We start from the raw sequence: 56065 nt of genomic DNA, 5'->3' as shown, positions 1-56065 counted from the left end.
AACGTTTCAAACCATTGTTCGTTTAGGAAGCTTTCAATTAGCCGCTGAATATTTAAAGTACTCTCAGCCTACCATTACACTGCACATTCAAAAGTTAGAATCCGAACTAGGATTTAAGCTTTTAGAACGAGGAAAAAGCATTAAACTTACTGAAGCAGGTAAAATCTTTTACGAACGGGCAAATATTTTACTAAAGGAATATGAATATCTAAATAATACCTTAAAGGATTATTCAACAGGCGAAGCTGGCACGATCCGTATAGGTGCTGCAGAGCCTACAGCAAGCAGTCGACTGCCTTCCATTCTCTCATTATTTAAAAAAAGATATCCCAACACAGAAATTAGCTTACTCGTTGCAGACGAAAAGCACCTTCATCAACATATACGCAATCAAGAAATTGATTTCGCGATTGGCACTGTCTCAGAATCGTTCAGAGATATAGAGTTTGAGGCATTGCTAACAGAAAAACTTGTGCTGCTACTACCATTCAATCATGCGCTAACAAAAAGAAAAACAATCTTTGCAAAAGATTTAATACACGAAACGCTGATTACAGCTGGGCAATCTTCCGTTCAAAAGAAAATTGAGCAGCTAATCTTTGAACGAACAGGACAGCTGCCTGCTAAAGTCCAGTTAGGCACTATTAGCACACTTCAGCATTTTGTAAAAGAAAACTTAGGAATAGCCGTTGTTCCACAAATAAGCGCAACTCTTCCGCCGGATCAAGTGGTGGTTAAAACGATTCATGACTTACATGAGGGGCCTGCAATCGGCATTTTAAAGCACCAGTCTCACACCGTAAGTACAGCTGGAAAAACATTTTTAGCTCTCTTAAAACAAAACCTCGCATTTGATTTAAAAAAGACGCAGATTGAACTCTCTGTATAATAATAAAAAGCACGCGCTCGAACAGCGCGTGCTTTTTATTATTTTCCTGTTGCTGCTTTTTCATTTTCGCAAATAAATGCAATCTTACTTGCAATCTCTCCATATATTTGACCTAAACGATGTGATTCTTCGTAAATGGAAGGTGCAAAATCTTCTTCATTCCAATCAGGCTGACTTAACGGAAGCTGTCCTAACAGCTCTGTCTGAAGCTCCTCAGCCAGTTTTGGACCCCCGCCTTTACCAAATACATACTCTTTTTCCCCTGTTAGCTGGCTTTCAAAGTAAGCCATATTTTCTACAACTCCAATGACCTCATGATCGGTTTTCAAAGCCATAGCACCCGCTCTAGCTGCAACAAATGCCGCTGTAGGATGTGGTGTTGTAATAATCACTTCTTTACAAGCAGGAAGCATGGAGTGAACGTCTAATGCGACATCACCTGTTCCTGGAGGTAAGTCTAGTAAAAGATAATCTAATTCTCCCCATTCAACTTCTGTAAAGAAGCTCGTCAACATTTTTCCGAGCATAGGTCCTCGCCAGATAACAGGTGAATTATCTTCTACAAAGAAGCCCATGGAAATAACTTTTACTCCGAAACGATCAACTGGAATAATCTTTTCACCTTCTACTACAGGACGTTGTGTGATTCCCATCATGTCTGGGACGCTGAATCCATAAATGTCAGCATCAATTAAACCAACTTTTTTTCCTAAACGAGCTAGAGAAACGGCTAAGTTAACAGAGACTGTTGATTTACCAACGCCTCCTTTACCGCTGGCAATAGCAATAAATTCTGGTGCATTCGGACTAGTTAGTAAGTTGCCAGTATTCGGCTGCTCAGCGCGGTACTGCTGAAGTTCCTCAGGCGTAAACTCAACAAATCGCAGTCCAACCGACTGTACACCTGCTTTTTTTAATTCTTCTACAATTGTGCCTTGCAGGCTCAACTGTTCACTCGTACCTGTTTTTGCAACAGCAATCTTCAGGCTTATATGCTGTTTTTCAGCTTTAATTGTTATTTCTTTAATCGCATCTGTTTCTGATAGTTTTTTATTTAAAAATGGATCTGTAATTTCCCCTACTACTTCTTTTACTTGCTTTTCCGTTAGCATACTCCCACCACCATGTTAAAATCTATTTATTTATACTATCAAGTATATCATACATATTAGATTTTTCTGAATAGAAGGGTGCTATGCTTTTTATTTAGGCTTTTCTCCAGTAAAATAGCGGCTGACTCCTTCATAAATGGATTCAGCTAACTTTTTTTGATAGCGTTTCGATTGAAGCATTTTACGTTCTGTAGGATTTGACAAGAATCCTACTTCAACCAAAGCACCGGGTGGCTTAGAATGCTTAAGAAGGTAAAGAGTTTGAATAGCTTTTGCTTCACGGGTCGTATTGTCCAGATTATTTCTTAGCTCTTGTTGAATGAGTTTGGCCACTTGCTCGTTTTCTTTTAGGGATCCGTAATAGAAAGTTTGAGCCCCTCTCCACGCAGAGGATGGAATAGCATTCAAGTGAATACTTAAGTACAAATCAGCGTTGGATTTATTAATCATCGTTAAGCGATTTTTTAAGTCTTCTACTTTTCTGCGACTGTATCCTCTTGTATCTTTGGCCGCTAGGTCTTCGTCTTTTTCTCTCGTCATAATAACAAGTGCCCCTTGCTCTTGCAGATAGTCTCGAAGCATTAACGAAATTTTAAGAGTTATTTCTTTTTCAAGCACCTCATCCTCTCCTACCGCTCCTCCATCAACACCGCCATGTCCAGGATCTAGTACAATAACTTTCCCGCTAAGAGGAAGTGAAAGCGAACCGGATGATGTTCTATGATCTATTTGATATTGTACAATGACAAAAAGAACAAGAAGCGCTATAATTGTGCTCATTATTTTTACTTTAGACATTTTATCCCTTCCCTTCTTGCCTCACCTATTTATTTCTATATGGGACAAGAACGGGAATTATGAGTACTTTTTAATGCAAACGTAAACGGCGTCTTTTTTCTGCGGTTCGATAACCTTCTTTCCACCAGTCTTGCACATATCCTTGACACAAATAATACAGACCATCTTGATAAAGATCTGTTACAGACATGCTGACGGCTCCGTACAATGTATCAATTAAAAGAGACTCTTCTTGCTTACTGTGCTTCTGAACATCTTCGTAGCCTTTACCACGTTTACTCAACCGGGCACCTAATAAAAATGATTCGATAGCAATGTCAAGACAGTACTCCTCCACATGTTCGTCTCCTAGCATATTCCACTGAAACATTGGATGAAAATAACGGCGCAGCCTCTCTTGAAGCAAATCAAACGATAGTTCCCTTAGGACTTTGCGTTCATATTTCATTTCTTTTTCATAACGTTTTTCTTTTAAATATGTAACCTCGTTCACGATAACGCCTCCCTTTTTTACATATTGTCTGCACAAGCCTTCGTCTCATACGCAAACAACAAATAAAAAAAGCCTTGGTCCAAAGACCAAGGCTTGAAACGTAATATAAAATTAACGTTTTGAGAATTGTGGTGCACGACGAGCGCCTTTAAGACCGTATTTTTTACGTTCTTTCGCACGAGCGTCACGAGTTAATAGACCAGCACGTTTTAATGTTCCACGGTATTCAGGGTCTGCTTCTAATAAAGCACGAGAGATTCCGTGACGAATAGCGCCAGCTTGACCTGCATAACCTCCACCATTAACGTTTACAAATACGTCATAGTTACCTACAGTTTCAGTTAAAGCAAGTGGTTGTTTTACTACTTCACGTAGTGCAGCAAATGGAATGTATTCTTCGATTTCACGACCGTTGATTGTTACGCGACCGTTACCTGGTACTAAACGTACACGAGCAACAGAGCTTTTACGACGACCAGTTCCGTAATATTGTACCTGTGCCAAGATAATAACCTCCTCTTATTAATTATCCGCGAAGTTCGTAAACTTCTGGTTTTTGTGCTTCATGTGGATGTGTTTCACCAGCATACACATGTAATTTTTTGAACATTTGACGGCCTAGGCTACCTTTTGGAAGCATGCCTTTGATTCCTAATTCAAGCATTTTCTCAGAGTAGTTAGTACGCATTTCTAATGCTGTACGTTGTTTCAAACCACCTGGGTGCATGCTGTGACGGTAATAAATTTTATCAGTTAATTTTTTACCTGTTAATTCGATTTTTGACGCATTGATAAGGATCACGTGATCACCAGTATCAACATGTGGTGTAAAAGTTGGTTTATGTTTACCGCGTAAGATTGATGCTACTTCACTTGCTAAACGACCTAAAGTTTTACCTTCAGCATCGACAACATACCATTTACGCTCTACTTCGTTTGCTTTCGCCATGAAAGTTGTACGCATGAGTTTCCCTCCTAATTTTCATCATCAATTATAAAATTATTTCAACCTTCTATTTCAACACGATTAATTTCCGGGGCTAACCGTGGGGTTAAAATACATACCATATGATATATTATATCTTTAAGCTACTAATGTCAAGAAAATGTTACACCAGGTTTAGTTGTCATAGAAAACGCGCCATAAATATAGTCCTTGCGAAGGCGCAGTTTTCCCTGCACGAGGACGTGATTTACTTTCTAGAATATCTTTTATAGCATCTGGTTCAATACGGCCTTGTCCTACTTCTAAAAGCGTTCCAACAAGAATACGAACCATATTATACAGAAAGCCACTTCCAACGAATCTAAACACAAGCTGACTATTCTCTTCATACATATCAATCTTGTAAATCGTACGAATCTTATCTTCCACTTCTGTCCTCGCTGAACAAAAGCTTGTAAAGTCGTGTGTACCGAGTAAATATGTGATGGCTTTTTTCATTTTTGAGTAGTCTAATGGATAAGGGTAATGGTATGCATAAGAACGAGTGAAAGGATTTCGATCTTCGCCGCGCAAAATATGATAGCGATACTCTTTTGAAGTAACGTCATACCGGGCGTGAAAATGTGCATCAACTTCACATACATTCTTCATTACAATATCATCTGGTAGCATTGAATTCAATGCTTTTTTCCACTTATCACATGGAATATTTAGGTTTGTGTCAAAATGAATGACTTGCCCCTGTGCATGAACATTTGTGTCCGTTCGTCCAGAGGCGTAAATCGGAACTTTTTTGTTATGCATTTTCTCTAAAACGGCTTCAATCTCCAGTTGAACTGTTCGCTTATTGGGCTGAACTTGATAACCTGAAAAGTGTGTGCCGTCGTATGCAACTATACATTTTAAACGTTTCATCTTTTCACCAAACAATCTTTACGTTCTAATCAGCACTAAAACAACTGCTACTGCCAGCAGAAGTAAAAGCATAATTGTATCTATGCTTCCCCATTTTAATTGACGATACTTTGTACGCCCTTCTCCGCCTTTATATCCTCTTGCCTCCATGGCAATAGCTAGCTCTTCAGCACGCTTAAATGAACCTATAAATAAAGGAACAAGCAAAGGAACGATAGCTTTCAACCGATCCGTAACGGGACCGCTGCTAAAGTCCACTCCTCGTGCTGTCTGCGCTTTAATAATTTTATCTGTCTCTTCCATCAATGTAGGAATAAAGCGAAGAGAAATGGACATCATTAAAGCTAATTCATGAACAGGAAGCTTGAGCTTTTTAAATGGATTCAACAAGCTTTCCATTCCATCTGTTACTTCAATGGGCGTAGTCGTTAACGTTAGCATCGTCGTAATTAAAATTAAGAACAAGAAACGCAAGGAAATTAAAACACCTTGAATAAGGCCGCCTTTATAGACAGAAAACCATCCCCATTCAAACAAAAGAGGACCTTCCTTCGTCATAAAAATGTGCAAAAGAAACGTGATGATAATAATAAATAGAACGGGCTTTAACCCTCTTAAAATAAAGGAAACGGGCACTTTACTCATGGCCACTATCACAAGGGTATACACACCTAAAAAAGCATAGCCGATAGGGTTATTTGCTAAAAACACAATTAATACATACGCAAATACGAGAAGCAGCTTGGCCCGAGGATCCATTCGATGGACAACAGAATGACCCGGGACATACTTACCAATAATGATTGAGTTCATCATATTCGTTCACCTTGCTGCATAAGGTGCTGTACTTTCTCTACCACTTCAGAAAAGGTAATAACCGTATCCGATGCTTCAAGCTGAAATTTCTCTTGCAGCTTCAGCATAAAGCGAAGCGATTCTGGAACATCCAATCCATATTCTTTTAGCTGCGTATGCTGACCGAAAACTTCTCTAGGTGACCCTTTCATCGCAATCGTTCCTTTATTCATTACAATTAGCTCATCAGCGTACATAGCTGCATCTTCCATGCTGTGAGTCACGAGAATCGTCGTCAAGCCTTTTTCTTTATGAAGACGATAAATCATATTCATAATTTCTTGACGGCCTCTAGGGTCCAATCCAGCAGTTGGCTCATCTAAAATTAGCACATTAGGATTCATCGCTAGAATACCTGCTATCGCTACACGACGCATTTGTCCACCACTCAAATCAAAAGGAGATCTGGTGAGAATGTCTTCTGGCAACCCCACTAACTTGATAAGCTCTCGTGCTTTTTGCTTTGCTTCTTCTTCCGAAACGCCATAATTCATTGGTCCAAAAGCTATATCCTTTTCCACCGTTTCTTCAAAAAGCTGATGTTCTGGAAATTGAAACACCACGCCTACTTGCTGACGAATAGCTTTTAAATTCTTTTCTTTTCGATTGGCTTTAATAGTGCGCTCACCGATTTGAATTTCACCAGCAGTTGGCTTCAATAAGGCATTCAGATGCTGTATGATTGTTGATTTCCCAGAACCAGTATGGCCAATAACAGCCAAAAATGTACCTGATTGAATGCTTAAATTTAAGTCATGCAGAGCAATTCGTTCAAATGGTGTATTAACTTGATAACGATGCTCTACTTCTTTGAATATAATGTCCATAGTTCGTCCACCAAGTCCTCATCTGTTAAATGAATTTTTGATAAAGGAATTCCTACGGAAGCAAAACGATGGCTTAGTTTAACGGAAAACGGCAAGTCTAGTCCAATATCCGTTAACTTGGAACCTAATGCAAATACTTCGCGTGGAGTACCTGTTGCATAGATCTTCCCTTTGTTCATCACAACGACTCTGTCAGCCATTGCTACTTCATCTAAATCGTGGGTAATTGAAATAACCGTCAGTTGTTTTTCTTCTTTTAATTTTCTAACAGTTTCAAGTACTTCAGTTCGTCCAATAGGATCTAACATAGATGTTGCTTCATCTAGAATGATAACAGATGGCTGTACGGCAATTATACCCGCAATGGCCACACGCTGTTTTTGTCCACCTGATAGCTGATGAGGCTCTTGATCCAGAAAAGCACTCATATTGACCATTTCGATTGCTTCAGGTATACGTTTTTCCATAATTTCAAATGGAATCCCGTTGTTTTCAAGCCCAAACGCAATATCATCTTGAACGGTTGAGCCAACAAATTGATTATCTGGGTTTTGAAACACCATTCCAATCTGCTTGCGCACATCCCATATTGTTTCTTCAGATAAAAGAGTATCGCCCACTCGAACCGTTCCTTTTTCAGGTAGCAAAAGGCCGTTTAGAATTCGTGCCAGCGTCGATTTCCCAGATCCATTATGTCCAGCTATCGCTAACCATTCACCTTTATAAGCAGAGAGAGAAAGGTGATCTAATGTTAGGTCTGCTTCAGGATCGTATCGAAAGCATAAATCTTTTACCTCTAAAGACATTTCTTTCAACGCTATCTTCCTCTCAGCTTTTTCTATTGCAGCATTGCCTACATTGGTTTTTTACGCTATTTACCCGGTTTAAGGTATAAAAAAAGGGCAACGACTAGTTACACACTGTCTCGCCCTTTTCTATCTGTATTAAAAATATTAAACTAATTCAATGATAACCATTGGAGCACCGTCACCACGGCGAGGTCCAACTTTTAAGATACGAGTGTAACCGCCTTGGCGATCTTCGTAGCGAGTAGCGATATCGCTGAATAGTTTTTGTAAAGCGCTTTGACCAGCTTCCTCGTTAGCTACTTCATTACGGATGTAAGATGCAGCTTGACGACGAGCGTGTAGATCTCCACGTTTACCTAAAGTAATCATTTTTTCAACAGTTGAACGTAATTCTTTTGCACGAGCTTCAGTTGTCTCAATGCGTTCACTGATGATTAAATCAGTTGTTAAATCACGAAGAAGCGCCTTGCGTTGTGCGCTTGTACGACCTAATTTACGGTAAGACATGTGAGGTCCCCTCCTTTGTTAAGTAGTTAAACAGGTAGATATAATCAGTCGTCCTTACGTAGACCCAAACCTAATTCTTCAAGTTTAGCTTTAACTTCTTCTAAAGATTTACGGCCTAAGTTACGAACTTTCATCATATCTTCTTCTGTTTTATTAGCAAGCTCTTGTACAGTATTGATGCCTGCTCGTTTTAAGCAGTTGTAAGAACGAACAGATAAATCCAGTTCCTCGATCGTCATCTCTAGAACTTTTTCTTTCTGGTCTTCTTCTTTTTCTACCATGATCTCTGCTTTTTGAGCTTCATCTGTTAAGTTAACGAAGATATTTAAGTGTTCCGTTAGAATCTTTGCACCTAAAGCAACAGCTTTTTCTGGCTCGATGCTACCGTCAGTCCAAACATCCAACGTTAACTTATCGTAATTTGTCATTTGACCAACACGAGTATTTTCTACATAATACGATACGCGAGTAACAGGCGTATAGATTGAGTCAATTGGAAGTACACCAATTGGTTGGTCTTCACGCTTGTTAGCATCGGCAGGATTATAACCTCGACCTGTGCGAGCAGTAAGTCTCATACGGAAATGAGCATCTGACTCAAGTGTTGCAATATGAAGATCCGGATTTAGAACTTCGATATCACTGTCTGCTTGAATGTCAGCAGCCGTTACTGTACCAGGACCTTTAACATCGATCTCAAGTGTTTTCTCTTCATCAGAGTAAATCTTTAACGCTAACTTTTTAACGTTTAAAATGATGTTTGTTACATCTTCAACAACTCCAGGAACTGTTGAAAATTCATGTAATACACCTTCAATTTGAATAGATGTTACAGCTGCACCAGGGAGTGAGGATAATAGGATACGACGTAAGGAGTTACCCAAAGTAGTACCATATCCACGCTCAAGTGGTTCGACGACGAATTTACCGTACTTTCTATCATCGCTGATTTCTACCGTTTCGATTTTTGGCTTTTCAATCTCTATCAATATAAACCCTCCTTCAAAACGTCGAAACCTCGGCTAGACGGCTGATTTCTCAAATGCCTAACCGAAATTCCCTATTAGACAGTTCCCGAATGTGCACAACAAATGGAAAACATTTCGTTGCATGAATAAATTCTACACCATCATCATTATAGACAACGAAATAGAATCTATACATATTAATTATACACGACGACGTTTTGGTGGGCGGCATCCGTTGTGAGGTACAGGAGTAACATCTCTAATAGCTGTTACTTCTAAACCTGCAGCTTGAAGAGCACGGATAGCTGCTTCACGACCAGCACCAGGGCCTTTAACTGTAACTTCAAGAGTTTTCATTCCGTTATCCATAGAAACTTTTGCAGCAGCTTCAGCAGCCATTTGCGCAGCAAATGGAGTGGATTTACGAGAACCTCTGAAGCCAAGTGCGCCTGCACTAGACCAAGCAATCGCATTACCGTGAACATCTGTAATTGTTACAATAGTGTTGTTAAACGTTGAGCGAATATGAGCTACACCAGCTTCAATATTCTTTTTCACGCGACGTTTACGTGTATTAGTTTTACGTGCCATCTGTTAATGACCTCCCTTACTAATTATTTCTTCTTGTTCGCTACAGTACGGCGTGGGCCTTTACGTGTACGAGCATTGTTTTTACTGTTTTGACCACGAACTGGTAAACTACGACGGTGGCGGATACCACGGTATGAACCAATCTCAATTAAACGTTTGATGTTTAAAGAAACTTCACGACGAAGATCGCCTTCTACTTTATAGCTATCTAAAATATCACGAATTTTACCTAATTCTTCTTCTGTTAAGTCACGAACGCGAGTATCTTCAGAAACTCCAGCTTCAGCTAGAACTTTTTCAGCAGTTGGACGACCAATACCGAAAATGTATGTTAATGAAATTACTACACGCTTGTCACGAGGAATATCAACACCAGCAATACGTGCCATATGAATAGTGCACCTCCTTATTGATTAACCTTGTTTTTGTTTATGCTTAGGGTTTTCACAAATTACCATTACTTTACCTTTTCTACGGATAACTTTACATTTTTCGCAGATTGGTTTAACTGATGGTCTGACTTTCATGTTTCATACCTCCTTGATAGTACGGAGTGCATAGGTTTTATTTGAAACGGTACGTAATTCTACCGCGAGTTAAATCGTATGGTGACAATTCTACAGTTACTTTATCACCAGGTAAGATTCGAATGAAATGCATGCGAATTTTTCCTGATACGTGAGCAAGTACTGTATGACCATTTTCTAATTCTACCTTGAACATAGCGTTAGGTAAAGTCTCAGCAACTGTACCTTCAACTTCAATTACATCGTCTTTTGCCATTAAAGTGCTCTCCTTTCTTTGAAACAGTAACAAGCTATCATTAAACGACTTAAAAAGAACCTGTTCTGAACATCCGGAGATCGTAATCATTAAATTCAAGATGATTGACGCTAATATACATCTTTACCATTTTAACAGCAATTCAGACGAAAAACGATCATCGTGAATTTAGATAATTACTGTTTACTGTCCAGTGCATCTAGCGAGGAATGGATAGAGATAACATCCTTTAACATTACAATGCTGTCAGAATTTCATATCCCGTCTCAGTAATTGCAATAGTATGTTCGAAGTGCGCACACATTTTACCATCCACTGTCACAACTGTCCAGTTATCAGGTAATGTTTTTACATATCGCATACCAGCATTCACCATTGGCTCAACTGCCAATACCATGCCTGGACGTAGACGCGGTCCTTTATTCGGTGGACCATAATGAGGTACTTGCGGATCTTCATGTAAGTCTTTGCCGACGCCATGGCCAACATATTCTCTTACAATCGAAAAGTTACGTGATTCTGCGTACTGTTGAATAGCATGTGAAATATTCGACAAACGCTCACCCGGCTTCGCTTCTGCTAATCCTTTGTAGAGAGATTGCTCAGTCACATCAAGCAGCTCTTGATTTTCTAATGAAATCTTTCCTACTCCATATGTCCAAGCTGAGTCACCGTGATAGCCACCGAATTTAGCTCCGATGTCTAAACTGATGATATCCCCTTCATTAAGCTTGCGTTCTCCCGGAATACCATGAACTAATTCTTCATTCACAGAAGCACATACACTGCCGCGAAAACCATTATACCCTTTAAAAGACGGAATTGCATCATGTTGACGAATAAAATTTTCAGCAATTGCATCCAATTCTATAGTCGTAATACCTGGAACGATATGTTTTTTCAACTCTTGATGAGTTAAAGCCACGATTCGTCCAGCTTCACGCATGACCTCAATTTCCTCTGGTGTCTTGCAAATGATCATTGCTTAACCCCAGCAAGTAATTGACGAACATCCTCAAACACAATGTTAATATCTTGATTACCATTAATATTGCGTAGATAACCTTTTTCTTGATAGAAATCAAGTAGAGGTTGAGATTGTTTAACATTAACTGAAAGTCTAGTTGAAACCGTCTCAGCATTGTCATCTGCACGTTGATAAAGCTCTCCGCCACATTTGTCACAAACTCCTTCTTTCGCAGGAGGATTGAATACTAAGTGGTAAGTAGCTCCGCAATCTTTACAAATGCGGCGTCCAGTAAGACGCTCCATTAAAATGCTTTGATCTACATCAATATTAATCACATAATCAATTTGCTTGTTTAGTTCTTTTGTAATTGTTTCAAGAGCTTCTGCTTGGGCTACTGTTCTCGGGAAGCCATCAAGTAAAAAGCCGTTTTCACAATCTTGTTTGTTTAAACGCTCGCGCACAATTCCAATTGTTACTTCATCAGGAACAAGGTTACCTTGGTCCATAAATGATTTAGCTTTTAAACCTAGTTGCGTTCCTTCTTTAATTGCAGCTCGGAACATATCTCCTGTTGAGATATGAGGGATATCGTAATGCTCAACGATTTTTTCTGCTTGAGTACCTTTCCCAGCACCAGGAAGGCCCATTAACACTAAATTCATTTCTTGCTTCCCCCTCAGTATCTTATCCGTTTAATGGGAAAGCAGCCTGCCTCCCACTAAACAGCTTTACTTAATAAATCCCTTATAATGGCGTTTCACTAATTGACTCTCAAGCTGTTTCATTGTCTCAAGAGCTACACCGACAACAATTAACAAACTAGTACCGCCGATCTGAGCAGATGAGGGTAGGTTTGCAATTTTGATGAACAGAACCGGCAACACAGCAATTAACGCAAGGAATATCGAACCGATTAATGTCAGACGATATAACACTTTCGTTAAATAAGCTTGTGTGCTTTTACCAGGACGAATGCCTGGGATGTAGCCACCTTGCTTTTTCAAGTTCTCTGCTACTTGTTCAGGGTTAACTTGAACAAATGTATAGAAGTAACAAAAAGCAATGATTAACGCTACATACACTATCATACCAATTGGCTTAGTATAGTCAAATGTATTCTGAATCCACGTCGTTACATCATTTGGACCGAAAAATGATGCAATTGTTGGTGGTGTGATAATAAATGAAACTGCAAAGATAACAGGAATAACCCCAGCAGCATTTACTTTTAACGGTAAATGAGTGGATTGACCTCCAACAGGATTACGACCAGCTGAACCCTTTGCATATTGAATAGGAATTTTTCGTAGCGCTTGTTGGAAGTAAATAACCCCAACAATAATAGCTAAAACTGCAATCGCGATTAAAACTACCGTTACGATACGAATGAATAATTGATCCCCAACGTCTTCAAATTGCTGTGCATAAATTTGATTTAATGTTGTCGGAATACCAGCTGCAATCCCAGCAAAGATAATGATAGAAATACCATTACCTACGCCTTTTGCAGTAATCTGTTCTCCTAACCACATTAAGAAGGCAGTACCTGCCGTTAACACTGTAGCAATTAGAAGATACGTAGAAATTCCTGGATTAGCGATCAATTGTCCGCCCGAAATATTGTTGAATCCTATAGACATACCTAAAGCCTGGATAAATCCAAGCACAATTGTTCCATAACGAGTTACTTGAGCTAATTTACGGCGCCCAACATCTCCCTGCTTTGACCATTCTGTAAACTTAGGTACAACATCCATCTGCAATAATTGGACGATGATGGATGCTGTAATATAAGGCATAATGCCCATAGCAAGAATGGAAAAGTTTTTTAACGCGCCGCCGCCAAATGTATTCAGAACTCCGAATACATTTAACCCATCTTGCAATTTTAGTACATCCGTATTAACACTTGGTACAGGAATAAATGTACCAATTCGGAAGACAATTAACATTAACAAAGTGAAAAAGATTTTTTGTCTTATTTCACGCACGCGCATTAAATTGGAGATTGTTTGAAACATTAGATCACCTCAACTGTACCGCCAGCAGCTTCGATAGCTTCTTTAGCAGTTGAAGAGAATTTAGCAGCTTTAACAGTTAGCTTAGAGTTTAATGTACCGTTTCCTAGTACTTTAACGCCAGCTTTTGCTTTGCTTACTAAACCAGTTTCGATTAATAATTCTGGTGTTACTTCAGTTCCATCTTCAAAACGGTTAAGAGCTTCTAAATTAACGATCGCGTATTCTTTGCGATTGATATTAGTGAACCCACGTTTTGGAAGACGACGGAATAAAGGAGTTTGACCACCTTCGAAGCCAGGTCTTACGCCACCGCCAGAGCGAGCGTTTTGCCCTTTGTGACCTTTACCTGAAGTCTTTCCGTTACCTGAACCAGTACCACGACCTACACGGTTACGTACTTTACGTGAACCTTCAGCTGGTTTCAATTCATGAAGTTTCATTCCGGAGCACCTCCTTAGAGTGACAATTTATACTTATTGCTCTTTTACTGTAACAAGGTGAGCTACTTTGTTAATCATTCCGCGAATTGCAGGATTATCGTCTTGAACGACAGTTTGATTTAACTTACGTAGGCCAAGTGTACGAACAGTTACACGTTGATCTTCTGGACGACCAATTACGCTACGAGTAAGGGTAATTGCTAGTTTGTTTGCCATTCCATATCCCTCCCTTATCCTAACAGTTCTTCTACAGTCTTGCCACGTAGTTTTGCAACATCTTCAGCACGTTTTAGGTTAGCTAAACCGTTAAGAGTTGCACGTACCATGTTGATTGGAGTGTTTGAACCTAAAGATTTAGATAGAATATCACTTACTCCACCCAATTCTAGTACCGCACGAACTGGGCCACCAGCGATAACTCCTGTACCTTCAGAAGCAGGTTTTAAGAAAATTTGACCTGCACCAAATTGTCCAAGGATTTCGTGTGGAATAGTTGTACCAACCATAGGTACAGTAATTAAGTTTTTCTTCGCATCTTCAATTGCTTTACGGATTGCATCTGGTACCTCTTGTGCTTTACCAGTACCGAATCCAACGTGACCGTTTTTGTCACCAACTACAACTAATGCAGCGAAGCGGAAACGACGTCCACCTTTCACAACTTTAGCTACGCGGTTAACGGTAACAACACGTTCTTCAAGCTCTAATTTATTTGGATCAATACGACGCATGATTTTCCCTCCTTTTACAATTAGAATTGTAATCCAGCTTCACGAGCAGCGTCAGCTAATGCTTTAACACGGCCATGATATAAATAACCGCCACGGTCGAATACTACTTCGTTTACACCTTTTTCTACTGCGCGTTTAGCGACTAATTCGCCAACTTTGATAGCAGCTTCAGTGTTACCAGTGCTTTCTAAAGTCAGGTCTTTATCTAACGTTGAAGCACTTGCGATTGTTACTGAATTTAAATCGTCGATAACTTGTGCGTAAATATGTTGATTAGAACGGAACACGTTTAAACGCGGACGAGTTGCAGTTCCAGATAACTTCGCACGAACACGAGCATGTCTTTTTTTACGAACTTTGTTTTTATCAAGCTTCGTGATCATTTCGGGCACTCCTTTCTTTTACCTAACCGGCATTACTTCTTAGCAGTTTTACCTTCTTTACGACGTACATATTCGCCTTCGTAACGAATACCTTTACCTTTGTAAGGCTCTGGTGGACGAACGTCACGAATATTTGCAGCTAATGCACCTACGCGTTCTTTATCAATACCTTTAATAACGATCTTAGTTTGAGAAGGAACTTCGATTTCGATTCCTGTTTCAGGAGTAATCTCAACTGGGTGAGAGTATCCAACGCTCAATACTAATTTGCTACCAGATTTTTGTGCACGGTAACCTACACCGACTAATTCTAAACCACGTTCGAATCCTTTAGTAACACCTTCAACCATGTTACCTAAAAGGCTACGAGTAGTTCCATGAAGAGCGCGGTGCTCTTTATTGTCACTAGGACGATTAACAACTAATACGTTGTCTTCAACTTTAATTTCGATTTCAGGGTGGAATGTACGAGTTAATTCACCCTTTGGTCCTTTTACAGTTACAGTGTTGCTCTCGTTCGTAACTGTAACACCTGCTGGAAGTTCTAAAGGCTTTTTACCAACACGTGACATAGTTACACCTCCATTCACATTTAAAACTTATTACCAAACGTACGCTAATACTTCTCCACCAGTTTGCTTTTGACGAGCTTCTTTGTCAGTTAAAACACCTTGAGAAGTAGAAACGATTGCGATACCTAAACCGTTAAGTACACGTGGTACTTCGTTAGTTTTTGCATAAACACGTAGACCAGGTTTACTGATACGTTTTAAGCCTGTAATTACACGTTCGTTATTTGAACCGTATTTCAAGAAGATACGGATAATACCTTGTTTGTTGTCTTCGATGTATTCTACATCACGTACGAAACCCTCACGCTTAAGGATTTCTGCAATTTGCTTCTTAATGTTAGAAGCAGGAACTTCAATTTTCTCATGACGAACCATGTTCGCATTGCGGATACGAGTTAGTAAATCTGCAATAGGATCAGTCATTACCATATTAATTTACCTCCTTCCCAAACTTGGGTTTTACCAACTAGCTTTTTTAACACCAGGAATTTGACCTTTATAAGCAAGCTCACGGAAACAAATACGGCAAAGCTTGAATTTACGTAGTACTGAGTGTGGACGTCCACAACGTTCGCAACGTGTATACTCTTGTACTTGGAATTTTTGCTGGCGTTTTTGCTTCGCAATCATTGATTTTTTAGCCACATTTTCGCCTCCTCTGCTTAACGTTGGCAGTTATTACTTCTGGAATGGCATACCGAACTGAGTTAAAAGCTCACGAGCTTCTTCATCAGTGTTTGCTGTTGTAACAATAACGATATCCATACCACGAACTTTAGTTACTTTATCATAATCGATCTCTGGGAAGATCAATTGTTCTTTAACACCTAACGTGTAGTTTCCACGACCATCAAATGCTTTTTTAGATACACCACGGAAATCGCGCACACGTGGAAGTGATACTGATACTAATTTATCGAAGAATTCGTACATACGCTCGCCGCGTAAAGTAACTTTCGCACCGATTGGCATACCTTCACGAAGACGGAAACCAGCGATAGATTTTTTCGCACGAGTTACAACAGGTTTTTGACCAGTGATTTCAGCTAGTTCTTCAACAGCGTTATCTAAAGCTTTTGAGTTAGAAACAGCATCACCGATACCCATGTTGATTACGATCTTGTCGATTTTTGGCACTTGCATTACAGATTCATAATTAAACTTGCTAACTAGAGCAGGAGTAATCTCTTTTGTAAATTTCTCTTTAAGACGGTTCATGTGAACTAAACCTCCCTTCACATTTCATTAATTATTTATCTAAAGTTTCACCAGATTTTTTTGCTACACGTACCTTTTTGCCATCGATAACTTGGTACCCAACACGAGTTGGCTCACCAGATTTAGGATCCAACGGCATTACGTTTGATACGTGGATAGGTGCCTCTTGGCTAACGATTCCACCTTGTGGATTTACTTGAGAAGGTTTAGAGTGTTTTTTCACAACGTTCACGCCTTCAACAAGTACACGGTCTTTCTTTGGGAAAGCTGCAAGTACTTCACCTTGCTTACCTTTGTCTTTACCAGAGATAACCACTACTTTGTCGCCCTTTTTAACATGCATCCTATTCGCACCTCCTTAAAAGGCATTTTGTATTTGTTCTATATATCAATTAGATAACTTCTGGAGCCAATGATACGATCTTCATGAAGTTGTTATCACGTAATTCACGAGCAACTGGTCCGAAGATACGAGTACCACGTGGTCCTTTGTCGTCACGGATGATTACGCAAGCATTTTCGTCGAAACGGATGTAAGAACCGTCAGTACGGCGAACACCACTTTTTGTACGTACAACAACAGCTTTAACAACGTCACCTTTTTTAACAACGCCTCCTGGTGTTGCTTGTTTCACCGTACAAACGATAACATCACCAATGTTTGCTGTCTTACGACCTGAACCACCAAGTACTTTAATAGTAAGTACCTCACGTGCACCAGAGTTGTCTGCAACTTTTAAACGAGATTCTTGTTGAATCATGTACGAAACCTCCCTTCGGATGAATCATTCTTATCCGATCTATCTTAACTATTAGATGATAACAGCTTTTTCTACAACTTCTACTAGACGGAAACGTTTAGTAGCTGATAACGGACGAGTTTCCATGATCTTCACGATATCGCCTAGTTGAGCTGTATTGTTTTCATCGTGAGCTTTGAATTTCTTTGAGTATTTTACACGCTTGCCATAAAGCGAATGCTTTTTGTAAGTTTCAACAAGAACAGTAACAGTCTTATCCATTTTGTCAGAAACTACGCGGCCAGTGTAAACTTTACGTTGGTTGCGTTCACTCATTCTGAAAGCCTCCTCTCAGACTTAATTATTTATTAGCAGCAATCTCTCTTTCACGAACTACAGTTTTCATACGAGCGATCGATTTGCGCACTTCGCGAATACGAGTAGTATTCTCTAATTGTCCAGTCGCTAATTGGAAACGAAGGTTAAACAACTCTTCTTTTAAAGCCTTAACTTTTTGTTCAATTTCAGCAGTGGTAAGGTCACGAATTTCATTAGCTTTCATTAGAATCACCACCAATTTCTTCACGTTTTACAAACTTACATTTTACAGGTAGCTTGTGTGCAGCTAAACGTAAAGCTTCACGTGCAACCTCTTCAGATACACCTGAAATTTCAAACATTACTTTTCCAGGTTTAACAACTGCTACCCAACCTTCAGGAGCACCTTTACCAGAACCCATTCGGACTTCTAGAGGCTTAGCAGTATAAGGTTTAGAAGGGAAAATTTTAATCCATACTTTACCGCCACGTTTCATGTAACGAGTCATTGCAATACGAGCAGCTTCGATTTGACGGTTTGTAATCCAAGAAGCTTCAGTAGCTTGTAAACCGAATTCACCGAAATGTACTTCCGTACCACCTTTAGCGCGTCCACGCATTTTTCCGCGATGTTCGCGACGATATTTAACGCGTTTTGGTAATAACATAATTATTTTCCTCCTTCCTCAGTTTTCTTTTTAGTAGGAAGAACCTCTCCACGATAGATCCATACTTTCACACCAAGTTTACCATAAGTAGTATCTGCTTCAGCGTGAGCATAGTCAATATCAGCGCGAAGTGTATGAAGTGGAACTGTACCTTCACTGTAATATTCAGAACGAGCAATATCAGCTCCGCCTAAACGACCAGATACCATTGTTTTGATACCTTGTGCGCCAGCACGCATACTACGTTGGATAGCTTGCTTTTGAGCACGACGGAATGATACACGGTTCTCAAGTTGGCGAGCGATGTTTTCAGCTACTAGTTTAGCATCTAAATCTGCTCGTTTAATTTCAAGGATGTTAATGTGTACACGCTTGCCTGTTAATTGGTTAAGAGCTTTACGAAGTGATTCTACTTCAGTACCACCTTTACCAATTACCATACCAGGTTTTGCAGTGTGGATCGTTACGTTTAAGCGGTTAGCAGCGCGTTCGATTTCAACTTTAGAAACAGCTGCATCGTTTAAACGTTTAGCGATATATTCACGTACTTTTAAGTCTTCATGTAATAAGTCAGCGTAGTCTTTGCCAGCGAACCATCTTGATTCCCAATCACGGATGACACCGACGCGAAGACCGACCGGATTTACCTTTTGACCCATGAATTATCCCTCCTTCTTTTCTGATACCACGATTGTGATGTGGCTTGTGCGCTTGTTAATTTGGCTTGCACGTCCCATAGCGCGTGGACGGAAACGTTTTAAAGTTGGACCTTCGTTAACAAAAGCGTCAGTAATAACTAAATTGTTAGCGTCCATTTCATAATTGTGTTCTGCATTGGCAATAGCAGATTTTAATACTTTCTCAACGACTGGAGAAGCAGCCTTTGGCGTGTGAAGTAGCACTGCTAGCGCTTCACCCACTTGCTTACCTCGAATTAAATCTACAACTAAACGAACTTTACGAGGAGCAATACGTACTGTTCTCGCGACAGCTTTAGCTTGCATTTAAAAGCCTCCTCTCATATTAGCGTCTTGTTTTCTTATCATCACTTGCGTGACCTTTGTAAGTACGAGATGGTGCGAATTCACCAAGTTTGTGACCTACCATGTCTTCAGTAACATAAACTGGTACATGTTTACGACCGTCATATACAGCAATTGTATGACCAATGAACTGAGGGAAGATAGTTGAACGACGAGACCAAGTTTTTACTACTTGCTTGCTGTCAGTTTCGTTTAACTTCTCAATTTTGTTGATTAAATGGTCATCTACAAAAGGTCCTTTCTTTAAGCTGCGACCCATAAATGAACCTCCCTTCGTGATTGTCCTACGGTTCGTTTGAACCGTAGCTCAATCCCGTTATTTTTTACGACGACGAACGATAAATTTATCGGATTTGTTTTTCTTCTTACGAGTTTTGTAACCAAGTGTTGGTTTACCCCATGGACTCATTGGAGACTTACGTCCGATTGGAGAACGTCCTTCACCACCACCGTGTGGGTGATCGTTAGGGTTCATTACAGAACCACGTACAGTTGGACGAATACCTAACCAACGAGAACGACCGGCTTTACCGATGTTGATTAACTCGTGTTGTTCGTTACCAACTTGACCTACAGTTGCACGACAAGTTGCAAGGATCATGCGTACTTCACCAGAAGTTAAACGTACTAATACGTATTTACCTTCTTTACCAAGTACTTGAGCAGATGTACCTGCAGAACGAACTAATTGTCCACCTTTACCAGGTTTCAATTCGATGTTGTGTACTACTGTACCAACAGGGATGTTAGCTAAAGGAAGCGCGTTACCTACTTTAATGTCAGCTTCAGGACCTGACATAACTTCTAAACCTACTTTTAGGTTTTTAGGAGCAAGGATGTAACGTTTTTCACCATCAGCATAATGAATTAATGCGATGTTAGCTGAACGGTTTGGATCATATTCGATTGTAGCAACGCGTCCAGGTATTCCATCTTTATCGCGTTTAAAATCGATGATACGGTATTGACGCTTGTGCCCACCACCTTGGTGACGAACAGTCAATTTACCTTGGTTGTTACGACCACCTTTTCTCTTGACAGGTGCAAGTAACGATTTTTCTGGTTTGTCAGTAGTAATTTCAGCGAAATCAGAAACTGACATACCACGACGACCATTTGAGGTTGGTTTATACTTTTTAATCGCCATCTCAATTTCCCTCCTTCTCTAGTAATCTTAAGCTTCGAAGAATTCGATTTCGTTGCTCTCTTGAGTTAGTGTTACTACCGCTTTACGACGACGGTTAGTAAGACCACTGTAGCGACCTACACGCTTGAATTTACCTTTGTAGTTCATGATGTTTACTTTTTCAACTTTTACGTCAAAGATTTTTTCGATAGCATCTTTAACCTCAGTTTTATTAGCTTTTACATCAACATCAAACGTATATTTTTTCTCAGCCATTAAGTCTGTTGAACGTTCTGTAATTACGGGGCGCTTAATAATATCACGAGGATCTTTCATTATGCAAGCACCTCCTCTACTTTTTCAACTGCGTCTTTAGTGATTACAAGCTTATCATGGTTCATAACGTCTAATACGCTTAAACCATTAGCTGCAACAACTGTTACACCAGGAATATTACGTGCTGAAAGTGCAACATTTTCGTTAAGATCAGCAGTTACTACTAATGCTTTGCGTTCTACTGTTAGGTTTTTAAGAACTGCTACCATTTCTTTTGTTTTTGGAGCGTCAAAAGAAAGAGCTTCAAGAACAACGATGCTGTTATCTTGAGCTTTAGTTGATAATGCAGACTTAATTGCTAAACGACGAACTTTTTTAGGTAATTTGTAGCTATAGCTTCTTGGAACTGGACCAAATACTACGCCACCACCACGCCATTGTGGAGAACGGATAGATCCTTGACGAGCACGACCAGTACCTTTTTGACGCCATGGCTTACGGCCACCGCCTCTTACTTCAGAACGATTTTTAACTTTAGAAGTACCTTGACGTTGAGATGCGCGTTGCATTACGATCGCGTCGAAAAGTACTTTGTTGTTTGGTTCGATACCGAAAACGGCATCTTGAAGTTCGATCTCTCCAACGTTTTCACCGTTTTGGTTAAACAATGCTACTTTTGGCATTGGTTATTCCTCCTTTCTCGAAGAATTATTATTTAGATTTAACTGCAGATTTAACAGTAACTAGAGATTTTCTAGCTCCTGGCACGTTACCTTTTACTAATAAAAGATTGCGTTCTGCGTCAACTTTAACGATTGATAAGTTTTGCACAGTGATGCGCTCTCCACCCATGCGTCCTGGTAATAATTTACCTTTAAATACGCGGTTTGGAGCTACAGGACCCATTGAACCTGGGCGACGGTGGTAGCGAGAACCATGAGACATAGGTCCGCGAGATTGTCCGTGGCGTTTAATAGCACCTTGGAAACCTTTACCTTTTGAGATTCCTGTTACATCAATTACATCGCCTTCTGCGAAAATATCAACCTTGACTTCTTGACCAACTTCATATGCTGAAGCGTCCACACCGCGTAACTCACGGATGAAGCGCTTAGGAGCAGTATTAGCTTTAGTAGCATGTCCTTTTGCAGGTTTGTTAGATAGTTTTTCACGGATATCTTCGAAACCTAATTGGATTGCTTCGTAACCGTCTGTCTCAGCGTTTTTAACTTGAAGAACTACGTTAGCAGAAGCTTCAATTACTGTTACTGGGATCAAGTCACCATTTTCAGCAAATACTTGAGTCATACCGATCTTTCTTCCTAAGATTCCTTTGGCCATTAGTCACACCTCCTAAGTATCTTTTCATTCTTTATTTTAAATTAAAGTTTAATTTCGATATCTACACCAGATGGTAAGTCTAAACGCATTAATGAATCAACAGTTTGTGGTGTTGGATTCACGATATCAATTAAGCGTTTATGCGTACGCATTTCGAACTGCTCACGAGAATCTTTATATTTGTGTACTGCACGTAGAATTGTATAAATTGATTTTTCAGTCGGTAATGGAATCGGACCAGATACAGCCGCACCAGAACGTTTTGCAGTTTCTACGATTTTTTCAGCAGATTGATCAAGAATTCTGTGATCATATGCTTTTAAACGAATGCGAATTTTTTCTTTTGCCATTATTTTCCCTCCTTTTTCGCCTATTTTACAATAGACATTCTCCGCGGAAATTTCCCCACACTCGCCATGGCAAAGCGGCCGGGTGTGTCGGCAACCTTCCGCATCATCGCAGTCAAAGACCAACATTTTTATTATACTAAAAATGGGTTCATATTGCAACAATAAAGTTAAAAAACTTTTTTATGTGTCGCACACTTTTTTCATTATATATAAAAGGAGATCATTTTGCAAGTGTAATAGTAAAAACTATCTTTACCTTTTATCACCAAATAAAAAAGGAGTAGGTTACCCTACTCCCTTTACTGAAACGAGAAATTACTCGCTGATTTTAGCTACAACGCCAGCGCCTACTGTACGTCCACCTTCACGGATTGAGAATTTAGTACCTTCTTCAATCGCGATTGGAGCGATAAGTTCAACAGTCATTTCGATGTTGTCGCCAGGCATTACCATTTCTACGCCTTCAGGTAAGTTACAAATACCAGTTACATCAGTTGTACGGAAGTAGAACTGTGGACGGTAGTTTGTGAAGAATGGAGTGTGACGTCCACCTTCGTCTTTAGAAAGAACGTATACTTCAGCAGTAAATTTAGTGTGTGGAGTGATTGAGCCTGGTTTAGCTAATACTTGTCCACGTTGGATTTCTTCACGTGCTACACCACGAAGTAAAGCACCGATGTTGTCGCCAGCTTCAGCATAGTCAAGAAGCTTACGGAACATTTCTACACCTGTTACAGTAGTAGATTTTGGCTCTTCAGTTAAACCGATGATGTCGATAACGTCACCAACTTTAACTTGTCCACGCTCTACACGACCTGTAGCAACTGTACCACGACCAGTGATTGAGAATACGTCCTCAACTGGCATCATGAATGGTTTTTCAGTGTCACGTTCTGGAGTTGGGATGTACTCATCAACAGCGTCCATAAGCTCGATGATTTTAGCTTCCCAATCAGCTTCGCCTTCAAGAGCTTTAAGAGCAGAACCTTTGATTACTGGTACATCGTCACCAGGGAAGTCGTATTCAGAAAGAAGGTCACGTACTTCCATTTCTACTAATTCAAGTAGCTCTTCGTCGTCTACCATGTCACATTTGTTTAAGAATACAACTAGGTAAGGTACACCTACTTGACGAGAAAGAAGGATGTGCTCACGAGTTTGTGGCATTGGACCATCAGCAGCAGATACTACTAAGATACCGCCATCCATTTGAGCAGCACCAGTGATCATGTTTTTAACATAGTCAGCATGTCCTGGGCAGTCAACGTGTGCATAGTGACGAGTGTCAGTTTCATACTCAACGTGTGCAGTTGAGATTGTGATTCCACGCTCGCGCTCTTCTGGAGCAGCGTCGATCATGTCGTAAGCCATTGCTGCACCTTTACCACTTTTCTTAGCAAGAACAGTAGTGATAGCAGCTGTTAAAGTTGTTTTACCATGGTCAACGTGACCAATTGTACCGATATTGGCATGTGTTTTTGAACGGTCGAATTTTTCCTTAGCCATTCGAAAATCCTCCTTAAAATTCATGTAGTTTATGGTTTATGAGGCCGTGAAAGGGAATGAGCTCCACTTTCACAGCGTACATAAGTAGTTATACTTCAATAAAGAGTGAAAATCAATTATTCACCTTTATTTTTTTTAATAATTTCTTCTGAAATTGATTTAGGAACTTCTTCGTAGTGATCGAAGTGCATAGAATATGTTCCGCGACCTTGAGTGTTTGAACGTAATGCAGTTGCATAACCAAACATTTCAGAAAGTGGAACGAATGCACGTACAACTTGAGCGTTACCGCGTGCTTCCATACCTTCTACACGTCCACGACGAGACGTAACGTCACCCATGATATCTCCTAAGTATTCGTCAGGGATAACAACTTCAACCTTCATCATTGGTTCAAGGATAGCTGGGTTACATTTTGATACTGCGTTTTTAAGAGCCATAGAAGCGGCAATTTTAAACGCCATCTCACTTGAGTCAACGTCATGGTAAGATCCATCAACTAAAGCAGCTTTGATATCGATTAATGGATAACCAGCAAGAACACCGTTTTGTAATGCATCTTCAAGACCAGCTTGAACTGCAGGGATGTATTCACGTGGAACTACACCACCAACGATTTTGTTCTCAAATTCAAAGCCTTTTCCTTCTTCGTTAGGTTCGAACTCAATCCAAACGTGACCGAATTGTCCACGACCACCAGATTGACGAGCGAATTTACCTTCAACTTTCGCACCAGCGCGGAAAGTTTCACGGTAAGCTACTTGAGGAGCACCAACGTTTGCTTCTACTTTGAATTCGCGACGCATACGGTCAACGATGATATCAAGGTGAAGCTCACCCATACCAGAGATGATGATTTGACCAGTCTCTGTATTAGTTTCCGCACGGAAAGTTGGATCTTCTTCTTGTAACTTTTGAAGAGCTGTCGTCATTTTATCTTGGTCAGCTTTTGATTTTGGCTCAACAGATAAAGAGATAACTGGCTCTGGGAATTCCATAGACTCAAGAATTACAAGACTCTTTTCGTCACATAGAGTATCACCAGTAGAAGTATCTTTTAATCCTACAGCTGCCGCGATATCTCCAGCGTATACTTCAGAAATCTCTTCACGAGAGTTAGCATGCATTTGTAGGATACGACCTACACGCTCACGCTTACCTTTTGTAGAGTTTTTGATGTATGAACCAGAGCTTAGTACACCAGAGTACACACGGAAGAACGTTAATTTACCAACATAAGGGTCCGTCATAACTTTGAACGCTAATGCTGAGAAAGGAGCGTTGTCGCTAGACTCACGCGTAACTTCTTCTTCTGTGTCAGGTACGATACCTTGGATTGCTGGTACATCAACTGGAGATGGTAGGTAATCAATTACCGCATCTAGCATTAATTGTACACCTTTGTTTTTGAATGCTGAACCACAGATAACTGGGTAGAATTCAACGTCACAAGTACCTTTACGGATACCAGCTTTTAGTTCTTCAACTGTAAGCTCGCCTTCGTCTAAGTACTTCATCATTAACTCTTCGTCAAGTTCTGCAACAGCTTCTACTAGGCTTGCACGGTATTCTTCAGCTTGCTCTTTGTATTCCTCAGGAATTTCACGAGATTCTGAACGAGTACCTAAGTCATCTTCGTAGAAGTATGCTTTCATTTCCACAAGGTCAATGATTGCTTCGAAGTCATCTTCAGCACCGATTGGCAACTGAATTGGGTGAGCATTTGCACCTAAACGATCGTGGATCGTTTTTACAGAGTACAAGAAGTCAGCACCAATTTTGTCCATTTTGTTAACGAATACGACACGGGGAACACCGTACGTAGTCGCTTGACGCCATACTGTTTCTGTTTGAGGCTCAACACCAGATTGAGCATCAAGAACTGCCACAGCGCCATCAAGTACACGTAATGAACGCTCAACTTCAACAGTGAAGTCTACGTGTCCAGGAGTATCGATGATGTTAACGCGGTGACCTTTCCAAGAAGCAGTTGTCGCAGCAGACGTGATAGTGATACCACGTTCTTGCTCTTGCTCCATCCAGTCCATTTGTGAAGCTCCTTCATGAGTTTCACCAATTTTATGGATACGGCCAGTATAATAAAGAACACGCTCAGTTGTTGTTGTTTTACCAGCATCAATGTGAGCCATGATCCCAATATTACGAGTGTTTTCTAAGGAGAACTCTCTTGCCATCTTAGGTATTTCTCCTTCCATATTATAATTTGTTTTTTAAAAAGTTTCGTTAAAAGATTACCAACGGTAATGAGCAAATGCTTTATTAGCTTCTGCCATTTTGTGAGTATCTTCACGTTTCTTAACTGCAGCACCAGTGTTGTTAGCTGCGTCAAGGATTTCGTTAGCTAAACGCTCTTCCATCGTTTTTTCTCCACGAAGACGAGCATAGTTTACTAACCAACGAAGACCTAAAGTAGTACGACGCTCTGGACGTACTTCTACAGGAACTTGGTAGTTAGAACCCCCTACACGGCGTGCTCTAACTTCTAGTACAGGCATGATGTTTTTAAGAGCTTGGTCGAATACTTCCATAGCTTCTTTACCACTGCGCTCTTGTACTAAATCGAATGCTCTATAAAGAATAGCTTGTGACTTACCGCGCTTTCCATCAAGCATCATTTTGTTGATTAAGCGAGATACAAGCTTAGAATTGTAAATCGGATCTGGTAATACGTCTCTTTTTGCAACAGGTCCCTTACGTGGCATTCTACTTCCTCCTTTCACTTTTAAAAGTTTATCTATTAATTGTTAAGCTATTATTTTTTAGCTGCTTTTGGTCGCTTAGTACCATATTTAGAACGACCTTGCATACGGCCATCCACACCAGCAGTATCAAGTGCACCACGTACGATATGGTAACGTACCCCTGGTAAATCTTTTACACGTCCACCGCGGATAAGTACCACGCTGTGTTCTTGTAAGTTGTGACCAATACCTGGGATATAAGCTGTTACCTCGATACCGTTTGTTAAACGTACACGAGCATATTTACGAAGAGCCGAGTTCGGTTTCTTCGGTGTCATAGTACCCACACGTGTACATACACCACGTTTTTGTGGAGAAGATTGGTTAGTTTGAGCTTTCTTGAAGCTGTTGTAACCTCTGTTTAAAGCAGGTGAGTCAGATTTTTTACCTTTACTCACACGACCATTACGGATTAATTGGTTAATAGTAGGCATTTAATTTTTCCTCCTTTCGCCTTTTGTAAGACCACACATCCAGGTGGTTCATTTTTTAGCAAAAAACAAAGTCTTTGAAACTAAAAGTTCAAAAACGTGTTAACTAATAATTGCAACAGTTGCAGCGTTAACTTCTATCCTACAAGCTTGACCAAGCTTTCGCATAGAAGGGACATACGTATACGGAATGTTTTCTTGCTGTGCCGTTTTTGCCACAATGGATGTGACATAAAAATCAGCGTCTTCAGCAATGATGACTTCCTTTACTGTACCTTTTTTTAATGCTTTCACCGTCTGCTTTGTTCCTACAATAATATGATCAGCCTGTAATACTTTTTCATAAGACATTATCATATCCTCCAAAGTAACAGGTAGTTTATAGGAGCACCTTTGATATAGTATCATTCCCTAGAATGGATGTCAACTAACGTTTCGTAGTTTTTTTAAAAAACATCCATTCTAGAGTAATGATTTTATAATTAGTCGATTGTTACCGTTTCTTCAGCTTGGTTTTTGATTGGTTCAGCATTACGATATCTCGTCATACCTGTACCAGCCGGAACTAGCTTACCAATGATAACATTCTCTTTAAGTCCAAGCAACTCATCACGTTTTCCTTTGATTGCAGCATCTGTAAGAACACGAGTTGTTTCTTGGAATGATGCAGCAGATAAGAAGGAATCAGTTTCAAGAGATGCTTTTGTAATACCAAGTAATACAGGACGGCCTGTCGCTGGACGATTGCCTTCAAGTAATACTTTTTCATTAGCATCAGTGAATTGGTGAATATCAAGTAATGAACCTGGTAATACATCTGTATCTCCTGAATCCATTACGCGCACTTTACGAAGCATTTGGCGAACCATTACCTCTACGTGTTTATCTCCAATTTCTACCCCTTGCATACGGTATACTTTTTGCACCTCACGAAGCAAGTACTCTTGTACAGCCGTGATGTCTTTTACTTTTAGTAATTCTTTAGGATCAATTGAACCTTCCGTTAATTCTTGACCACGTGCAATGCGCTGTCCTTCAATAACTTTCAGGCGTGCACTGTACGGAGCTGTGTAAGAACGAGTTTCAATCTCTCCTTGAACAGTAATTTCGTGCTGACGATCGCGTCCTTCAGAAATGCCGGCAATTGTACCTTCAATTTCAGAAATAACGGCTTGACCTTTAGGGTTACGCGCTTCGAAGATCTCTTGGATACGCGGTAAACCTTGAGTGATATCGTCTCCAGCAACCCCACCTGTATGGAATGTACGCATCGTTAACTGTGTACCTGGCTCACCGATAGATTGAGCAGCGATGATACCAACTGCCTCACCCACTTCAACTTCTGAACCAGTTGCAAGGTTACGACCGTAACATTTTTTACATACACCGTGGCGAGTGTTACATGTGAATGCAGAACGAATCCATACTTCTTCAACACCAGCATCCACAATTGTTTCAGCTAGGTCTTCTGTAATTAGTTCGTTTTCTTTCACTAACACTTCGTTTGTTCCTGGGTGAAGTAGTGTTTTTCTTGCATAACGTCCAATTAGACGCTCATCAAGTTTCTCAATTTCTTCTGTTCCTTCTTTGATTGCAACAGCCAGAATACCGCGGTCTGTACCACAGTCGTCATCACGTACGATAACGTCTTGTGCCACGTCAACCAGACGACGAGTAAGGTAACCTGAGTCAGCTGTTTTAAGAGCCGTATCGGCAAGACCTTTACGTGCACCATGGGTAGAGATAAAGTACTCTAATACTGTTAAGCCTTCACGGAAACTAGATTTGATTGGTAACTCAATGATACGACCGGACGGGTTGGCCATTAGTCCACGCATACCTGCAAGCTGAGTGAAGTTAGATGCGTTACCACGGGCACCAGAGTCACTCATCATGAAGATTGGGTTGCGTTTGTCTAATGACGCCATTAATTTACCTTGGATAACGTCTTTCGCGCTACTCCATACAGAGATAACACGCTCATAACGCTCATCTTCAGTAATTAAACCGCGACGGAATTGTTTTAGTACGTTATCTACTTTAGCTTGCGCTTCTGTTAAGATAACTTCTTTTTCTCCTAAAACCACGATATCAGCTACACCAACTGTAATACCAGCTTTAGTAGAATATTTGAAACCTAGGTCTTTCATACGGTCAAGCATTTTAGAAGTCTCAGTAATTTTGAAACGTTTAAATACTTCAGCGATAATATTACCTAAGATTTTTTTCTTAAACGGTGCGATAGCCGGTTGATTCTTGATGAATTCCTTCACATCTGCACCTTTTTCAACAAAGTACTTCTCAGGAGTTTTCACTTCTAAGTTTTCTCTTGTTGGTTCGTTAATGTATGGGAACGATTTTGGTAAAATTTCGTTGAAAACTAATTTACCAACCGTTGTAACAAGCAACTGTTGATTTTGTGCTTCTGTAAACGTTTCGTTGTTTAAAGAACCTGCATACACACCTACACGTGTATGAAGATGCACATAACCGTTTTGGTACGCTAATAGTGCTTCATTTGTATCCTTGAACACCATGCCTTCTCCAACTGCCTCTTCACGCTCAAGCGTTAAGTAGTAGTTACCTAATACCATATCCTGTGAAGGTGTAACAACTGGTTTACCATCTTTAGGGTTCAAGATATTTTGAGCAGCAAGCATTAAGATACGTGCTTCTGCTTGTGCTTCCGCAGATAATGGAACGTGAACCGCCATTTGGTCACCGTCAAAGTCAGCGTTATATGCTGTACATACAAGCGGATGAAGACGAATAGCGCGACCTTCTACAAGCGTAGGTTCAAATGCTTGAATACCTAGTCTGTGTAGCGTTGGTGCACGGTTTAAAAGAACTGGGTGCTCTTTAATAACCGATTCTAATACGTCCCATACTTCAGGTTGCACACGTTCAATTTTACGTTTTGCACTCTTGATGTTATGAGCTAAACCGCGTTCAACAAGCTCTTTCATTACGAAAGGTTTGAAAAGCTCTAACGCCATTTCTTTTGGAAGACCACATTGATACATCTTTAAGTTCGGACCTACAACGATTACCGAACGGCCAGAGTAGTCAACACGTTTACCTAATAAGTTTTGACGGAAGCGACCTTGCTTACCTTTTAACATGTGAGAAAGAGATTTTAATGGACGGTTACCTGGTCCTGTTACCGGACGGCCACGACGACCATTATCGATTAATGCATCTACAGCTTCTTGAAGCATACGCTTTTCGTTTTGAACGATAATGCTAGGAGCTCCAAGGTCTAATAAACGCTTTAAGCGGTTGTTACGGTTAATTACACGGCGATATAAATCATTTAGATCAGACGTAGCAAAGCGTCCACCATCTAATTGAACCATTGGACGAAGTTCTGGCGGAATAACCGGTAGAACGTCTAAAATCATCCAAGAAGGTTCGTTACCAGAATGACGGAAAGCCTCTAGTACCTCTAAACGTTTAATAGCACGTGTACGACGTTGACCTTGAGCAGTTTTCAATTCTTCTTTCAAAGCATCTACTTCTTTATCAAGATCGATGTCATGCAATAATTTTTTAACAGCTTCAGCACCCATTGCTGCATGGAAAGTTTGTCCGTACTTCTCACGATACGCACGGTATTCTTTCTCTGATAAAAGCTGTTTCTTTTCAAGTGGTGTATCACCAGCATCTGTTACTACATAAGAAGCAAAATAAATGATTTCCTCTAGCGCACGAGGGGACATGTCTAAGACAAGTCCCATGCGGCTAGGAATACCTTTGAAGTACCAAATATGTGAAACAGGTGCAGCTAGTTCGATGTGACCCATGCGTTCACGACGAACTTTTGCGCGTGTAACTTCTACGCCACAACGATCACATACAACACCTTTATAACGAACGCGCTTATATTTTCCGCAGTGACATTCCCAGTCCTTTTGTGGACCAAAAATACGCTCACAGAATAAGCCGTCTTTTTCAGGTTTTAACGTACGATAGTTGATCGTTTCAGGTTTTTTTACCTCACCGTACGACCAAGAACGAATTTTATCTGGCGAAGCTAGACCGATTTTCATATACTCAAAGTTATTTACATCTAGCAAGGAGCCTACCTCCCTTTTAATCTACAGGTTTTTTCCCTTAACGTTTATATGAAAGTAATTCCTTACTCTTTTGTGACAGGATCTTTTTGTCCTTCAGAAAGGCTTTCTTCGTTATCTGCAATAATTGATTCTGTTGGTTGCTCATGGTCCTCTTCTGAGTCCATGATATCAATTTCTTGCTCGTCAGCAGAAAGCATCTTCACATCCATACCTAAACTTTGTAGTTCTTTGATTAATACTTTGAACGATTCAGGTATGCCAGGTTCTGGAATGTTTTCACCTTTAACAATTGCTTCGTATGTTTTCACACGACCTACTACGTCGTCTGATTTCACTGTTAAGATCTCTTGTAATGTATAAGCAGCACCGTATGCTTCAAGTGCCCATACTTCCATCTCACCAAAACGCTGTCCACCGAACTGCGCTTTACCACCAAGTGGTTGTTGTGTAACAAGTGAGTATGGTCCAGTAGAACGAGCGTGAAGTTTATCGTCTACCATGTGAGCAAGTTTGATCATGTACATGATTCCTACTGATACACGGTTATCGAATGGTTCACCTGTTCGACCATCATATAGAACTGTTTTAGCATCACGAGACATGCCAGCTTCTTCGATTGTTGCCCAAACATCTTCCTCACGCGCACCATCAAATACTGGAGACGCAACGTGAATGCCAAGCTTACGAGCAGCCATACCTAAATGAAGCTCTAGCACCTGACCGATGTTCATACGAGATGGTACCCCTAATGGGTTTAACATGATGTCAATTGGCGTACCGTCTGGTAGGTAAGGCATATCTTCTTCCGGTAAAATACGTGAGATTACACCTTTGTTACCGTGACGACCGGCCATTTTGTCACCTTCAGAAATTTTACGCTTCTGAACAATGTATACACGGACTAATTGGTTTACACCTGGTGGTAATTCGTCGCCATCTTCACGGTTGAAGACTTTAACATCAAGGATAATTCCACCGCCGCCGTGCGGTACACGAAGAGAAGTATCACGAACTTCACGCGCTTTTTCACCGAAAATAGCGTGTAGAAGACGTTCTTCAGCTGTTAGTTCTGTTACACCTTTTGGCGTTACTTTACCAACTAAAAGATCTCCATCTTTTACTTCTGCACCAATGCGGATGATTCCACGCTCATCTAAGTTGCGAAGCGCATCTTCACCTACGTTTGGAATGTCACGCGTAATTTCTTCAGGTCCAAGTTTCGTATCACGAGACTCAGATTCATATTCTTCAATATGAACAGACGTATATACATCGTCTTTCACAAGGCGTTCACTCATGATGATGGCATCCTCATAGTTGTAACCATCCCATGTCATGAAACCAACCATTACGTTTCGTCCTAAAGCAAGCTCACCTTTTTCCATTGAAGGACCGTCGGCTAAGATCTCACCTTTTACTACTTCGTCGCCAACTGAAACAATTGGACGCTGGTTGTAACAAGTACCTTGGTTAGAACGAACGAATTTTAATAATTTGTATTGATCTAAGTTCCCTTTAACTTTTTGTCCGTCTACTTCTTCATAGCGGCGAACAAAAATTTGTTTTGCTTCTACGCGCTCTACAACGCCAGGGTATTTACAAATCACGGCTGCACCAGAGTCTTTACCAGATACATATTCCATACCTGTACCTACTATTGGTGCTTCAGGATTTAATAAAGGTACTGCTTGACGTTGCATGTTCGCACCCATTAATGCACGGTTAGAGTCATCGTTCTCTAAGAATGGGATACATGCTGTAGCGGCAGATACAACTTGTTTTGGTGATACATCCATATAGTCTAAACGATCGCGACGGATAACCGTGTTTTCTCCACGGAAACGTGCAACGACATTTTCATCTAAGAATGAACCATCATCACCTAGACGAGCGTTCGCTTGGGCTACAACATAGTTATCTTCTTCATCAGCTGTTAAGTAGTCAATTCGCTCTGTCACTTTACCTGTTTCAGGATCGATACGACGGTAAGGTGTTTCGATGAAACCGAATTTGTTTACTTTTGCATAAGAAGAAAGTGAGTTGATTAACCCGATATTCGGACCCTCTGGCGTTTCAATCGGACACATACGGCCATAGTGGGAGTAGTGAACGTCACGCACTTCGAAACCAGCGCGTTCACGCGTTAAACCACCAGGTCCTAGAGCTGAAAGACGACGTTTGTGCGTCAATTCGCCTAATGGATTCGTTTGATCCATGAACTGTGATAATTGAGAACTTCCAAAGAACTCTTTAATCGCCGCAATAACTGGACGAATATTAATTAATTGTTGAGGTGTGATTGTATTCGTGTCTTGAATTGACATTCTTTCACGAACAACACGTTCCATACGAGATAAACCAATACGGAATTGGTTTTGTAACAATTCACCTACAGAACGCAGACGACGGTTACCTAAGTGGTCGATATCATCTGTGTCTCCTACTTGATGAAGCAAGTTAAAGAAGTAACTGATTGATGCTAAAATATCAGCAGGTGTGATATTTTTAACTTCTTCTGTTACATAAGCGTTGCCTGATACAGTGATGACTTTTTCACCTTCTGGATCATTTGGCGCATAAATCTTAATAGATTGTAATGTAACATCGTCTTCTACTACTCCACCAACCGGACTATAAGTTTTGAAGTTTACTCCACCTTCAAGCATCGGAATCAAGCGATCTAGCAGACGGCGATCAATCATTGCGCCTTTTTCTGCAATAATTTCACCTGTTTCAGGATCAACTAATGTTTCAGCTAGCTTTTGATTAAATAAGCGATGTTTGATATGAAGCTTTTTATTAATTTTATAGCGACCTACGTTCGCTAAGTCATATCGTTTTGGATCAAAGAAGCGAGATACTAATAGAGACTTCGCATTCTCAACTGTCGGTGGTTCACCCGGACGTAAACGCTCATAGATTTCTAATAGCGCTTTTTCCGTTGTTTCCGTATTATCTTTTTCAAGCGTATTACGGATGTATTCATTATCACCGATTAAATCGATAATCTCTTGGTCAGAACCGAAACCTAGCGCGCGTAACAGCACTGTTACTGGCAGTTTACGAGTACGATCAATACGCACGTATACTACATCTTTTGCATCAGTTTCATATTCTAGCCATGCACCACGGTTAGGGATAACAGTTGCTGTATATCCTTTTTTACCGTTTTTATCAAGCTTTCCACTATAGTAAACACTTGGTGAACGAACCAACTGTGATACGATAACACGCTCAGCACCATTAATTACAAAGGTACCTGTTTCGGTCATCAATGGGAAATCTCCCATGAACACATCTTGGTCTTTTACTTCACCTGTTTCTTTATTAATTAACCGCACCTTAACACGAAGAGGTGCTGCATAAGTTACATCACGTTCTTTAGACTCTCCTACTGAATACTTTGGCTCACCTAAGCTGTAATCAATAAATTCTAGTGATAAGTTACCTGTAAAATCATCAATTGGAGAAATATCTTGGAACATTTCTCGTAAACCTTCATCTAAAAACCATTGGTATGAAGCCGTTTGAATCTCGATTAAGTTCGGTAACTCTAAAACTTCACTAATACGAGCATAACTTCTGCGTTGGCGGTGGCGTCCATACTGAACTAGTTGACCTGTCAACTGATTCACCCCTCAAATCAAGCGTTATTATTCAAAATATATAATAAACCATATGTTTATTATTGAACAAAAGAAAAATGGTCTCTTTAAATAGAAAACCACAATTTCATAAAAACGTACTATTGATTTTATTAGTTTTTCCCATATAATTCAAAATTATACCTTTTATTTTATGTATAACCCGAGCTTATATGGAATATTTATATATTGGCATTTTATAATGCTAACATACTAAAAAATATTAGTCAACATTTTTTAGCACATATGATATAATACCCTTTTTTCTTTTCTACTACTTCTACTTCATTAAATAGAGATTCTAATTTCGCAAGAGCAGATGGCGCTCCTTGCTTTTTCTGAATCACAATCCAAAGTTCTCCTTGGTCAGCAAGGTGATCTAATGACTTTTCTAGAATTTCATGAACAACTTTTTTACCCGCACGGATCGGCGGATTACTAAGAATAGCTGCAAAATTCGTTTCCTTCACATTTTCATAGCAAGAGCTTTGATAGATTGAAACATTTGATACTGAATTAACTTCAGCATTTTTTTGAGCTAGTGCTAATGCACGTTCATTAACATCGACCATATGAACGTTTCTTTGGCTATCCTCTTTTGCAAGAGCCAACCCAATCGGGCCATATCCGCACCCAACATCCAGAAGCGGGCCGGGACTCTCAGGCATTTGAAACGTTTCAATTAACAGGCGCGATCCAAAATCGATCTCTTTTTTTGAAAAAACACCGCTGTCACTCGTAAATGAAAAAGAGGTTCCTCTCAATTCAAATGAAAAGCGCTCTTCATTACTTGCAGACGATGGTGTATTAGAAAAATAATGTTCTGTCAAAATAGAACCTCCTAATCAATATGTTCTTCTTTACTATAAATGAAAAGGATGACAGAAGCAAAAAAGCTCGCTTGTACAAGCGAGCTTTTTTATATCAGTTGTTAAGCAATAATTACTTAACTTCTACAGAAGCGCCAACTTCTTCAAGTTTAGCTTTTGCTTCTTCAGCTTCTTCTTTAGAAATACCTTCTTTAAGAGCTTTTGGAGCGTTATCAACGATTTCTTTAGCTTCTTTTAAGCCAAGACCAGTGATTTCACGTACTACTTTGATAACTTTGATTTTTTGTCCGCCAGCACTTTCAAGTACTAGGTCAAATTCAGTTTTCTCAGCAGCAGCTTCACCAGCAGCACCGCCAGCTACAGCTACAGGAGCAGCAGCAGTTACGCCAAATTCTTCTTCGATTGCTTTTACTAAATCGTTAAGTTCTAAAACAGTCATATTTTTAACTGCTTCAATGATTTGTTCTTGAGTCATTGTTAATTTCCTCCTTGTGATTGTGTTATATATAACAGACTAGATTATGCACCTTGTTCTTCTTTTTGATCTGCCACAGCTTTTGTAGCAAGAGCAAGGTTGCGAATTGGAGCTTGAAGCACGCTAAGCAACATAGAAAGTAAGCCTTCGCGAGATGGTAGTTCTGCAAGTGCTTTAATTTCTTCAACAGATGCAACATTACCTTCAATTACACCAGCTTTGATTTCTAACGCTTCGTGTTCTTTAGCGAAGTTGTTTAAAATTTTAGCTGGAGCAACAACATCTTCTCCACCAAATGCGATTGCATTTGGACCTACTAACGCATCATTAAGATCTGTTAGTTCAAGTTTTTCTACAGCACGGCGAGTTAAAGTGTTTTTGTAAACTTTGAACTCAATGCCTGCTTCACGTAATTGCTTACGAAGTTCAGTAACTTCAGCAACATTCAAACCACGGTAGTCAACGACAACTATTGAGTTACTCGCTTGAAGTTTTTCAGCAATTTCGTCTACGACTTGTTTCTTTTGTTCAATTACGTTGCTCATCTTTACACCTCCTGTAGATTTCCTTCCGTACACTCAGACAAGGTGCAATAAAAAACCTCCATGACAATAAAGACATGGAGGTGTAGTAAGCGAACCATAACGTTTCACTAATTTATCTCACACACCTCGGTAGGAAATTAAGCTTTGCAGCACCTACTGTCTACGGTACAAATGTTATTCTTTTTAACAACATTATCTATTATAATCAGGGACTTTCAAAAAGTCAACACCGATTTATTTCCAAATTTATTAAGCAGAGAATGAAGCAGTATCAACTTTGATACCAGGGCCCATTGTTGAAGTAACAGCTACGTTCTTCATGTATGTGCCTTTTGCTGCTGCCGGCTTAGCTTTTACCATAGTTTCGAAGATTGTAGTGAAGTTTTCAACTAACTTGCTCTCTTCGAAAGATACTTTACCGATTGGTACGTGGATGTTACCAGCTTTATCAACACGGTATTCTACTTTACCAGCTTTGATTTCGTTAACTGCTTTTTGAACATCAAATGTTACTGTACCAGTTTTAGGGTTTGGCATTAAACCTTTAGGTCCTAATACACGACCAAGTTTACCAACTTCACCCATCATGTCTGGAGTAGCTACGATTACATCGAACTCGAACCAACCTTGTTGGATTTTGTTGATGTAGTCAGCATCGCCAACGTAGTCAGCGCCTGCAGCTTCAGCTTCTTTAGCTTTTTCGCCTTTAGCGAATACTAATACACGTTGAGTTTTACCTGTACCGTTTGGTAGTACTACTGCACCACGAATTTGTTGGTCAGCTTTCTTAGGGTCAACTCCTAAACGGAATGCTACTTCTACAGTTGCATCAAATTTAGTTGTGTTTGTTTTCTTTACTAATTCAATCGCTTCTTGTACTGAATAAGTTTGTGTACGATCTACAAGCTTAGCAGCTTCAACGTACTTTTTACCTTTTTTAGCCATTTTTGTTTCCTCCTTATGTGGTTTTAACGGAATAACCTCCCACTAATAAAGGTTGCGAGCATAGGAAAACTTCCATTTCTCGCAACCTTCTAACACCCAATCAAATGGAATTAGTCTTCAACTACGATTCCCATACTGCGCGCTGTACCTTCTACCATGCGCATTGCAGATTCAACGCTAGCAGCGTTTAAGTCAGGCATTTTAGTTTCAGCAATCTCACGCACTTTGTCACGCTTGACTGTTGCAACTTTATTACGGTTTGGTTCACCAGAACCAGACTCAATACCAGCCGCTTTCTTAAGTAGTACAGCAGCAGGTGGAGTTTTCGTAATAAATGTAAATGAACGGTCTTCAAATACCGTGATTTCAACAGGAATGATAAGACCAGCTTGATCAGCTGTGCGAGCGTTAAACTCCTTACAGAAACCCATGATGTTAACACCGGCTTGACCTAATGCAGGACCAACTGGTGGCGCTGGATTTGCTTTACCTGCAGGAATTTGTAACTTAACAAGTTTAATTACTTTTTTAGCCACGAGACACACCTCCTTAAGTCCGTGATGTGGTAATAGGGCGATGCCCTCCCACTCAATGTTCTTTATATATAAAATAAAGAAATAGTTGTTTTAGTCTCTAGTTTTGAGACATACTGACTTATGAAATATTAACATTAAACTTCATGAATTGCAAGGTCTTACAGATTATATTTTTTCAATTTGTGTAAAGTCTAGCTCTACTGGCGTTTGTCTTCCGAACATATCGACATGAACCTTAACTTTACGTTTATCTGTATCGATTTCTTCAATGGTACCTTCGAAGTTTGCAAACGGACCTTCTTGAACCAATACTGTTTCTTTTAGTTCAAAGTCAAAGTCAGCATGCTGCTCGTCCATGCCCATTTGTTTTAAGATCATTTCTACTTCTTCTGGTAGAAGAGCAGTTGGCTTTGATCCAGAACCTGCTGAACCTACAAAGCCCGTAACGCCAGGTGTATTACGAACTACATACCATGAATCATCTGTCATGATGATTTCAACTAACACGTACCCTGGGAATACTTTTTTCTTTGTAATCTTTTCTTTGTTGTTCTTAATTTCTCTTTCTTCTTCTTCAGGAACAACAACGCGGAAAATTTTATCTTGCATACCCATTGTTTCTACGCGCTTTTCTAAATTTGTTTTTACTTTATTTTCATATCCAGAATAAGTATGGACTACATACCAATTTTTCTCCATTTCTGAGGACTATACGTCCTTCCCTCCCAGCTCACTATAAAATAAGATGTCCTAATCTATTGCACAGACAACGCACTAGGAAAATAGTTGACTCCTAGCACAATCATTCTTAAAGCAAATTAAAAAACCCGTCTCCGGGCTTTTCTGAAAAAAACATAATTTAGCTTTATTATACCATGATTTAAGTCAATTTATTCAAGGGATTAAACGAATAAGTGACGAAATTCCGTAATCAACTACTACAAAAAAGAGTGTCATAAATACAACTGTAGAAATAACAGTAATTGTATAACGAGTTAGCTCATTTTTTTTAGGCCAACTTACCTTCTTCATCTCACGCCCAACATCACGCAAGAAATTTCCTACACGGTTCATGTTTGTAACCTCCAATAAATTAAAAGGGGTATTAGTCTGTGCAGATTATTGATCTACTTTGTTTCACGATGAATCGTATGTGCGTTACACGTTTTGCAAAACTTCTTCATTTCTAAACGCTCTTCGTTTTGCTGTGTGTTTTTCATAGTCGTATAGTTACGACTAGCGCATTGCACACACGCAAGTACAACTTTTTTACGCATAATGTCAACCACCTATAGAGTGATAATGTCTATAAAAAAGTATCACAGACTTTCTTAGCATGTCAATATGAGGATAGAAGGCTACATTGTGATTTCACGAATCTCGAGGTAGCGCTCTAATTTCCTCTTCACACGCTGAAGTGCATTATCGATGGATTTGACGTGGCGGTTTAACTCTTCTGAAATTTCTTGATAAGATTGACCATCTAAATAAAGAACGAGAACTTTTCGCTCAAGATCACTTAACAGTTCAGCCATCTTTAATTCAATATCATCAAACTTCTCTCGATTAATGAGCAACTCTTCTGGATTTGCTACTTTTGTCCCCGAAATAACATCCATTAAGGTTCGGTCGGACTCTTCATCATATATTGGCTTGTCCAATGATACATAAGAGTTTAATGGAATATGTTTTTGCCTTGTTGCGGTTTTAATAGCGGTAATAATTTGCCTGGTAATGCAAAGTTCAGCAAAAGCTTTAAACGAAGTTAGCTTATCTTCTCTAAAATCTCTAATTGCCTTGTATAACCCTATCATACCTTCTTGTACAATATCTTCACGGTCTGCCCCAATTAAAAAATACGACCGCGCCTTTGCTCGCACAAAGTTTTTGTATTTATGAATCAAATACTCTAATGCGTCAATATCGCCTTTATGCACAAGATCGACAACTGTTTCATCCTCTTGTTGTTCGAAATGAGCATGCAGTTTTCTCCCATAAGTATCGCCCATATCGATCCCCCCGACCGCACAGTAGATAGAAATATTATACAGTAGCTAATTCCGTACCGTCAATAACCTCACCGCTGTCCCCGGCGCCATTTTTCGAAAATTTCGGCTACTTGATTGGAAAGTTGAATGCGTGCCGCTGGCTTTTGATTTTGAATAGACTTCACATCAAGATTAATATGTTTCTCAATTTGCTCAATTTCGTTGTACAATTCTCGAGCAGAAATTCTAAGCGCACCTTGTCCAAAGATTGCCCACTGCTCCGTAAAATCAGATGTAGCAACATGAATCTGTGTCTTTACATTGTTTAGCTCTTGAGCCAGCTTTTCAATGTACTCATCCGCTGTTTCATTTTCTCGTGTAAATACAACGTCAACCTTATGATTTTTTGCCTTCTTTTCAATTCCTTCGACCATATGAGCATCGAAGACAATAATGACACGATACCCCATATATGCTTGATACTCTGCCATCTTTTCAATTAACAGGTCTCGAGCACCCGCTAAATCATTATCTCTAAGCTTTCTTAGGTCGGGCCACGCACCTATCATGTTATAACCATCCACCAGTAGAATATCCATTTTTATTCACCTAGAGGATGGCGTTTTCGGTAAACCTCATACATGAGAAGACTAGCTGCTACAGATGCATTTAACGATGTAACATGCCCAACCATTGGAAGCTGTACAAGAAAGTCGCATTTTTCACGAATCAAACGACTCATGCCTTTTCCTTCACTTCCAATCACTAACGTAAGCGGCATACCTCCATCTAAGTTGCGGTAATCGTCACTTTCTTTCGCATCCGTTCCAACAATCCATACGCCTCGATCTTTTAATTCATCAATCGTCCTTGATAGGTTTGTTACCCTTGCTACAGGAATATGTTCAATCGCTCCTGTAGACGCCTTTGCTACAGTGGCCGTTAATCCAACTGAACGGCGCTTTGGAATAATGATACCGTGTGCGCCAACGGCATCGGCTGTTCGCATAATAGAACCTAAATTATGGGGATCTTCGAGCTCATCTAACAGAAGGAAAAACGGACTTTCATTACGTTTTTCCGCTAAGTTAAATAAATCATCTAACTCTGCATACTGATAAGCAGCAACTTGTGCAGCTACTCCTTGATGAATACCGTCTACCATTTGCTCAATTTTCTTTTTCGGTACAAACTGCACCAATACACCATTACGTTTTGCTAACTGCGTGATTTGCCCCATAGAACCGCCTTGCGATCCTTCGGCAATCCATAGCTTGTTAATGTCACGCCCAGACTTTAGGGCTTCTAGGACCGGATTACGTCCAATGATAAATTCATGTTCCATGATTCATTCCTCCCTCTCCTTCATCGACGAAAGAGATAGCTTTAGTAATAAGTTCCATCATTCTTTCTTCTTCACCTAAAAGATACAAATAGCCTACGACCGCTTCAAATGCTGTACTGTAGCGATACGTTTGCACATCTGTGTTTTTAGGGACTGTACCAGACTTTGCATTGCGTCCTCGGCGCAGTACACCTTCTTCTTCTTCAGTAAAAAAGTTTTCATTTTTAAAATAATATACGATTTGTGCTTGTGCTTTTGCTGATACATATTTTTTAGCTTTATTATGAAGCTGGTTAGGGCGCACTGTCCCTAACACCAGCAGGTGGCGGCGAACATGTAAATCAAACACCGCATCACCCATATAAGCAAGAGCTAAGCTATTTAGCTGTTTTACATCTAATTTACTGCTGCTCATAACACTATTATCCTCTTTTCCATCTTGTTCCTTGCGCCGTATCTTCTAAAATAATATTTTTAGCCTTTAATTCATCTCGAATTTGATCTGCTAATTGGAAATTACGATCTTTACGAGCTTGAATACGATCTTGGATCAATTGATCAATTTCTTCGTCTAAAAGTTCAGCTTCTCCAAACGCAATGCCTATTGCAGCACCTAGTTCTTTAAACTCTTTAATAAAGGCTTCAATTACATCTGTAGACGTTGTTTGTTCTAATAAATACAAGTTAGCTTGCTTTGCTAGCTCGAACAGAACAGAAATGGCATTTGCCGTATTAAAATCATCATCCATCTCTTCAACAAAGGTTTCGCGAAGCTCTTTTAGCTTTTCAAACCATTCTGAAGCATCTTCTTGAAGATTTGTTGCTGCCTCTAGACGGTGAGTTAAGTTGCCGTAAGCTGTTTGCAGACGCTCAAACCCTTTGCGCGTATTCTCTAAAATTTCTTCGTTATAGTTAATTGGGTGACGATAGTGAACAGATAAAATAAAGAATCGAAGTAGGGAAGGATCATGCTTTTTAATAATGTCATGAACTAACACGAAGTTCCCTAGTGATTTAGACATCTTTTCATTATCAATATTGATATATCCGTTATGAAGCCAGTATTTCGCAAACGATTTCCCAGTGAGCGCTTCTGATTGAGCAATTTCATTTTCGTGATGAGGGAAAGCTAAATCCTGGCCGCCTGCGTGGATATCAATTGTATCACCTAAATACTTGCGTGCCATCGCCGAGCATTCAATATGCCAGCCTGGTCTTCCTTGACCCCAAGGGCTATCCCATGCAATCTCTCCACCTTTGGTTGCTTTCCAAAGAGTAAAGTCTAATGGATCTTCTTTCTTTTCTCCAACTTCGATACGAGCACCGGATTGCAATTCATCAATAGACTGATGTGATAATTTTCCGTATCCTTCAAATTTACGCGTACGATAGTATACGTCGCCCTCTGACTCATACGCATAACCTTTTTTCACCAGTTCATCAATGAACTCAATAATGATATCCATATTTTCAGTTACGCGTGGATGCACATCGGCATGCTTGCATCCAAGAGCTGAAGTATCTTCAAAGTAGGCATCGATAAAGCGGTTTGCGATCGTTGGAACATCTTCTCCTAACTCTTTTGCTGCCTTAATTAATTTATCATCCACATCTGTGAAGTTTGAGACATACTCCACGTCGTAGCCTCTAAATTCTAAATAGCGGCGCACCGTATCAAATACGATCGCAGGACGCGCATTTCCAATATGAATATAGTTATACACCGTCGGTCCGCACACGTACATTTTGACTTTGTTTTCTTCTAGCGGTACAAACGTCTCTTTTTGACGTGTTAACGTGTTATATAGCTTAATTGCCATGGTGAATCTTCCCTTCTTTTAATTCCTTTAATTGATTTTGCAGGTGTAAAATTTCTTTCTCTAGCTGTTTGAAACGCTCTGCATCTGGATCTGGCAAATCTTGATGATTCAAATCTTTTGGAATCCGGACGCCATTTTGAATGACGACTCGGCCAGGGATACCAACAACCGTTGAGTTTTCTGGGACGTCATTTAACACAACTGAGCCTGCTCCAATTTTGGAGTGCGCATGAATCGTAATCGATCCTAGCACTTTAGCACCTGTTGCAATTAAGACATTGTCTTCAATCGTCGGGTGACGCTTTCCTTTTTCTTTCCCTGTTCCTCCGAGTGTTACTCCTTGATATACTGTTACATTATCTCCAATTTCGCACGTTTCCCCAATAACAATTCCCATTCCGTGGTCAATAAAAAAGCGGCGGCCAATTTTCGCACCCGGATGAATTTCAATCCCTGTGAAGAATCGGCTAATTTGTGAGATTACACGTGCCAGAAAAAACCACTTTCTTTTAAAAAGCCCGTGAGCGAATCTATGTGCCCAAATAGCATGCAACCCTGAATAGGTTAATATCACTTCAATATAACTTCTTGCTGCAGGATCTTGTTCAAATATGGCCTCAATGTCTTCCTTTAACAACTTTAGCATCATCTCACCCCAATTCCGCTATTCCTCTATCTACTCATTGATTGTATAAAAAAACGCCCCTATGTCAAATGACACAGAGACGTATATACGCGGTTCCACTCTGTTTGGATCAACAAACAATCCCAACTCTTCTCTCATAACGTGAAAGTACCCGCTTTTGCCTACTTACTTAGTAGCATTCAACAAAAGACTCAAAGGCGCACTTCAACAAGTTTTGTCATAGGTTACTTTCAGCCGGTGATAACCCTCTCTGATATGCAATGAACTTGCCTACTCTTCCTTCTCAACGATATCCATATTTGATTATTTTATCATATGGGCAAAATAGAAATTTGTTAACTATAAATGCTTTCTAGACGAGCTAAAACTGTTTCTTTCCCTAAAAGAGAAATAGCTTTTGGAAGCTCGGGACCGTGTGTTTCGCCTGTTGTTGCTACACGAATTGGCATAAATAGTTTTTTACCTTTTTGACCTGTTGCTTTTTGTACAGCCTTTGTTGCTGCCTTAATTTCATCAGCGCTGAATTCTTCTAAGGAAGAAATCTCTTCAGCAAATGCTTTTAACACTTCCGGTACTTGTTCTTCAGCAAGTACTGCTTTTGCTTCTTCACTGTAATCAATTTCTTTCTTAAAGAACATTTCAGTAAGTTCAACAATCTCAGCGCCAAAGCTCATTTGTTCTTGGTATAGAGCGACTAAGTCACGTACCCATTGTTCTGTTTCTGCATCGCGCGTTTCTTCAACTTTTCCAGCTTTCACTAAGTGAGGAACTGATAAAGCTACTACCTCGTCTAAATCCAATTGTTTCATGTATTGGTTGTTCATCCAACGTAATTTGCTTGTATCAAATAGTGCTGGAGATTTTGATAAACGAGCTGGGTCAAAAATTTCAATAAACTGTTCTTTAGAGAAAATTTCTTCTTCTCCCACAGGTGACCAGCCAAGCATTGTAATAAAATTAAATAGTGCTTCTGGCAAGTAGCCTAATTCTTTATATTGCTCGATAAACTGAATGATTGACTCATCACGTTTACTTAGCTTGCGACGATTTTCATTTACGATTAACGTCATATGACCAAATACAGGAGGCGTCCAGCCTAAAGCTTCATACACAAGAATTTGCTTCGGTGTATTGGAAATATGGTCATCTCCGCGTAGAACATGTGTCATCTTCATTAGATAATCATCAATGGCTACAGCGTAGTTATATGTTGGTGTACCGTCTTTTTTCACAATAACGAAATCACCAATGCCTTCAGACTCAAACGATACTTCATCTTTGACAATATCATTCCACTTAATTTCTGTGTTACTAGGAACACGGAAGCGAATGCTCGGCTCACGGCCTTCTGCTTCTAGTTCAGCACGCTGTTCAGCTGTTAAGTTACGGCACTTACCTGAATAGCGCGGCATTTGACTGTTCGCCTGCTGTTCTTCACGCTCTTTTTCAAGCTCTTCTGACGTACAGTAACAGTGATAAGCTAATCCTTTTTCAAGAAGTTCTTCCGTATATTTTTGATAGATTTCCGTACGTTCAGACTGGCGGTAAGGACCGTACTCCCCGCCTACGTCGATACTTTCATCCCATTCAATACCTAACCATTTTAAATAGCGCAGCTGACTTTCTTCGCCGCCTTCGATATTACGCTTTTGATCTGTATCTTCAATACGGATAATAAATTTACCGTTTTGATTTCGTGCAAATAAATAATTAAATAGTGCTGTTCTTGCATTCCCTATATGAAGATGTCCAGTTGGACTCGGGGCATAACGAACTCTTACTTCGCTTGACATAACTAAGATGACCTCCAATTTAATATTACTTATAGTATGTATTTATATGTTTTAGACATGTTCTAATTTTATCACCAAATAGGTATCTGTCAAAGTCAACTGTTTTTATTTTTGATAAACTAAAACGGCTGCTTGGGCAGCGATTCCTTCTTCACGTCCCGTAAAACCTAACTTTTCTGTTGTTGTTGCCTTGACGTTAATTTGAGAAATGCTTGCTTCTAACAGCTGCGCAATACGCTCTCTCATTGGTTCAATGTAAGGAGCCATTTTAGGTTTTTGCGCGATAATCGTGCAATCTACATTGCTTAATTCATAACCTTCATCTTTTAGTAGTTTCCATACGTGTTGAAGAAGCTTTGCTGAATCAGCATCTTTAAATTCAGGGTCTGTATCCGGAAAATGCTTTCCGATATCTCCTTTAGCCGCCGCTCCTAATAAGGCATCTGCGATTGTATGTAACAGCACATCTGCATCTGAGTGGCCTAATAATCCTTTTTCATACGGTATTTCTAAACCGCCGATGATTAAAGGTCTTCCTTCTGCAAATTCATGTACGTCGAAACCTTGTCCTACTCGAATGTTCATTTTTCCACTCCTTCAGTCCTGTTTAGCTTTGTTAGTATAGCTTCTGCATATAACAAATCTTCTGGTGTTGTTAGTTTTATATTATCGTAATTTCCCTCTACAATCGATACTTTTTGTCCTGCTTTTTCTACTAAGCTTGCATCATCGGTGCCTAAGTATTCATTTGTTTTTGCTTTTTCGTGTGCATCCATTACTACATCAAAAAGAAAAGCCTGCGGCGTTTGAATAGCCCACAAGCTAGAGCGCTCAACTGTTTCAATGACAGTCCCCTGTTCTACACGCTTAATTGTGTCTTTTACTGGAACAGCCAGTACAGCAGCCTTATCACTAGCAGCTTTTTCTACTAACTCATGGATTGTGTTTTGTTGAACAAATGGTCGAGCGCCATCATGAATTAATACCATCTGAGCCTGCTTTAGACTTTTAAGGCCGTTATAAACGCTATGTTGACGTTCATCGCCTCCAACTGTCAATGATTGAACCTTTTGAATTGGATATTCAGTTAATAACTCTTCAAAAATCGCCACTTCTTTTTCGTTTACAACTAGTACAATTCCACTGCACCAAGGATCTTGTTCGAATTTTTGCAGCGTATGAATGATAAGCGGAACGTTTTGAATAGTTAAAAATTGTTTGTTCCGCCCCGCTTTCATTCGCTTCCCCTGCCCTGCAGCTAAAACGATAATTTCATACTTCATAGGTATACTCCCTTTACCTGTTACGTCACAGTGCTTTTTCTAATAACTTGGGTTTCGCAAAAATCATACGGCCTGCTGAGGTTTGGAGTACGCTCGTCACCAGTACATCAATTTGCTTTCCAATGTAATTTCTTCCTTCTTCTACCACGATCATTGTACCGTCATCAAGATAGGCAATACCTTGATTATGTTCTTTACCGTCTTTTATAACCAACACATTCATTTCTTCTCCCGGAAGCACAATTGGCTTAACGGCATTTGCTAAGTCATTAATATTTAAGACGCCGACATTTTGAAGTTCACATACTTTATTTAAATTAAAGTCGTTTGTAACGACCAACCCAGAAGTCAGCTTTGCCAATTTGACCAGCTTACTGTCCACTTCTTGAATGTCTTCGAAATCGCCTTCATAAATTTCTACCTTCATTGCCAGTTCCTTTTGAATACGGTTTAGAATATCTAGACCTCGTCTACCTCTGTTTCGTTTTAGAACATCCGACGAATCAGCAATATGCTGAAGTTCCTCAAGCACAAAGCGCGGAATAACAATCGTTCCGTCTAAAAATCCTGTTTGACAAATATCTGCGATACGACCGTCAATAATAACGCTTGTATCTAAAATTTTAAGAGACTTTAGTGATTCTTCATTATCTGCTTCTTCTTCTTGCCCTTTTTTCTTCCCAATTCGAGATGGCATGGAAAACACGTTCACAAGCTCATCACGTTTTTTAAACCCGACTTGAAACCCTAAGTAACCTAAAAGAATACTTAGAAAGATTGGTAAAATGGTACTTACTACTTGAAGTTGAATTCTGCCTAAAAAAGCTCCGACCAAGTAGGCTACAATAAGCCCTAAAATCAATCCTAAGCTACCAAAAAGTACATCCGTTACAGGCGCCTTCAGCAACGCCTCTTCCACTCGGCGAATTAATTCAACTATATAATCAACAATCCAAAACGTGACAAGGAAAAACAAAATAGCTCCCAGTATTGCATCGACGTAAGGTTTTTCTAGAAATGCTACATCTTGCAGATTTAATAATTGAATAAGTTCAGGTATAAAAAAGACGCCCAATGTACCACCTGTAATAATAAAAAATAACTGTACAAAACGTTTTAACACGCCTTCACCTCCCTTTATCATTATAAACAGTTTACAATGATTGAAACCTGTTATTTAACCAAAAAACAGAATTTGTAAACAAACTGTCACTTTTTTTGTATTTTCACAATATCTTAATGAATCAAACATTTAATGTCAATTAATATCCTATAGCTGACGGTTTGTAAGATGCTGCTCTTTTAGTCTTTTTAGGCCTTCTCTAATTTTCCGTGCTCGAATTTCACCGATGCCTTCTACCTCATCCAATTCTTCTACCGACGCATCTGCTATCGTTTTTAAATCCCCTAATTCATCAATGAGATTTTCAATAATAATCGATGGAAGTCTTGGAATTTTATGAAGCATTCGATACCCTCTAGGAATAACGCTGTCTTCAAAGCTTGTATACATAGGATATCCCATTAAGCGAAGGAGCGTTTGGTCATCGAGAAGAACATTATTTGACGGCTGCTGCATGCGTTCAATTACTCGGTAAGGGTCAAAGCTGAGGTCATACATATAATCTTTGATTAATAAAGTTGCTTCTTCCTCTAAGTGAGAAAGCAGTTCATTCATTTGGAGACGAATTAGCCTTCCTTCTGTTCCTAACTCGCTAATATAGCTCAAAATTTCATTTTTAATACGCAAAACCATTTCTGTACGATGAAGCGACTGCAGCACATCTGTATGAGTTACTTGCTCTTCAAACTCTAATGCACTGAGACTTGTAATCGATTCATCTAATACCGCCTTGTACTTTTCAAGGGTTCCAAGCGCTTGATTCGCTTTTGCTAAAATAACGCTAATGTCTTTCAATACATACTGCAGAGACCCTTTGTAAAGCGTAATCACATTCCGTCTTTGTGAAATGGCTATCACCAATACACCTGACTGCTTAGCTACGCGCTCCGCTGTACGGTGACGCATTCCTGTCTGTGAAGAAGGGGTAGAGGGATCTGGCATGAGCTGAGCATTAGCAAACAATATCTTGCTTCCGCTGTCGTTTAAAATAAGCGCTCCATCCATTTTGGCTAACTCGTATAAATGCGCAGGTGTAAATGCACAATTAATCGAAAATCCTCCATCTACCATCTTTTTGACTTGTTCATTGTAGCCCATAACAATTAAGCCGCCCGTCTTTGCCCGCAAGACGTTATCGATACCGTCACGAATAGGGGTTCCTGGTGCTACAAACTGCAGAATTTCTGATATTTGTTTTTGACTAACTGTTGTTTTTTCTCCTTCCACTGCTTATCCTCCTAATGTATATTGCAGAGCCTCCGCTACTGTTGATACCCCAATCACATCAATACCATCTGGGACTTTCCATCCTCCTAAATTTTTCTCCGGAATAATAATTCGTTGGAACCCTAATTTTACCGCTTCTTGAACGCGCTGTTCAATTCTAGACACTCGGCGTACTTCGCCTGTTAATCCTACCTCTCCTACAATAACATCTGTAGCGCTAGAAGCAGCATCTCTGAAGCTTGAAGCAATGCTAACGGCTACAGCTAAATCGATTGCTGGTTCATCTAATTTCACTCCACCTGCTACTTTTAAATAAGCATCTTGATTCTGCAGCAGCATTCCTACACGCTTTTCTAAGACAGCCATGATAAGCGAAACGCGATTATGATCTACTCCTGTCGCCATTCTTCTAGGGTTTCCAAAGCTCGTTGGACTGATTAGCGCCTGCAGCTCTACTAATACGGGTCTTGTCCCTTCCATTGAAGCGACAACAACCGAACCTGCTGCTCCCTGAGACCGTTCTTCTAGAAAGATTTCAGATGGATTCAATACTTCTTCTAGCCCACTTTCTTTCATTTCAAAAATGCCCATTTCATTTGTAGATCCAAATCGGTTCTTAACCGCTCTTAATATACGATACGTATGATGGCGCTCTCCTTCAAAATAAAGGACCGTATCTACCATATGTTCAAGAAGTCTTGGACCCGCAATGGCCCCTTCTTTCGTTACATGACCCACAATAAAGATGGCAATGCCGTTCGTTTTAGCAACACGCATTAGTTCAGCCGTACACTCTCGCACCTGTGAGACGCTTCCTGGCGCTGATGTCACATCAGCATGGTAAATGGTTTGAATTGAATCAATCACCACAAAATCAGGCTGCATGCTTGAGATGGCCTCTAGTATTAATTCTAAGTTTGTTTCTGCGTGAACATAAAGCTCTTCAGCTTTTACACCTAGCCTGTCCGCTCTTAACTTCGTTTGTTTGGTTGATTCCTCTCCCGAAATATATAGTACTTTATTTTGTTTCATTGCTAACTGCGCGGAGGTTTGCAAAAGTAAAGTAGACTTTCCGATACCCGGATCTCCCCCTATTAAAACGAGTGACCCTCTGACAATACCCCCTCCTAATACACGGTTTAACTCTGCAGAAGGTGTAAAAATCCGTGGTTCTGTTGTAGATTCAATCGCTGTAATTGACTGAGGTTTTTGAACTTTAGAAGCAGTAGCTCCGGAAAAAGCTCCTCGGCGTGATGATTTCGTTTCTTCCATTTCTTCCACCATCGAATTCCAGCTTCCGCATCCAGGACATTTCCCCATCCATTTTGCGGATTCATATCCGCAATGCTGACATGCAAATTTTGTTTTTCGTTTCGCCATTATGTTATCAATCTCTCCGTTCATTCAATCGATTTCTATCTCTATTGTACACTATTTCCTAAGCTAAAATAAAAAGGGAGGCATACGTGTTTTTTCGTATGCCTCGTCTTGGTTTGAGTAAATTTAGCTGATGCTGCTTGGAGCGGAGGATTTAACAACAAATTCTCCTTTGTCTACATCTAGCGTCACTTTCTGACCTTTTTGAACAACCCCTTTTAGCAGTTCTTCAGATAAACGGTCTTCAATATGTTTTTGAATTGCTCTACGAAGTGGACGAGCGCCGTATTCTGGGTCAAAACCTTCCTCTGCAATCTTATCAATTGCTTCTTTTGTTAATTCAAGATCAATTTCTTGCTCTTTTAAGCGTTTTGTTAACTGATCCGCCATTAATTTAACGATTTCAGCTAAGTGAGGTTTCTCTAATGAATGGAAGACGATAATTTCATCGATACGGTTTAGGAACTCCGGACGGAATGCGCGCTTCATTTCCGCCATTACTTTTCCTTTCATATCTTTGTAGTCTTGGCCTTCTGCTTCTACTGTGAACCCTAAGTGCTTGCTTCGTTTTAATGTGTCCGCACCTACGTTTGATGTCATAATTAAAATCGTATTACGGAAATCAACTGTACGGCCTTTTGAATCTGTTAAGCGTCCATCTTCTAACACTTGTAATAAAATGTTAAATACATCCGGATGTGCTTTTTCAATTTCGTCTAAAAGAACAACTGAGTAAGGTTTTCTTCTTACTTTTTCCGTTAACTGGCCGCCTTCTTCGTATCCAACATATCCTGGAGGTGAACCTACTAAGCGTGAAGTAGAATGTTTCTCCATGTACTCAGACATATCGATACGAATCATTGCGTCTTCGTCGCCAAAGATTGACTCCGCTAATGCGCGTGCAAGCTCTGTTTTACCAACCCCTGTTGGTCCTAAGAAAATGAATGAACCAATTGGGCGTTTTGGATCTTTCAAGCCTGCTCTAGCACGGCGCACAGCTTTTGCAACTGCTTTTACCGCTTCTTCTTGCCCAATTACACGAGAGTGAAGAATCTCTTCCATGTTTAGCAGTCTTTCTGTCTCTTCCTGTGCCAGTTTAGAGACCGGTACACCCGTCCAGCTAGATACCACCATCGCAATATCTTCTACGGTTACAGCTGAGTTTTCTTTACCTTGCTGCTCTTTCCAAATTTTCTTTGTGTCTTCTAATTCTTCGCGTAGGCGTTGTTCTGTATCGCGTAAAGATGCTGCTTTTTCAAATTCTTGACTTTGAACAGACGCATCTTTTTCATTGCGTACTGATTCTAATTTTTGCTCTAATTCCTTTAAATTTGGCGGCGTTGTAAATGAACGTAAACGCACTTTTGAACCAGCTTCATCAATTAAATCGATTGCTTTATCCGGTAAGAAACGATCTGAAATGTAGCGATCTGATAGTTTCACCGCTTGCTCGATTGCCTCATCAGAAATAGATACTCGGTGATGCGCTTCATAACGGTCACGAAGCCCTTTTAAGATTTGAATAGACTCTTCCAACGTTGGTTCATCCACTTGAATTGGCTGGAAGCGACGCTCTAACGCTGCATCTTTTTCAATATATTTTCTGTATTCATCTAAAGTCGTAGCACCGATACACTGAAGTTCTCCACGAGCAAGAGACGGTTTTAAAATATTAGAAGCATCGATAGCACCTTCTGCACCACCAGCGCCAATTAATGTGTGTAACTCATCGATAAAGAGAATAATATTACCTGCTTGACGAATTTCATCCATTACTTTCTTCAGGCGATCTTCAAATTCTCCGCGATATTTTGTACCAGCCACGACCGTTCCCATATCCAAAGTCATAACGCGTTTGTCACGTAAAATTTCTGGAACTTCATTGTTGACGATTTGCTGAGCCAAACCTTCAGCGATTGCCGTTTTACCGACACCTGGCTCCCCAATTAATACAGGATTGTTTTTTGTACGTCGGCTTAACACTTCAATAACACGCTGAATTTCTTTCCCACGTCCGATAACAGGGTCTAAGCTTCCTTCGCGCGCTACAACTGTTAAATCGCGTGCTAAGCTGTCTAGCGTAGGTGTATTGGCATTTGAAGAACCTCCGCCTTGATGGCTTGAAGCAGCTTCATTGCTACCTAATAAATGAAGTACTTGCTGACGAGCTTTATTTAGGCTGACACCTAGATTATTTAAAACGCGTGCTGCAACGCCTTCACCTTCACGAATTAAGCCTAGTAAGATATGTTCTGTTCCTACGTAAGAATGACCAAGCTTTCGGGCTTCATCCATTGAAAGTTCAATGACTTTTTTCGCTCGAGGTGTATAATGAATGGTCTGCGTTAATTCTTGGCCTCTGCCAATTAATGCTTCCACTTCTTTTTGAATTTTTTCAGTGCTTAGGCCTAGAGCAGAAAGAGCTTTTGCTGCAATTCCTTCACCTTCACGAACGATACCTAATAAAATGTGCTCCGTTCCAATGTTGTTGTGACCTAGGCGTAGTGCTTCTTCCTGTGCTAAAGCTAATACTTTTTGTGCGCGCTCTGTAAATCTACCAAACATCATATAATCGTCACCCTCCACGTTTAATTTGTGTTTTTATTTATAGTGAGACGTTCTCGAATTAAGGTGGCTCTTTTAATGTCACGTTCCTGAGGCTTTAGGGGCCCTCCCGAATACTTTTGTAAAAAGCCTGGCTGCGTCATAATGATAAGTTCATTCAATATATTTTGACTCAGTCCTTTTATATACCCTAAATCGATTCCTAATCGAACATCTGATAAACATTGTGAAGCTTCTTTGGACTCAATAATACGGCTATTGGCCAATACTCCATATGAACGATACACTCGATCTTCTAACTCTACATGAGATGTTTTAAACAGTGCGTCTCTTGCAGAGTGCTCTTGTGTAATTAACTGCTGTACGACACTATTTAAATCTGCCACAATATCTTCTTCAGATTTCCCTAAGGTTATCTGATTAGAAATTTGAAAGATATTCCCTAAAGCTTCGCTACCTTCTCCATAAATTCCTCTCACCACTAAGCCAAGCTGGTTAATAGCGGGAATAATACGATGAATTTGACGGGTCATCACTAAAGCCGGCAGATGCATCATCACAGATGCACGTAGCCCAGTACCCACATTTGTGGGACAGCTGGTTAAATACCCTCTATTTTCATCAAACGCATAATCTACGTATTTCTCAATCCAATTATCTACTTTATTCGCTGCGCTTAAAGCTTCAGATAATTGAAGGCCTGGAAATAAACATTGTATGCGTAAATGATCTTCTTCATTAACCATAATACTCAAATCTTCTTTTTCTGATAAAAAACAAGCTCCGTTGTTGTCTCCTTCAGCCAAGTTAGGACTGATAAGATGTTTTTCAACCAACACTTGCTTTTGAAGAGGCTGTAATTCGTTCATCTTTAGTAAATGCAAATTCCACTGATTGGTGTTCTCGCTTTTTTGAAAAACTTGCTCAAATACTCGAACCACTTCAACTGCTTGTTCTTTAGAAAAGAGAGTTGGAAAAAGATAATGAGTTAAATTTCGAGCCAGCCTGATTCGACTGCTTAGCACAATATCTGAATTCGAAGCTTCTTGACGCATCCAAGAGCTAACAGGCTGGGAAAAGAACAAATCCTGGGACATGAATTACGCTTCCTCCTCTCTCGATTCGTTCATCTTCTTTTCTAGTAATCGAATGTGATCTCGGAGTTCGGCTGCTTTCTCAAACTCCTCTTTTTCGATATACTCTTTTAAGTTCAATCTTAATGCCTGTAATTCCTTTTTTAAATGAAGATTACTTGCAATTCTTGCTGGTATTTTTCCATGATGTAGATAATTACCTCCATGCAGCCTCTTCAAGAAAGGAATAAGAGGTCGCTCAAATGTTTTGTAGCAATCTGCACATCCAAACCTGCCGATTTTAGCAAATTTTTGATGTGTCATGCCACAAGTAGGACAAGAAAGAACGTCCTGACTTTGTTTCTTATAATTTTCAGTTACTGCTGGGTCTAGGTTAAGTAGGCCAGCTAGTAAGTTATTGATTGAAAAACCTTGCTGATTTGAAAAAGAAAATGCATCTCCATTTTCTGAAGCGCATTGTTCACATACGTGCATCTCCGTCTTTTCACCATTAATAATTTTTGTGAAGTGAAGAGTTGCAGGTCTCGTTTCACATTGCTGACAAATCATCCTGTCATCACTCCCTGTTCTAAATAAAATAGATCATGAGCTTATCGGTAGCGTAATGAATTAAGCATTGCTTTTAAAAGATTGGCTCTTAGCTCATCACGATAAGGAAGTTCAATATTAATAACTGAACGATTGATAACGCTCAACATGATTTTTGCTTCTCTTTCTGTGATGACTTTTTCTTCAACTAACCTAATAATGACATTTTCAGCACTTACTTGTGAAATTTCATTTTGAATCATCTCAATCACTTGCTGAAACAAATCCGCTGCATCATGCATTTTTACTTTTGCAATACGAATAAATCCGCCGCCGCCTCGCTTACTTTCTACAAGATAACCTCTCTCAACCGTAAAGCGGGTATTGATAACGTAATTAATTTGCGACGGAACGCATTGAAATTTATCAGCAATCTCACTGCGCCTTATTTCAACAATTTCTCTTTCACTTAATTCAAGTACTTGTTTTAAATACTGTTCGATAATGTCAGAGATATTTGGCACGCTGCCCCCTCCTTCTGACTTTGACTATATTTGACCTTAATTTAAATATAAAAGGAAACGAAAAAATTTTCAACTATGTACTATTAAAGTTTATTCTTTACTTTTATCGTTGCCACTAAAATTTATTTCAAAACCTGCAAATCGCGAATTTTATTGTTCTTACTATACTTTTTCATAAAACAAATAAATTGTAAACAAAAAAGGACTAGCTAAAATAGCTAGTCCTTTTTCAGGTGCCTGGCAACGTCCTACTCTCACAGGGACAAAGTCCCAACTACCATTGGCGCTAAAGAGCTTAACTTCCGTGTTCGG

Annotated in this window: 71 protein-coding genes, 1 rRNA gene and 2 other annotated features (1 of these 74 cut by a window edge); of the genes, 1 reads left to right on the top strand and 71 read right to left on the bottom strand. The window is 39.8% G+C overall.

Annotated elements, in window-relative coordinates; genetic code table 11:
- Positions 1-889, top strand: the 3' portion of a protein-coding gene (locus ACH0CI_RS24750) for a LysR family transcriptional regulator (RefSeq protein ID WP_014462003.1). Its footprint begins 20 nt before the window's first position; the window shows 889 of its 909 coding nt (coding positions 21-909); its start codon lies beyond the left edge, outside the window; its stop codon occupies positions 887-889.
- Between the two features lie 38 nt (positions 890-927).
- Here the strand turns inward: ACH0CI_RS24750 and ACH0CI_RS24745 are convergent, their stop codons facing one another.
- The 71 genes from ACH0CI_RS24745 to rrf form a co-directional block, all read right to left on the bottom strand.
- Entirely contained in the window at positions 928-2001 is a 1074-nt protein-coding gene (locus ACH0CI_RS24745; protein WP_176345081.1) for an Mrp/NBP35 family ATP-binding protein, read from the bottom strand.
- A gap of 90 nt (positions 2002-2091) precedes the next feature.
- The gene (gene cwlD / locus ACH0CI_RS24740) at positions 2092-2799 is read right to left on the bottom strand and encodes an N-acetylmuramoyl-L-alanine amidase CwlD (protein ID WP_014462005.1); all 708 of its coding nucleotides are present in this window, start codon (positions 2797-2799) and stop codon (positions 2092-2094) included.
- Between the two features lie 70 nt (positions 2800-2869).
- The gene (locus ACH0CI_RS24735) at positions 2870-3292 is read right to left on the bottom strand and encodes a DUF2521 family protein (protein ID WP_049162662.1); all 423 of its coding nucleotides are present in this window, start codon (positions 3290-3292) and stop codon (positions 2870-2872) included.
- A gap of 111 nt (positions 3293-3403) precedes the next feature.
- Positions 3404-3796, bottom strand: coding sequence for a 30S ribosomal protein S9 (gene rpsI / locus ACH0CI_RS24730; RefSeq protein ID WP_013054959.1), 393 nt, complete (start codon positions 3794-3796; stop codon positions 3404-3406).
- A 22-nt stretch (positions 3797-3818) separates the two neighbouring features.
- On the bottom strand, positions 3819-4256 hold the full coding sequence (gene rplM / locus ACH0CI_RS24725) for a 50S ribosomal protein L13 (RefSeq protein WP_013054958.1): 438 nt from the start codon (positions 4254-4256) through the stop codon (positions 3819-3821).
- A gap of 156 nt (positions 4257-4412) precedes the next feature.
- The gene (gene truA, locus ACH0CI_RS24720) at positions 4413-5153 is read right to left on the bottom strand and encodes a tRNA pseudouridine(38-40) synthase TruA (protein WP_013054957.1); all 741 of its coding nucleotides are present in this window, start codon (positions 5151-5153) and stop codon (positions 4413-4415) included.
- Between the two features lie 18 nt (positions 5154-5171).
- Positions 5172-5969, bottom strand: a complete 798-nt coding sequence (locus tag ACH0CI_RS24715; RefSeq protein ID WP_406902393.1) for an energy-coupling factor transporter transmembrane component T family protein — start codon at positions 5967-5969, stop codon at positions 5172-5174.
- Positions 5966-6835 carry an energy-coupling factor ABC transporter ATP-binding protein gene (locus ACH0CI_RS24710; RefSeq protein WP_034263658.1) on the bottom strand — a complete coding sequence of 290 codons (870 nt, stop codon included), beginning with the start codon at positions 6833-6835 and terminating at the stop codon, positions 5966-5968. Before ACH0CI_RS24710 ends, ACH0CI_RS24715 begins: the two co-directional genes overlap by 4 nt.
- Positions 6811-7650, bottom strand: a complete 840-nt coding sequence (locus ACH0CI_RS24705; RefSeq protein WP_013054954.1) for an energy-coupling factor ABC transporter ATP-binding protein — start codon at positions 7648-7650, stop codon at positions 6811-6813. Before ACH0CI_RS24705 ends, ACH0CI_RS24710 begins: the two co-directional genes overlap by 25 nt.
- 138 nt (positions 7651-7788) lie before the next feature.
- On the bottom strand, positions 7789-8151 hold the full coding sequence (gene rplQ / locus ACH0CI_RS24700; protein ID WP_013054953.1) for a 50S ribosomal protein L17: 363 nt from the start codon (positions 8149-8151) through the stop codon (positions 7789-7791).
- A gap of 44 nt (positions 8152-8195) precedes the next feature.
- Entirely contained in the window at positions 8196-9140 is a 945-nt protein-coding gene (locus ACH0CI_RS24695; RefSeq protein ID WP_013054952.1) for a DNA-directed RNA polymerase subunit alpha, read from the bottom strand.
- A 180-nt stretch (positions 9141-9320) separates the two neighbouring features.
- The gene (rpsK, locus tag ACH0CI_RS24690) at positions 9321-9710 is read right to left on the bottom strand and encodes a 30S ribosomal protein S11 (RefSeq protein WP_028412666.1); all 390 of its coding nucleotides are present in this window, start codon (positions 9708-9710) and stop codon (positions 9321-9323) included.
- Positions 9711-9733: 23 nt separating this feature from the next.
- The gene (gene rpsM / locus ACH0CI_RS24685) at positions 9734-10099 is read right to left on the bottom strand and encodes a 30S ribosomal protein S13 (RefSeq protein ID WP_013054950.1); all 366 of its coding nucleotides are present in this window, start codon (positions 10097-10099) and stop codon (positions 9734-9736) included.
- A gap of 24 nt (positions 10100-10123) precedes the next feature.
- On the bottom strand, positions 10124-10237 hold the full coding sequence (rpmJ, locus tag ACH0CI_RS24680) for a 50S ribosomal protein L36 (protein ID WP_003156543.1): 114 nt from the start codon (positions 10235-10237) through the stop codon (positions 10124-10126).
- 37 nt (positions 10238-10274) lie between these two features.
- On the bottom strand, positions 10275-10493 hold the full coding sequence (infA, locus tag ACH0CI_RS24675) for a translation initiation factor IF-1 (protein WP_010285101.1): 219 nt from the start codon (positions 10491-10493) through the stop codon (positions 10275-10277).
- 235 nt (positions 10494-10728) lie between these two features.
- On the bottom strand, positions 10729-11475 hold the full coding sequence (map, locus tag ACH0CI_RS24670) for a type I methionyl aminopeptidase (protein WP_028412665.1): 747 nt from the start codon (positions 11473-11475) through the stop codon (positions 10729-10731).
- Complete coding sequence (locus ACH0CI_RS24665) at positions 11472-12125, bottom strand: adenylate kinase (RefSeq protein ID WP_013054948.1); 654 nt, start codon at positions 12123-12125, stop codon at positions 11472-11474. The genes map and ACH0CI_RS24665 overlap by 4 nt, the downstream gene beginning before the upstream one ends.
- Before the next feature lie 66 nt (positions 12126-12191).
- Positions 12192-13484: a preprotein translocase subunit SecY gene (gene secY / locus ACH0CI_RS24660; protein ID WP_013054947.1), complete on the bottom strand. Its 1293-nt coding sequence runs from the start codon at positions 13482-13484 to the stop codon at positions 12192-12194.
- Positions 13484-13924, bottom strand: coding sequence for a 50S ribosomal protein L15 (rplO, locus tag ACH0CI_RS24655; protein WP_013054946.1), 441 nt, complete (start codon positions 13922-13924; stop codon positions 13484-13486). The genes secY and rplO overlap by 1 nt, the downstream gene beginning before the upstream one ends.
- A gap of 33 nt (positions 13925-13957) precedes the next feature.
- Complete coding sequence (rpmD, locus tag ACH0CI_RS24650; RefSeq protein WP_013054945.1) at positions 13958-14140, bottom strand: 50S ribosomal protein L30; 183 nt, start codon at positions 14138-14140, stop codon at positions 13958-13960.
- 14 nt (positions 14141-14154) lie between these two features.
- Positions 14155-14655: a 30S ribosomal protein S5 gene (gene rpsE / locus ACH0CI_RS24645; protein ID WP_013054944.1), complete on the bottom strand. Its 501-nt coding sequence runs from the start codon at positions 14653-14655 to the stop codon at positions 14155-14157.
- Between the two features lie 20 nt (positions 14656-14675).
- Entirely contained in the window at positions 14676-15038 is a 363-nt protein-coding gene (gene rplR / locus ACH0CI_RS24640) for a 50S ribosomal protein L18 (RefSeq protein ID WP_013054943.1), read from the bottom strand.
- 32 nt (positions 15039-15070) lie between these two features.
- A complete protein-coding gene (rplF, locus tag ACH0CI_RS24635; RefSeq protein ID WP_013054942.1) occupies positions 15071-15610 on the bottom strand; it encodes a 50S ribosomal protein L6 in 540 nt (179 codons plus the stop codon).
- A 30-nt stretch (positions 15611-15640) separates the two neighbouring features.
- On the bottom strand, positions 15641-16039 hold the full coding sequence (gene rpsH, locus ACH0CI_RS24630; protein ID WP_013054941.1) for a 30S ribosomal protein S8: 399 nt from the start codon (positions 16037-16039) through the stop codon (positions 15641-15643).
- 30 nt (positions 16040-16069) lie between these two features.
- Complete coding sequence (locus tag ACH0CI_RS24625; protein WP_013054940.1) at positions 16070-16255, bottom strand: type Z 30S ribosomal protein S14; 186 nt, start codon at positions 16253-16255, stop codon at positions 16070-16072.
- Between the two features lie 33 nt (positions 16256-16288).
- Positions 16289-16828: a 50S ribosomal protein L5 gene (gene rplE, locus ACH0CI_RS24620; RefSeq protein ID WP_013054939.1), complete on the bottom strand. Its 540-nt coding sequence runs from the start codon at positions 16826-16828 to the stop codon at positions 16289-16291.
- 31 nt (positions 16829-16859) lie between these two features.
- On the bottom strand, positions 16860-17171 hold the full coding sequence (rplX, locus tag ACH0CI_RS24615) for a 50S ribosomal protein L24 (RefSeq protein ID WP_013054938.1): 312 nt from the start codon (positions 17169-17171) through the stop codon (positions 16860-16862).
- 49 nt (positions 17172-17220) lie between these two features.
- Positions 17221-17589: a 50S ribosomal protein L14 gene (gene rplN / locus ACH0CI_RS24610; RefSeq protein ID WP_013054937.1), complete on the bottom strand. Its 369-nt coding sequence runs from the start codon at positions 17587-17589 to the stop codon at positions 17221-17223.
- A gap of 51 nt (positions 17590-17640) precedes the next feature.
- A complete protein-coding gene (rpsQ, locus tag ACH0CI_RS24605; protein ID WP_013054936.1) occupies positions 17641-17904 on the bottom strand; it encodes a 30S ribosomal protein S17 in 264 nt (87 codons plus the stop codon).
- A 25-nt stretch (positions 17905-17929) separates the two neighbouring features.
- Positions 17930-18130, bottom strand: a complete 201-nt coding sequence (gene rpmC / locus ACH0CI_RS24600; RefSeq protein WP_013054935.1) for a 50S ribosomal protein L29 — start codon at positions 18128-18130, stop codon at positions 17930-17932.
- Complete coding sequence (gene rplP / locus ACH0CI_RS24595; protein ID WP_013054934.1) at positions 18120-18554, bottom strand: 50S ribosomal protein L16; 435 nt, start codon at positions 18552-18554, stop codon at positions 18120-18122. The genes rpmC and rplP overlap by 11 nt, the downstream gene beginning before the upstream one ends.
- Before the next feature lie 2 nt (positions 18555-18556).
- A complete protein-coding gene (gene rpsC, locus ACH0CI_RS24590) occupies positions 18557-19213 on the bottom strand; it encodes a 30S ribosomal protein S3 (RefSeq protein ID WP_013054933.1) in 657 nt (218 codons plus the stop codon).
- 3 nt (positions 19214-19216) lie between these two features.
- Entirely contained in the window at positions 19217-19558 is a 342-nt protein-coding gene (rplV, locus tag ACH0CI_RS24585; RefSeq protein WP_013054932.1) for a 50S ribosomal protein L22, read from the bottom strand.
- A gap of 19 nt (positions 19559-19577) precedes the next feature.
- Positions 19578-19856, bottom strand: a complete 279-nt coding sequence (gene rpsS / locus ACH0CI_RS24580; RefSeq protein WP_013054931.1) for a 30S ribosomal protein S19 — start codon at positions 19854-19856, stop codon at positions 19578-19580.
- Positions 19857-19913: 57 nt separating this feature from the next.
- Entirely contained in the window at positions 19914-20744 is an 831-nt protein-coding gene (gene rplB / locus ACH0CI_RS24575; RefSeq protein ID WP_013081374.1) for a 50S ribosomal protein L2, read from the bottom strand.
- Positions 20745-20771: 27 nt separating this feature from the next.
- Positions 20772-21059, bottom strand: a complete 288-nt coding sequence (gene rplW, locus ACH0CI_RS24570) for a 50S ribosomal protein L23 (RefSeq protein WP_028412664.1) — start codon at positions 21057-21059, stop codon at positions 20772-20774.
- Entirely contained in the window at positions 21059-21682 is a 624-nt protein-coding gene (gene rplD / locus ACH0CI_RS24565) for a 50S ribosomal protein L4 (RefSeq protein ID WP_013081372.1), read from the bottom strand. The genes rplW and rplD overlap by 1 nt, the downstream gene beginning before the upstream one ends.
- 28 nt (positions 21683-21710) lie before the next feature.
- Positions 21711-22340 carry a 50S ribosomal protein L3 gene (gene rplC / locus ACH0CI_RS24560; protein WP_013054927.1) on the bottom strand — a complete coding sequence of 210 codons (630 nt, stop codon included), beginning with the start codon at positions 22338-22340 and terminating at the stop codon, positions 21711-21713.
- A 41-nt stretch (positions 22341-22381) separates the two neighbouring features.
- Positions 22382-22690, bottom strand: coding sequence for a 30S ribosomal protein S10 (gene rpsJ / locus ACH0CI_RS24555; RefSeq protein ID WP_013054926.1), 309 nt, complete (start codon positions 22688-22690; stop codon positions 22382-22384).
- Between the two features lie 315 nt (positions 22691-23005).
- A complete protein-coding gene (gene tuf, locus ACH0CI_RS24550; RefSeq protein ID WP_013081371.1) occupies positions 23006-24196 on the bottom strand; it encodes an elongation factor Tu in 1191 nt (396 codons plus the stop codon).
- Positions 24197-24312: 116 nt separating this feature from the next.
- Complete coding sequence (gene fusA / locus ACH0CI_RS24545) at positions 24313-26391, bottom strand: elongation factor G (RefSeq protein ID WP_028412663.1); 2079 nt, start codon at positions 26389-26391, stop codon at positions 24313-24315.
- Between the two features lie 57 nt (positions 26392-26448).
- Positions 26449-26919 (bottom strand): 30S ribosomal protein S7, encoded by a 471-nt coding sequence (rpsG, locus tag ACH0CI_RS24540; protein ID WP_013054923.1) that lies wholly within the window; start codon positions 26917-26919, stop codon positions 26449-26451.
- Positions 26920-26969: 50 nt separating this feature from the next.
- Positions 26970-27392, bottom strand: coding sequence for a 30S ribosomal protein S12 (gene rpsL, locus ACH0CI_RS24535; RefSeq protein ID WP_013054922.1), 423 nt, complete (start codon positions 27390-27392; stop codon positions 26970-26972).
- A 99-nt stretch (positions 27393-27491) separates the two neighbouring features.
- Positions 27492-27740: a 50S ribosomal protein L7ae-like protein gene (locus ACH0CI_RS24530; RefSeq protein ID WP_335706546.1), complete on the bottom strand. Its 249-nt coding sequence runs from the start codon at positions 27738-27740 to the stop codon at positions 27492-27494.
- Positions 27741-27871: 131 nt separating this feature from the next.
- A complete protein-coding gene (rpoC, locus tag ACH0CI_RS24525; RefSeq protein ID WP_013081369.1) occupies positions 27872-31465 on the bottom strand; it encodes a DNA-directed RNA polymerase subunit beta' in 3594 nt (1197 codons plus the stop codon).
- A gap of 62 nt (positions 31466-31527) precedes the next feature.
- Complete coding sequence (gene rpoB, locus ACH0CI_RS24520; RefSeq protein ID WP_028412662.1) at positions 31528-35091, bottom strand: DNA-directed RNA polymerase subunit beta; 3564 nt, start codon at positions 35089-35091, stop codon at positions 31528-31530.
- A 245-nt stretch (positions 35092-35336) separates the two neighbouring features.
- Positions 35337-35939, bottom strand: a complete 603-nt coding sequence (locus tag ACH0CI_RS24515) for a class I SAM-dependent methyltransferase (RefSeq protein ID WP_034263652.1) — start codon at positions 35937-35939, stop codon at positions 35337-35339.
- Between the two features lie 112 nt (positions 35940-36051).
- Entirely contained in the window at positions 36052-36414 is a 363-nt protein-coding gene (gene rplL, locus ACH0CI_RS24510) for a 50S ribosomal protein L7/L12 (RefSeq protein ID WP_013054917.1), read from the bottom strand.
- Positions 36415-36458: 44 nt separating this feature from the next.
- Positions 36459-36959: a 50S ribosomal protein L10 gene (gene rplJ, locus ACH0CI_RS24505; RefSeq protein ID WP_013054916.1), complete on the bottom strand. Its 501-nt coding sequence runs from the start codon at positions 36957-36959 to the stop codon at positions 36459-36461.
- 40 nt (positions 36960-36999) lie between these two features.
- Positions 37000-37143, bottom strand: a sequence feature (ribosomal protein L10 leader region).
- 65 nt (positions 37144-37208) lie between these two features.
- Positions 37209-37904 carry a 50S ribosomal protein L1 gene (gene rplA, locus ACH0CI_RS24500; RefSeq protein WP_013054915.1) on the bottom strand — a complete coding sequence of 232 codons (696 nt, stop codon included), beginning with the start codon at positions 37902-37904 and terminating at the stop codon, positions 37209-37211.
- A gap of 110 nt (positions 37905-38014) precedes the next feature.
- On the bottom strand, positions 38015-38440 hold the full coding sequence (gene rplK, locus ACH0CI_RS24495) for a 50S ribosomal protein L11 (RefSeq protein ID WP_013054914.1): 426 nt from the start codon (positions 38438-38440) through the stop codon (positions 38015-38017).
- A gap of 165 nt (positions 38441-38605) precedes the next feature.
- Positions 38606-39139 carry a transcription termination/antitermination protein NusG gene (gene nusG, locus ACH0CI_RS24490; protein ID WP_014462032.1) on the bottom strand — a complete coding sequence of 178 codons (534 nt, stop codon included), beginning with the start codon at positions 39137-39139 and terminating at the stop codon, positions 38606-38608.
- 195 nt (positions 39140-39334) lie between these two features.
- The gene (secE, locus tag ACH0CI_RS24485) at positions 39335-39514 is read right to left on the bottom strand and encodes a preprotein translocase subunit SecE (RefSeq protein ID WP_013054912.1); all 180 of its coding nucleotides are present in this window, start codon (positions 39512-39514) and stop codon (positions 39335-39337) included.
- A 53-nt stretch (positions 39515-39567) separates the two neighbouring features.
- The gene (rpmG, locus tag ACH0CI_RS24480) at positions 39568-39717 is read right to left on the bottom strand and encodes a 50S ribosomal protein L33 (RefSeq protein WP_013081365.1); all 150 of its coding nucleotides are present in this window, start codon (positions 39715-39717) and stop codon (positions 39568-39570) included.
- A gap of 81 nt (positions 39718-39798) precedes the next feature.
- A complete protein-coding gene (gene sigH, locus ACH0CI_RS24475; protein ID WP_028412660.1) occupies positions 39799-40449 on the bottom strand; it encodes an RNA polymerase sporulation sigma factor SigH in 651 nt (216 codons plus the stop codon).
- Positions 40450-40517: 68 nt separating this feature from the next.
- Positions 40518-41027 (bottom strand): NYN domain-containing protein, encoded by a 510-nt coding sequence (locus ACH0CI_RS24470; RefSeq protein ID WP_013081364.1) that lies wholly within the window; start codon positions 41025-41027, stop codon positions 40518-40520.
- Between the two features lie 2 nt (positions 41028-41029).
- Positions 41030-41773, bottom strand: a complete 744-nt coding sequence (gene rlmB / locus ACH0CI_RS24465) for a 23S rRNA (guanosine(2251)-2'-O)-methyltransferase RlmB (protein WP_014462034.1) — start codon at positions 41771-41773, stop codon at positions 41030-41032.
- Entirely contained in the window at positions 41763-42188 is a 426-nt protein-coding gene (locus ACH0CI_RS24460) for a Mini-ribonuclease 3 (protein WP_013054907.1), read from the bottom strand. The genes rlmB and ACH0CI_RS24460 overlap by 11 nt, the downstream gene beginning before the upstream one ends.
- Before the next feature lie 7 nt (positions 42189-42195).
- Positions 42196-43593 (bottom strand): cysteine--tRNA ligase, encoded by a 1398-nt coding sequence (cysS, locus tag ACH0CI_RS24455; protein WP_406902392.1) that lies wholly within the window; start codon positions 43591-43593, stop codon positions 42196-42198.
- Positions 43583-44239: a serine O-acetyltransferase gene (cysE, locus tag ACH0CI_RS24450; protein ID WP_025753192.1), complete on the bottom strand. Its 657-nt coding sequence runs from the start codon at positions 44237-44239 to the stop codon at positions 43583-43585. The genes cysS and cysE overlap by 11 nt, the downstream gene beginning before the upstream one ends.
- 72 nt (positions 44240-44311) lie before the next feature.
- Positions 44312-44535 (bottom strand) — a binding site (T-box leader).
- Positions 44536-44574: 39 nt separating this feature from the next.
- Entirely contained in the window at positions 44575-46032 is a 1458-nt protein-coding gene (gltX, locus tag ACH0CI_RS24445; RefSeq protein ID WP_028412658.1) for a glutamate--tRNA ligase, read from the bottom strand.
- Positions 46033-46137: 105 nt separating this feature from the next.
- Positions 46138-46617, bottom strand: coding sequence for a 2-C-methyl-D-erythritol 2,4-cyclodiphosphate synthase (gene ispF, locus ACH0CI_RS24440; RefSeq protein ID WP_013054903.1), 480 nt, complete (start codon positions 46615-46617; stop codon positions 46138-46140).
- The gene (gene ispD, locus ACH0CI_RS24435; RefSeq protein WP_028412657.1) at positions 46614-47315 is read right to left on the bottom strand and encodes a 2-C-methyl-D-erythritol 4-phosphate cytidylyltransferase; all 702 of its coding nucleotides are present in this window, start codon (positions 47313-47315) and stop codon (positions 46614-46616) included. The genes ispF and ispD overlap by 4 nt, the downstream gene beginning before the upstream one ends.
- Before the next feature lie 25 nt (positions 47316-47340).
- Positions 47341-48438, bottom strand: coding sequence for a PIN/TRAM domain-containing protein (locus ACH0CI_RS24430; protein ID WP_014462040.1), 1098 nt, complete (start codon positions 48436-48438; stop codon positions 47341-47343).
- A 147-nt stretch (positions 48439-48585) separates the two neighbouring features.
- On the bottom strand, positions 48586-49665 hold the full coding sequence (gene disA, locus ACH0CI_RS24425; protein WP_013054900.1) for a DNA integrity scanning diadenylate cyclase DisA: 1080 nt from the start codon (positions 49663-49665) through the stop codon (positions 48586-48588).
- 3 nt (positions 49666-49668) lie between these two features.
- Positions 49669-51045, bottom strand: a complete 1377-nt coding sequence (radA, locus tag ACH0CI_RS24420) for a DNA repair protein RadA (protein WP_013054899.1) — start codon at positions 51043-51045, stop codon at positions 49669-49671.
- 123 nt (positions 51046-51168) lie between these two features.
- Complete coding sequence (gene clpC / locus ACH0CI_RS24415) at positions 51169-53610, bottom strand: ATP-dependent protease ATP-binding subunit ClpC (protein WP_014462041.1); 2442 nt, start codon at positions 53608-53610, stop codon at positions 51169-51171.
- Between the two features lie 20 nt (positions 53611-53630).
- Positions 53631-54704 (bottom strand): protein-arginine kinase McsB, encoded by a 1074-nt coding sequence (mcsB, locus tag ACH0CI_RS24410; RefSeq protein ID WP_406902391.1) that lies wholly within the window; start codon positions 54702-54704, stop codon positions 53631-53633.
- Between the two features lie 3 nt (positions 54705-54707).
- Positions 54708-55250 (bottom strand): protein-arginine kinase activator protein McsA, encoded by a 543-nt coding sequence (mcsA, locus tag ACH0CI_RS24405; RefSeq protein ID WP_406902390.1) that lies wholly within the window; start codon positions 55248-55250, stop codon positions 54708-54710.
- A gap of 41 nt (positions 55251-55291) precedes the next feature.
- Positions 55292-55753: a CtsR family transcriptional regulator gene (locus ACH0CI_RS24400; protein ID WP_013054895.1), complete on the bottom strand. Its 462-nt coding sequence runs from the start codon at positions 55751-55753 to the stop codon at positions 55292-55294.
- Positions 55754-55988: 235 nt separating this feature from the next.
- A 5S ribosomal RNA gene (gene rrf, locus ACH0CI_RS28285) occupies positions 55989-56065 on the bottom strand; the annotation flags it as partial.

It is taken from the genome of Priestia sp. 179-F W1.4 NHS (assembly GCF_045369295.1).
In the GTDB taxonomy this organism is placed as follows: Bacteria; Bacillota; Bacilli; order Bacillales; family Bacillaceae_H; genus Priestia; species Priestia zanthoxyli.
The sequence above is the reverse complement of the archived record's forward strand: the minus strand, read 5'-3'. Positions and strand labels throughout refer to the sequence as shown.

Excerpts from the sequence above, each read along its gene's own strand:
- ACH0CI_RS24745 (WP_176345081.1), bottom strand. The coding sequence starts at position 2,001 with ATGCTAACGGAAAAGCAAGTAAAAGAAGTAGTAGGGGAAATTACAGAT.
- cwlD (WP_014462005.1), bottom strand. The coding sequence starts at position 2,799 with ATGTCTAAAGTAAAAATAATGAGCACAATTATAGCGCTTCTTGTTCTT.
- rplM (WP_013054958.1), bottom strand. The coding sequence starts at position 4,256 with ATGCGTACAACTTTCATGGCGAAAGCAAACGAAGTAGAGCGTAAATGG.
- truA (WP_013054957.1), bottom strand. The coding sequence starts at position 5,153 with ATGAAACGTTTAAAATGTATAGTTGCATACGACGGCACACACTTTTCA.
- ACH0CI_RS24715 (WP_406902393.1), bottom strand. The coding sequence starts at position 5,969 with ATGATGAACTCAATCATTATTGGTAAGTATGTCCCGGGTCATTCTGTT.
- ACH0CI_RS24710 (WP_034263658.1), bottom strand. The coding sequence starts at position 6,835 with ATGGACATTATATTCAAAGAAGTAGAGCATCGTTATCAAGTTAATACA.
- rplQ (WP_013054953.1), bottom strand. The coding sequence starts at position 8,151 with ATGTCTTACCGTAAATTAGGTCGTACAAGCGCACAACGCAAGGCGCTT.
- rpsK (WP_028412666.1), bottom strand. The coding sequence starts at position 9,710 with ATGGCACGTAAAACTAATACACGTAAACGTCGCGTGAAAAAGAATATT.
- rpsM (WP_013054950.1), bottom strand. The coding sequence starts at position 10,099 with ATGGCACGTATTGCTGGTGTTGATATTCCTCGTGACAAGCGTGTAGTA.
- rpmJ (WP_003156543.1), bottom strand. The coding sequence starts at position 10,237 with ATGAAAGTCAGACCATCAGTTAAACCAATCTGCGAAAAATGTAAAGTT.
- infA (WP_010285101.1), bottom strand. The coding sequence starts at position 10,493 with ATGGCAAAAGACGATGTAATTGAAGTTGAAGGTACAGTTGCTGAGACT.
- map (WP_028412665.1), bottom strand. The coding sequence starts at position 11,475 with ATGATCATTTGCAAGACACCAGAGGAAATTGAGGTCATGCGTGAAGCT.
- ACH0CI_RS24665 (WP_013054948.1), bottom strand. The coding sequence starts at position 12,125 with ATGAATTTAGTGTTAATGGGCCTTCCTGGTGCTGGGAAAGGTACTCAA.
- secY (WP_013054947.1), bottom strand. The coding sequence starts at position 13,484 with ATGTTTCAAACAATCTCCAATTTAATGCGCGTGCGTGAAATAAGACAA.
- rplO (WP_013054946.1), bottom strand. The coding sequence starts at position 13,924 with ATGAAACTTCATGAATTGAAACCAGCTGAAGGTTCACGTAAAGTACGT.
- rpmD (WP_013054945.1), bottom strand. The coding sequence starts at position 14,140 with ATGGCAAACAAACTAGCAATTACCCTTACTCGTAGCGTAATTGGTCGT.
- rpsE (WP_013054944.1), bottom strand. The coding sequence starts at position 14,655 with ATGCGTCGTATTGATCCAAATAAATTAGAGCTTGAAGAACGTGTTGTT.
- rplR (WP_013054943.1), bottom strand. The coding sequence starts at position 15,038 with ATGATCACGAAGCTTGATAAAAACAAAGTTCGTAAAAAAAGACATGCT.
- rplF (WP_013054942.1), bottom strand. The coding sequence starts at position 15,610 with ATGTCACGTGTTGGTAAAAAGCCTTTAGAACTTCCAGCAGGTGTTACA.
- rpsH (WP_013054941.1), bottom strand. The coding sequence starts at position 16,039 with ATGGTAATGACTGATCCTATTGCAGATTTACTAACTCGTATCCGCAAT.
- rplE (WP_013054939.1), bottom strand. The coding sequence starts at position 16,828 with ATGAACCGTCTTAAAGAGAAATTTACAAAAGAGATTACTCCTGCTCTA.
- rplX (WP_013054938.1), bottom strand. The coding sequence starts at position 17,171 with ATGCATGTTAAAAAGGGCGACAAAGTAGTGGTTATCTCTGGTAAAGAC.
- rplN (WP_013054937.1), bottom strand. The coding sequence starts at position 17,589 with ATGATTCAACAAGAATCTCGTTTAAAAGTTGCAGACAACTCTGGTGCA.
- rpsQ (WP_013054936.1), bottom strand. The coding sequence starts at position 17,904 with ATGAGTGAACGCAACCAACGTAAAGTTTACACTGGCCGCGTAGTTTCT.
- rpmC (WP_013054935.1), bottom strand. The coding sequence starts at position 18,130 with ATGAAAGCTAATGAAATTCGTGACCTTACCACTGCTGAAATTGAACAA.
- rplP (WP_013054934.1), bottom strand. The coding sequence starts at position 18,554 with ATGTTATTACCAAAACGCGTTAAATATCGTCGCGAACATCGCGGAAAA.
- rpsC (WP_013054933.1), bottom strand. The coding sequence starts at position 19,213 with ATGGGTCAAAAGGTAAATCCGGTCGGTCTTCGCGTCGGTGTCATCCGT.
- rplV (WP_013054932.1), bottom strand. The coding sequence starts at position 19,558 with ATGCAAGCTAAAGCTGTCGCGAGAACAGTACGTATTGCTCCTCGTAAA.
- rpsS (WP_013054931.1), bottom strand. The coding sequence starts at position 19,856 with ATGGGTCGCAGCTTAAAGAAAGGACCTTTTGTAGATGACCATTTAATC.
- rplB (WP_013081374.1), bottom strand. The coding sequence starts at position 20,744 with ATGGCGATTAAAAAGTATAAACCAACCTCAAATGGTCGTCGTGGTATG.
- rplW (WP_028412664.1), bottom strand. The coding sequence starts at position 21,059 with ATGAAAGATCCTCGTGATATTATTAAGCGCCCCGTAATTACAGAACGT.
- rplD (WP_013081372.1), bottom strand. The coding sequence starts at position 21,682 with ATGCCAAAAGTAGCATTGTTTAACCAAAACGGTGAAAACGTTGGAGAG.
- rplC (WP_013054927.1), bottom strand. The coding sequence starts at position 22,340 with ATGGCCAAAGGAATCTTAGGAAGAAAGATCGGTATGACTCAAGTATTT.
- rpsJ (WP_013054926.1), bottom strand. The coding sequence starts at position 22,690 with ATGGCAAAAGAAAAAATTCGCATTCGTTTAAAAGCATATGATCACAGA.
- tuf (WP_013081371.1), bottom strand. The coding sequence starts at position 24,196 with ATGGCTAAGGAAAAATTCGACCGTTCAAAAACACATGCCAATATCGGT.
- fusA (WP_028412663.1), bottom strand. The coding sequence starts at position 26,391 with ATGGCAAGAGAGTTCTCCTTAGAAAACACTCGTAATATTGGGATCATG.
- rpsG (WP_013054923.1), bottom strand. The coding sequence starts at position 26,919 with ATGCCACGTAAGGGACCTGTTGCAAAAAGAGACGTATTACCAGATCCG.
- rpsL (WP_013054922.1), bottom strand. The coding sequence starts at position 27,392 with ATGCCTACTATTAACCAATTAATCCGTAATGGTCGTGTGAGTAAAGGT.
- ACH0CI_RS24530 (WP_335706546.1), bottom strand. The coding sequence starts at position 27,740 with ATGTCTTATGAAAAAGTATTACAGGCTGATCATATTATTGTAGGAACA.
- rplL (WP_013054917.1), bottom strand. The coding sequence starts at position 36,414 with ATGACTCAAGAACAAATCATTGAAGCAGTTAAAAATATGACTGTTTTA.
- rplJ (WP_013054916.1), bottom strand. The coding sequence starts at position 36,959 with ATGAGCAACGTAATTGAACAAAAGAAACAAGTCGTAGACGAAATTGCT.
- rplA (WP_013054915.1), bottom strand. The coding sequence starts at position 37,904 with ATGGCTAAAAAAGGTAAAAAGTACGTTGAAGCTGCTAAGCTTGTAGAT.
- nusG (WP_014462032.1), bottom strand. The coding sequence starts at position 39,139 with ATGGAGAAAAATTGGTATGTAGTCCATACTTATTCTGGATATGAAAAT.
- secE (WP_013054912.1), bottom strand. The coding sequence starts at position 39,514 with ATGAACCGTGTAGGAAATTTCTTGCGTGATGTTGGGCGTGAGATGAAG.
- rpmG (WP_013081365.1), bottom strand. The coding sequence starts at position 39,717 with ATGCGTAAAAAAGTTGTACTTGCGTGTGTGCAATGCGCTAGTCGTAAC.
- sigH (WP_028412660.1), bottom strand. The coding sequence starts at position 40,449 with ATGGGCGATACTTATGGGAGAAAACTGCATGCTCATTTCGAACAACAA.
- ACH0CI_RS24470 (WP_013081364.1), bottom strand. The coding sequence starts at position 41,027 with ATGGATATTCTACTGGTGGATGGTTATAACATGATAGGTGCGTGGCCC.
- rlmB (WP_014462034.1), bottom strand. The coding sequence starts at position 41,773 with ATGGAACATGAATTTATCATTGGACGTAATCCGGTCCTAGAAGCCCTA.
- ACH0CI_RS24460 (WP_013054907.1), bottom strand. The coding sequence starts at position 42,188 with ATGAGCAGCAGTAAATTAGATGTAAAACAGCTAAATAGCTTAGCTCTT.
- cysS (WP_406902392.1), bottom strand. The coding sequence starts at position 43,593 with ATGGCAATTAAGCTATATAACACGTTAACACGTCAAAAAGAGACGTTT.
- cysE (WP_025753192.1), bottom strand. The coding sequence starts at position 44,239 with ATGCTAAAGTTGTTAAAGGAAGACATTGAGGCCATATTTGAACAAGAT.
- gltX (WP_028412658.1), bottom strand. The coding sequence starts at position 46,032 with ATGTCAAGCGAAGTAAGAGTTCGTTATGCCCCGAGTCCAACTGGACAT.
- ispF (WP_013054903.1), bottom strand. The coding sequence starts at position 46,617 with ATGAACATTCGAGTAGGACAAGGTTTCGACGTACATGAATTTGCAGAA.
- ispD (WP_028412657.1), bottom strand. The coding sequence starts at position 47,315 with ATGAAGTATGAAATTATCGTTTTAGCTGCAGGGCAGGGGAAGCGAATG.
- radA (WP_013054899.1), bottom strand. The coding sequence starts at position 51,045 with ATGGCGAAACGAAAAACAAAATTTGCATGTCAGCATTGCGGATATGAA.
- clpC (WP_014462041.1), bottom strand. The coding sequence starts at position 53,610 with ATGATGTTTGGTAGATTTACAGAGCGCGCACAAAAAGTATTAGCTTTA.
- mcsB (WP_406902391.1), bottom strand. The coding sequence starts at position 54,704 with ATGTCCCAGGATTTGTTCTTTTCCCAGCCTGTTAGCTCTTGGATGCGT.
- mcsA (WP_406902390.1), bottom strand. The coding sequence starts at position 55,250 with ATGATTTGTCAGCAATGTGAAACGAGACCTGCAACTCTTCACTTCACA.